The sequence below is a fragment of the Ruegeria sp. BHSA118 genome, assembly GCF_059613405.1.
In genome coordinates this window covers 1-54,173 of sequence record NZ_JBXWSM010000025.1, presented here as the reverse complement: position 1 = coordinate 54,173, position 54,173 = coordinate 1, and the positions used below count along the sequence as shown (strand labels likewise).

The following is a 54,173-nucleotide window of genomic DNA, read 5'->3' as shown; positions in this document are numbered from 1 at the left end:
GGTGGCGAGTTGCTGAGCGTCTTCGTACCCACGACACCCAACCCGACATCTGGGTTTCTGCTGTTCTTCCCCGCAGAAGACGTGATCCTGCTGGACATGAGTATCGAAGACGCCGCCAAACTGGTGATTTCGGCTGGGCTTGTCTATCCGAATGGAAAAGACCCGACACAGCCGCCCGAGTGATCAGCTGAACATCGCAGGCAGATCAATTGTGCTGGTCTGACCCAAATCGTTCTTGTGGTTGGCAAGAAAACCGTCTGCGGCGTTCCGTCCAGCCTGTTTCAGCTTGTGCAGAATGACCGGATTGGGCACGGTTTTGGTGGCAACAGACAGGCTGTTCATCAAGTCGTTATCTGCAATCATGTGAACCAGCACGCGGCTCATCTCTCCGGCCGTCAGCTTGCCTTCTTTCAACAACCGCTGGACAAAGCTGATCGCCCGCAACTCTCGAAAAAGGGATGAGTTGAAGCTGATCTCGTTGATCCGGTTCTGGATTTGCTGCGGCGTGATCGGAACTTCGTCGCGCTCCAGAGGATTGATGTTCACGATCACCACGTCATCCGGCAAATCATCGTTGAACAGCGGATAGAGTGCCGGATTGCCGGTATACCCTCCGTCCCAATAGGCTTCGGTCCGGTTTGTCTTCGGGTCAAAAATCTCAACCGCCTTGAACAGGGTCGGCAAACAGGCCGAGGCCAGGATGACGTCCGTGCTGATCTCGTCGCCGGTAAAGACGCGGATCTTGCCGCTGCGTACGCAGGTGGCACACACAAACAGGCGCGGGCCTTCATCTGCGCACACCTCGTCAAAATCGAACCTGTCCACCACCGGCTTCAAGGGGTTGCTGTAGAACGGCCCATACGCATAGGGCGACACCATCCGCGACCAGGCATCCCCGATCGAAAACGGCACAGAATATTCCATCGCCTGCGCAATGGCCGCCGGTTCCAGGCCGCGAAACCAGTTGGCGAAACGCATGTCGCCAATAGCGCCCATGCGTTTCCACAACCCGTCCAGACGCGCCCGCGCACCTTCGCGCCCGGAATGAACCATACCAGATTTGTAGGCCGCCCCGTTCAGCGCCCCTGCGGAAGTACCGGTAATGGCAGCGACCTCGATGTCGTCCTCGTCCAAAAGACGATCAAGCACACCCCAGGTGAACGCCCCATGCGCCCCACCCCCCTGCAAAGCCAGATTGATCCGCTTCATGCCGCAACCCCTTCATCTTCTCCAAAATACTCCGGGGGTGTGGGGGCAGCGCCCCCACGAAACCTCAAAGCGCAGTCCAGCCACCATCGACAGAAATTGTGGTGCCGGTGATCTGAGCCGCCGCGTCCGAACACAGAAAGACAGTCGTTCCACCCAGTTGCTCGACCGTGGCAAACTCCTTGGACGGTTGCCGTTCCAAAAGAATGTTCTTCACAACGTCCTCACGGCTCATGTTGTATTCTTTCATCGTGTCGGGGATCTGCGCCTCGACCAGCGGCGTCAGCACATATCCCGGACAGATGGCATTGCAGGTGATCGGCTCCTGCGCGGTTTCCAGCGCTACTGTCTTGGTCATTCCCACCACGCCGTGCTTGGCCGCAACATATGCCGCCTTGAAAGGGGATGCCGTCAGACCGTGGGCCGAGGCGATGTTCACCACACGTCCCCAACCTGCCTTGCGCATCATTGGCAAAGCGGCCGCCGTGGTGTGAAAGGCCGAGTTCATGTTGATTGCGATAATCGCGTCCCATTTATCAACCGGGAATTTGTCGATCGGTGAGACATGCTGAATCCCGGCATTGTTCACCAGAATGTCACAAGACCCCGCCTGTTCGATCAAGGATCGGCATTCCTCGCCCTTGGACATGTCGGCCTTGATATAGCGCGCATTGGTCCCGGTCTCTTTCGCAATCTGCGCGGCAAGCGCGTGATCTTCATCGCGATCGGTAAAGGAATTCAGAACCACATCGGCACCGGCCTTGGCCAGTTCGCGTGCGACGCCCAGGCCGATGCCCGAATTTGATCCCGTGATGATTGCCGTTTTGCCGGACAGGCTCATGTCCATTCTCCCTTAAGCGTTGATCAGGCGCACCATGCCATGCTGCACCTGCAAAGAAAACGGGGAAACATGCAGGATTGAATTACCGGTCTGAGACTTCCACAGGCAAAAAAAACGCCCGCACGAAGCGGGCGTTAAGTTATTGAGGCAGGTTTCATACAGGCAAGAAACCTATCGAGCAGTGCAACCTTTATAAGCAATTCTGCGCCTTGGTCCAAGCTAAAAGTTTGATAATAAGAAAAATCATCACTACGGTGAACACCAACAAAATAAGGCCAGAGCAGGATTGTTTCCAAAATGAGCCCGGATTTTCTCCGTCCGTTTCGATCACTTGTGGCGGGAATCGCCAGCATTTTCGTGATCTCTGTCGCCCATGCAGAATCGTCTCATGGCATAGCTATGTATGGGGACCCGGCCCTACCACCGGATTTTGTGTCACTCCCATACGCCAACCCGGATGCGCCCAAAGGCGGCAAAGCCGTGTTCGGAAACACGGGCGGCTTTAACAGCCTGAACCCGTTTTTGCAAAAAGGCACCTCGCCATGGCAATTGCCGTTCTGGACGCACGAAAGCCTGATGGGCCGGTCCTGGGACGAACCTTTCACACTTTACGGGCTGTTAGCCGAATCAGTTGAGACCGATCCAGACCGGTCCTGGGTCGAATTCACCCTGCGGGAGGAGGTGCGGTTTTCCGACGGCAGTCCGGTCACGGTCGATGATGTGATCTGGTCCTACGAAACGTTGGGCACGCAGGGGCATCTGCGCTATCGCGGGCTTTGGGGCAAGATCGACAGTATCGAACAAACCGGCCCGCGTTCGGTGCGGATCACGTTCAATGAACCCGACCGAGAGCTTGCGCTGCTGGCCGGGATGCGCCCGATCCTGAAAAAGGCGCAATGGGAGGGCAAGGATTTCGCGGATGCGCAACTGCATGATGTGCCGATTGGAACCGGCCCCTATGTGATCGAAAGCTACGAAGCAGGACGCTTTGTGAATCTGCGACGCAATCCGGACTATTGGGGGAACGACATCCCGTTTCGCCGCGGCACCATGAACCTTGATGAGCTGAGGATCGAATTCTACGGCGACGGCAGCGTCTTGTTCGAAGCGTTCAAGGCCGGAGAGCTTTCAGCCGTGCGTGAGTTCAATGCCGACAAATGGGACACGCAATACAACTTCCCCGCCGTGCAACGGGGCGATGTCATCAAGACCGAAATTCCGCATGGAAAACCTGCGGGAATGACCGGGTTCGTAATGAACACACGAAAGGCTCCGTTCGACGACTGGCGCGTGCGCGAAGCGCTGACGCTTGCGTTCAACTTCGAATTCATCAACGACACGGTAACCGGTGGTGCTCAACCAAGGATCACGTCTTATTTCTCGGGGTCCGACCTTGCCATGCAGCCCGGCCCGGCCCAGGGGCAGGTAAAAGACCTGTTGCTTCCTTATGCTGACATCCTGTTGCCCGGCACGCTGGAAGGGTATGAACTGCCGAAGGGTGACGGGTCGGCCCGAAACCGGGCAAACCTCCGCAAGGCCGCCGGACTTTTGACCGAGGCAGGCTGGACCGTTCAGGATGGCGTGCTGCGCAATGCAAATGGTGATCCCTTTCAGATGACTTTCCTACTGCAACAGGGTGACAGCGAGATGGCAACCGTGGTCGAGATTTATTCCCGCGCGCTGGAACGTCTTGGCATCCGGGTCACGACGGAACAGGTCGACAATGCTCAATATGTCGGGCGCACGTCTGAACTGGACTTTGACGTCACGACGTTCCGCCGGGCGCTTTCCCTGTCTCCTGGCAATGAACAGCGTCTTTATTGGGGCAGCGAAACTGCTGATGCCCCCGGCACTCGCAACCTGATGGGCGTATCTTCGCCCGCAGTTGATGCCATGATCGATGCCATGCTGGCCTCAAAAACCCGCCAGGACTTTACCGCGGCCACCCGCGCGCTGGACCGGGTACTGACGGCAGGTCGCTATGTCATCCCGATCTGGAGCTTCGACATCGGGCGCATCGCGCATGTCAAAGAGCTGAAGTACCCGGAAACCCTGCCCATCTATGGCGACGGCCCGCAATACATGCCCGAAGTCTGGTGGTACGACGCCCGGTAAAAGGCGTGAACCCAAGACCAACCGATGCACAATTGAAACCGGCTGGTCTTTTCGATGGGGGTTTCCAGGCGACCGAAGCTCGAAGTTTCACCTGTTCAATGCAGTCTGCGTTCGGGAAATTTCCGCCAATCGGCAAAATTCAGCACATTGCCATCCCGCACAAGATATCGTGTGACAGCATTCGAAGCGCCGCAATCAGCAAACAGCATCGTCACACGCAGGCGATACGGCATGATACGCTTTGAAACAATTTTACTCCTCGAGAAAACCTGTATATAGAAGGCGCATTTAGGCTTAATAACGGGCTGGCGATGACCCCGGCTCTCTGCCTGCCGGGACACCCCGGCGCGCCGGATCACAGAACAACCGGGCCCGCCACCACTCACACCAAATGTAGGCCCGTCGGCCCGTTGCGGAAACTTCGCAGCGGGCGCAAATCTCCCTTAAAAAAGCGCGGTTCAGCGCTGCGACATTTTGTCATGTCTTACGTGGCGGCACCCTATCCGTACTCTGGTGTGGGGGAGAGCAGTCCTAATCGTTGCTAAGGGAAGCTCATTGATGATGAACTGGACCGATCTTACAAACGACTGGAATGCGGCATGCGAACGCGCAAAGCGGCGATTTCCGAACCTGCGTGACAAGGACATGATGCGCGTGTTGAAGGATCGAAAAGGGTTTGAAGCCTATTTGGCCGAGCGTCACCAACTCACGATGAACGAGGCCCATGAAGAGGTCGAAGATTTCCTGTTCACCGAAGGGCTGAACCGGGAATTCAGCAGAACCGCTTTAGGCAAGTGATGTAACCCAAAGGATCGTCGCGTCTTCGTCACTGACGGAAATCACGTTGTGGCCCATGCTGCCGTCGTAATACGCGCTGTCCCCTCTGCGCATCTCAACCGGCTCGTAAAACTCGGTGTAAAGCTTGACGACACCGGTCAGCACATACATGAATTCTTCGCCGTCATGGCGCACCCAGCCGTCAAATTCATCCATTGACCTTGCGCGGACCCGCGCACGATAGGGCAGCATTTGCTTCTTGGTCAGGGTTTCGGCCAGCAACTCATGTTCATAGGTTGTGGTGGCATGAGCCGTACCGTCGCCCACACGGGTGATCGCCATGCGTCCGATCACCTGATCGCGCTGGGGCGGCGTAAACAGTTGCGGAACAGAAATCTCCAGCCCGGTCGCAAGCTTCTTGAGCGCGTCGTAAGTCGGCGACATCTGCCCGTTTTCAATCTTGCTGAGGGTCGAGCGTGCCAATCCGGCCTGACTGGCGGCCTGTTCCAATGTCCATTTCCGCGCTTTGCGCAGCTCTCGCACACGTGCGCCAAGGTCCAGCGGTTCGACATCGGTATGGCCGCCAGAGTCGCGGGCAATTCGGATCAGAGATTTGGGATCTTGAGTGCTCATGACCCTTCTATAGGCCCGGCCAGCCACGCTTGCAACGCGACAGGCGGCGCGATAGCCAGAGGCCATGTTGTCAATCTTCGATCAGGGGTCACCCGCACCCTGCCCCACGCCATTCAATCTGGCGGCTCACGTTCTGGGCCGCGCCGATCACGCGCCGGACAAGGTGGCCTTATCGATATTGCGCCCGAACGGCGCGCAGGACTGGACCTATCGCGATTTGAAAACTGCCGTGCTGGGCACAGGCGCGGGGCTGCTGCGGGCCGGGTTGAAACCCGGTGATATTGCCCTGATGCGGTTGGGAAACACGGTGGATTTCCCGATTGCCTATCTGGGGGCAATTGCTGTCGGCATCGTACCGGTGCCGACATCGTCACAACTGACGGAACCCGAAACCGCAAAGATGATCGACGAGCTTTCTCCGGCGGTGATTCTGCGTGATCCGGGCGTTGCCTGCGCCTCGCATTCCAAGCAGATCGGGCTGGACGCGCTGAAAGCGATGCGAAACCTGCCCCCGGCAGGATTTGAAGTGGGCGATCCGGAACGTATGGGCTATGTCGTCTATACTTCTGGAACCTCGGGCAAGCCTCGTGCCGTGGCCCATGCCCACCGGGCAATCTGGGCGCGGCAGATGATGGTAGATGGCTGGTACGGCCTTCGCGAGACCGACCGGCTGTGTCACGCCGGAGCTTTCAACTGGACCTATACGCTGGGCACCGGCCTGATGGATCCATGGACCATGGGCGCAACTGCCCTGATCCCAGCGCCCGGCACCGAAATCACGGCCCTGCCTGCCCTGCTGCGACAGCATGGCGCAACGATCTTTGCAGCGGCCCCCGGGTTTTATCGCAAGATGGTGCAAGGGCGCGATCGGATGGATCTGCCAGACCTGCGCCACGGCTTGTGCGCGGGTGAGAAACTGTCGCGCGCGCTGCACGAACAATGGCGCAACGCCAGCGGCACCGAGTTGTTCGAGGCTTATGGCATGTCCGAATGCTCTACCTTCATTTCCTCCAGCCCGGACCATCCTGCGCGCGGCGACGCATTGGGACAACCGCAACCGGGGCGTCGTGTGGCGATCCTTGGTCCTGACGGTCCGGTGCCGCAGGGACAAGAAGGCACTATCGCCATTCACCGCTCTGACCCCGGTTTGATGCTGACCTATCTCAACGCACCCGACGAGGTTGAAACGCGGATGCAGGGAGAGTGGTTTCTGACCGGCGATCAGGGGGCCATGACCGTGGATGGTCAAATCAGCTATCTGGGCCGCGACGACGATATGATGAACGCGGGTGGCTATCGCGTGTCCCCGGTCGAGGTCGAAGCCGCCCTGTCCCGATTTCCGGGCATCACTCAGGTCGGCGCCGCGGCGGTCGAGGTCAAACCGGACACGTTTGTGATAGCGGCCTTCTACACGGGCCCGGAAAAACTGGACGATGCGGCCTTGCGCACCTATGTCGAAGCCAACCTGGCGCGTTACAAACAACCACGCGCCTTCATCCATCTGCCAGCCCTGCCGACCGGCGGAAACGGCAAACTCCTGCGCCGGGCGCTGCCGGCCTATTTCGAGGCACCAACAAAATGACCCAGACCGTCAAGCTCGACATCCTGTCCGATCCGATCTGCCCGTGGTGCTATATCGGCAAGACTCATCTGGACAAGGCGCTGGCCAACGTACCCGACCACCCTTTTGTCATTGAATGGCATCCGTTCCAGTTGAACCCCGACATGCCGGCTGCCGGAATGGATCGGCGCGAGTATCTCGAGCGCAAGTTCGGCGGCAAGGACGGTGCCGTGCGAGCTTACGCGCCCGTGGTAGAACATGCCGAAAACGCGGGTCTGAAAATCGACTTCGAAAGCATGAAGCGCACACCCAATACTCAGGATGCGCATCGTCTGATCCACTGGGCTGGCATCGAAGGCAAACAGAATGCGGTCGTCGACGCGCTGTTTGACGCCTATTTCGTGCAGGGCCGCGACATCGGCGACCATGAGGTGCTGGCCGATATCGCAGACAGCGCCGGAATGGACGCTGCTGTGGTTATGAAGCTGCTGAAATCAGACGCTGACCGCGACGAAATCCGCAATCGCGATGCTCATTCCCGCAAAATGGGCGTGAGCTCGGTCCCAACCTTCATTGTCGCAAACCAACACGCAGTTCCCGGTGCCCAACCTCCTGAAATGTGGGAGAAAGTGATCGCTGAAATCATGTCTCAACTTGAGGGCTCCCCTGCAGAATAGCACAGAGGTCTGTGCAAAATTCCAGTCTGGCCTATGCCGACCCGCCGTGATAGCGCGAACGGGTTAGGAGTTCTTCATGGCCAATCGCATGTCGAAGGCAGAATTCATTGCACTGATTGCAATGATGTTCGCCACCATCGCCTTTTCGATCGATTCAATGCTGCCTGCGCTACCCGAGATCGGCGCGCAACTCAGCCCCGATGACGTCAACCGTGCCCAACTGATCCTGACGTCATTTGTGTTGGGCATGGGGATCGGCACGTTTTTCACCGGCCCTCTCTCGGATACGCTGGGACGCAAGCCGGTTATTTACGGCGGCGCGGCTTTGTACATTGCAGCCTCAGCGGTTGCATGGGCCAGTTCTTCACTGGAACTGGTCTTGATTGCACGTGTGGTTCAGGGCCTGGGCGCCGCAGGTCCGCGCGTGGTGGCCATGGCGATTATTCGCGACTTGTATTCAGGCCGCGAAATGGCGCGTATCATCTCAATAGCGATGATGATTTTCACGTTGATACCTGCGGCGGCACCGATGCTGGGCGCCGGTGTGATCGCTTTGTTCGGATGGCGCGGAATCTTTGTATCCTTCATTCTGTTTGCGTTGATCATCATTTCCTGGATGGGCCTTCGGCTGCCGGAATCTCTGGCCCGTGAAAACCGTCGTCCATTCCGCATTCCGTTGATGTTTTCCGCCACGAAAGAGATGTTTGCTCATCCGACCGTGCGCCTTTCGATCATGGTTCAGACCCTGTGCATGGGGGTGCTGTTCACTATGCTGACAATGGTTCAGCCCGTTTATGACGTAATCCACGACCGCGCCGAAAGCTTTCCATTCTGGTTCGGGTTCGTGGCACTGATGTCCGGGTCGGCCAGTTTGTTGAACGCGGCACTTGTGGTGCGTGTGGGCATGCGCCGGATGGTGACATGGGCGCTGGGGGGGCAAATCCTGATTACCACCTTTGTCATGACCCTGAACGCAGCGCATCTTTCGCCAGACGCCTCATTCGCACTGTTCGTGTTCTGGCAAACCATGGTGTTTTTCATGGCCGGCGTGACGCTGGGCAACCTGAACGCCATCGCAATGGAGCCGATGGGGCATATTGCCGGAATGGCAGCCTCGGTCATCGGATCGATTTCGACTGTACTGGCCGCCGCCATCGCCGCACCGATCGGGCTGTTGTTCGACGGTTCGATCACGCCTTTGACCTTCGGCATCCTGAGCATGTGCATTCTGGCCTTCGGGCTTATGCTGCATATGGGCCGCGTCGAAGAGCGTCTGCCAGCCTGATCTGTGCGACTCGTCAGAAACACGCTACCCTCGGCGTGAACCAAGCGGAGGGCTTCTGATGCGTGAATACTATGATCTGGGCAGCTATTCCTGTCCGGTAACGACCTCCGTTCCCGAGGCTCAGCTGTGGTTCGATCGCGGCCTGAACTGGACCTATGGGTACAATCACGAAGAAGCCGTTGTTTGTTTCCAGCGCGCCGCCGAACATGACCCCCAATGCGCCATGGCATATTGGGGCGTCGCCTACGCGGCGGGACCGAATTACAACCTGCCATGGGATTTGCAGGACGAGCGGGGACGCAGCAAGGCGCTGGCGCTGGCTTATGATGCCATGCAAAACGCCCTTCGACTGGCTGACGGCTGTACCCCTGTCGAGCAAGCTCTGATCCGAGCCCTCCCTGCGCGATATCCGCAACGAGATCCGGCAGAGGACATGCACCGGTGGGATCACGATTTTGCCGATGCGATGCGCGCAGCATTCGCTGCGCACCCCGAGCACGCGGATCTGCGCACGATCTACGTCGAGGCGCTTTTGAACCTGACGCCCTGGAAAATGTGGGACCTGCAAACAGGCCAACCGGCAGAAGGCGCTGCAACGCTTGAAGCGCAAGAGGCGTTGGAATGGGCCATGGCCAACGATCCGGCCGTCATGTCGCATCCCGGCCTGCTGCACCTTTATGTTCACCTGATGGAGATGTCGCCCACGCCGGAAAAAGCCCTGAAGGCCGGTGACGTCCTGCGCACATTGGTACCTGACGCGGGGCACCTGGTGCATATGCCGACACATATTGATGTGCTGTGCGGCCACTACCACAACGTGGTGCAGTGGAACGAAAAAGCCTCGGATGCCGATCTGAAGTATTACGAACGCGAAGGCGCGTTCAATATCTACACCGGCTACCGCCAACACAACTATCACTTCGCCATCTATGGCGCGCTGTTTCTGGGGCAGATCGAACCTGCCCTGCGCGCCAATCAGGGTTTGTGGGATACAACGCCTGAGGAGATGCTGCGCATCGAAAGCCCCCCAATGGCGGATTACTTTGAAAGCTACATGTCCATGGGGCCGCACATCCTGATCCGCTTTGGCCGCTGGGACGAGGCCAAGGCACTGGAACTGCCCTCAGACCCAGACCTGTTCCGCACCCTGACGGCCACAACACACTACGCGCGCGCCATCGCTCATGCAGCAACCGGTGATATCGCCAATGCCGAGGCCGAAGAAAATCTGTTTCTTGCCGCCAAAGAATGCGTTCCGGAAACACGCAGGCTGCACAACAACCGTGTGATTGACCTGCTGGAAATTGCGCGGGAAATGCTGCGCGGTGAGATCGAGTACCGCAAGGGCAAGTTTGAAATCGCGTTTGCCCATCTGCGCCGCTCGGTCGAGCTGGACGATACCTTGCCCTATGACGAACCCTGGGGATGGATGCAGCCCACCCGCCACGCGCTTGGCGCATTGCTGTTCGAACAAGGTCATGCGGCAGAAGCAGAGGCCGTCTATCGCGAAGATCTTGGCCTTGGCGGCTCGCTCAGCCGCGCTTCGATCCATCCCGACAACGTGTGGAGCCTGAAGGGGCTATACGATTGCCTCAAAGCCCGCGGGGAAAATGTTGAAATCTTACAGATAAAGCAACGCCTCGACTTGGCTTTGGCCCGCGCTGACCGCGCAGTTGCAGCGTCCTGTTTCTGTGCGCAGGCTGCAATGCGTGTTTAGGGAGGGATCGCGCTGCCGCGCGATGCCTCCGGCGGGGATATTTTTAGCCAGATGAAGCTGGGATCCGTTACTTCATCTGGCCGCAAATATCCCGGGGGAGATGCGCGGAACGCGCAGCGGGGGCAGAGCCCCATCTTGCCTGTCAACCAGCCTTGGTCTTCTTCTTTTCCGCGACCACTTTTTCAGCAAGGTCGCGGGCAATCGCAAAGGCCCCTTTGATCTTGTCGCTGTCTTTCTTCCAATCCCGGCGCACCACGATCTTGTTATCCTTGACCTTGGCCATGCCGCGCTGGTTCTGAATGAATTCAACCAATCCCTGAGGCGATGCGAACTTGTCATTATGGAACTGGATCGTCGCGCCTTTCGGGCCTCCGTCCAGCTTGGCGATGCCCGCCCGTTTGCACATGGCCTTGATGCGTACGACCAGCATCAGGGTATTCACCTCTTTCGGCAATTTGCCGAAACGGTCGATCAATTCCGCGGCAAAACCTTCCAGTTCCACCTTGGTCGACAGCGACGACAGGCGGCGGTAGAGGCCGAGACGAACATCCAGATCGGGCACGTAATCATCGGGAATCAGAACCGGCACGCCCAGATTGATCTGTGGGGCCCATTGGTCGTCAGCATCTGAAAGGCCCTCCATCTCGCCGGCCTTGATCTTGGCAATCGCTTCTTCCAGCATGGATTGGTAGAGCTCGTACCCCACATCGCGCATCTGGCCAGACTGCTCTTCGCCCAGCAGATTGCCTGCGCCGCGAATGTCGAGGTCCTGGCTGGCCAGAGTGAACCCGGCACCCAGCGTATCCAGCGAGCCCAGAACCCGCAGGCGTTTCTCGGCAGTGGCGGTCAGTTTCTGTCGTGGCTTGGTGGTCAGATAGGCATAGGCGCGGGTTTTGGACCGCCCCACCCGGCCCCGGATCTGGTAAAGCTGCGCAAGACCGAACATATCGGCGCGGTGCACGACCATCGTGTTCGCCGTCGGAATGTCCAAACCGCTTTCCACAATTGTCGTCGCCAGCAGCACATCATACTTACCGTCGTAAAACGCGTTCATTCGGTCATCGAGTTCACCCGCCGCCATCTGCCCGTGGGCCACGACATAGGTCAGTTCAGGCAGCTGGCTTTTCAGGAACTCCTCGATCTCGGGCAGGTCCGAGATGCGCGGGACCACGTAGAAACTCTGCCCGCCGCGATAGTGTTCGCGCAGCAGCGCCTCTCGGATCGTGACCGCGTCGAATTCGCTGACATAGGTTCTGATCGCCAGACGGTCGATGGGCGGTGTGCCGATGATTGACAGATCGCGCACCCCGGTCAGCGACAATTGCAAGGTTCGCGGAATCGGGGTTGCGGTCAGGGTGAGAACATGGATGTCACTGCGCAGTTGCTTCAAACGTTCTTTGTGACCCACGCCGAAATGCTGTTCTTCGTCGATGATCAGCAGGCCGAGATTCTGGAACCGTATGTTCTTGGCTAGCAGCGCATGGGTCCCGATCACGATATCGACCGTGCCGCGCGCCAGTCCCTCTCGGGTCTGCTGCGCGTCTTTGGCCGACACGAAACGCGACAATTGCCGCACTTCCAGAGGGAAGCCGCGGAACCGTTCCCTGAAGCTTGCAGCATGCTGTCGGGCCAGCAATGTTGTCGGTGCCACGACCGCAACCTGAACGCCGGACATGGCGGCAACAAAGGCGGCGCGCATGGCGACCTCGGTCTTGCCAAAGCCGACGTCACCACAGATCAGCCTGTCCATCGGCGCGCCCGAGTGCATATCCTCCATCACCTCGGCGATAGCGCGCAACTGATCATCGGTTTCCTGATAGGGGAAACGCGCGCTGAATTCCTCCCACGCGTGCGGCGGTGGGTCCATCACGGGGGCTTTACGCAGCGCACGTTCCGCCGCGATGCGGATCAGCTTGTCCGCCATCTCTCGGATGCGCTCTTTCAGCTTGGCCTTCTTGGCCTGCCAGGCGCCACCGCCGAGGCGATCCAAAAGCCCTTCGTCATGGCCGTATTTCGACAGCAGTTCGATGTTTTCGACCGGTAGGTACAGCTTTGCTTGCTCGGCATATTCCAGCAACAGGCATTCATGGGCGGCTCCGGCGGCCGTGACGACCTCCATCCCCATGTATCGACCGATGCCGTGATCCACATGCACCACCAGATCACCGGGGCTCAGGGATTGGGTCTCGGTCAGGAAATTCTCGGCCTTGCGGCGCTTTTTGGGTTGGCGGATCAGCCTGTCGCCCAGAACGTCCTGTTCCGCAATCACCGTCAGGTCAGGCGTCTCGAAACCGTGTTCCAGCGCCCAGACGGCAAGGTGCAGGCCGCGCTTTCCGATGCGCGTTCCATTGGCAATGGGAATCGCCTCGGCCAGACCTTCATCCTCGATCAGGCCGGTCAGACGTTCGCGCGCACCTTCTGAATAGGACGCGATCAGCACCGGACCTTTGTCAAGCTTGGCGGTGATGTGGCTGGCCAATGCACCGAACAGGCTGATGCTTTCCTGCTGACGTTCCGGGGCAAAGTTGCGCCCGATCCGCCCGCCCGCATCGATGACACCCGGGCCAGAGGCCTGCGGCAAGGGGCTGAACTGCATGACACGCCGATCCGCGACGGCCGCCTCCCACGCGGCATCATCCAGATACAGCAGCCCCGGAGGTGTGGGCTTATAGACCGTATCCATGCGGGATCGGTTTTCCAGCGCCAGACGCCGGGTTTCGTATTGATCGGCAATCGTATCCCAGCGCGCAAGCCGCGCGGGCGTGACCTGATCGTCCACCGTGATCGTCGCATCCGGCAGGTAGTCGAATAGAGTTTCCAGTTTCTCATGAAAGAACGGCAACCAGTGCTCGATGCCCTGATGTTTGCGGCCTGCTGTGACGGCCTCGTACAGCGGGTCGTCAGTGCCTGCCGCGCCGAACTCAATCCGATAGTTCTGGCGGAACCGCGTGATGGCAGCATCATCCAGAATGACCTCGGACACGGGCGCAAGTTCAACCACGTCCAGCTTTTCGGTCGTGCGCTGAGACACGGGATCAAAACGGCGCGCGCCGTCCAGTACGTCTCCGAACAGGTCCAGACGGACGGGGCCCGATTCACCCGGCGGGAAGATGTCGATGATACCGCCGCGAATGGCGTAATCGCCCGGCTCCATCACGGTGGGGCTTTGCGTGAAGCCCATGCGCACCAGGAAGTTGCGCAACGCGGCCTCATCAATGCGCTGATCGACGCGGGCGGTAAACGCCGCCTCGCGCAGCACGTCTCGCGCCGGGACGCGTTGCGTCGCCGCATTCAATGTCGTCAACAACACGAATTTCTGCGGCATCTGGTGAACCAGCGCCGCCAGCGTGGCAACACGGGCCGCTGAAATGTCGGCATTGGGGGACACCCGGTCATAGGGCAGACAATCCCAGCCCGGAAACACGAAGACCGGCATGTCGGGGGCAAAGAAGGCCAGCGCGGCGCGCATCGCCTCCATCCGCTTGTCGTCACGTGCGACATGGGCCACCGGCCCGTTGCTGCGGGCAATTTCGTTCAGCACAAGCTGCGCGTCAAACCCTTCAGGGGCGCCGCCAACTGTCACGTGGTTCGGAGCCTTCATCGCCTCGCCTTTCAGATTTTGCTATCCCAGAACGCCAATCGAGATGTTCTGATACATGCCCCAGAACGAAGTGACCAGTATCGAGATCATGCCAATGATCTGGGTATAGAGCCGGCAGCGCGCAATGGTTTTCGAAACGGAATCGAGCGTCAGTTCCTGCCGCCGCAATCGTCGCGCGTGCACGATGTTCACCACCAGAACAAGCGTCAATGGAAACAGAAGAAGGAACACGGCCTGCGCGAATTCAACACCGTAATAGAACCCAAGCGTGGCCAGACCAGTGAACAGAAAACACCCGAATGCCAACAGGATGGTGCCTGACATGTCGACGATCAACAGGATCCGGTTGGTGTGTATGCGCACGATGTCCAGAAGGTCGATCTCGACCTGCCCGCCAATGCGTCGGGCACGCACCACCAGATCGTAGGGAATGCCCATTACCCAGTGACTCGCCGATGACCAGACAACCGCCAGCACGATCCAGAACCAAAGATTCGAAAAGCTGCGCATGTCGATGACTTCAAAGATCGAAGAGTACCAGTCCAAACCCAACCCTTTATTCAAACCACTCAGGGAGGTTCTGCCACGCTGCCGCGTCCATTGATACCCTTGAGACCTTTGTGAATTCATGCCACCCAATGCACGAATGTTCAAGGAGAACGCGCCATGAAACCGACCATTGCCCCCTATCCCATGACCCGCTTTCGGCGTGCCCGTCAATCCCAGGCAATCCGCGGACTTGTGCGCGAGAATGTCTTGACCACGGACGACCTGATCTGGCCCGTTTTCGTCCGCGACGGTGAAGGGGTTGAAGAACCCGTTCCCTCGATGCCGGGCGTGGTTCGCCGGTCGGTGGATCTGATTGCAAAAGCGGCCGTCGAAGCGCAAGCGCTTGGAATCCCGGCGATATGCATCTTTCCCTACACGGATTCCGCGCTCAAGACCGAGGATTGCGCCGAGGCCTGGAACCCCGACAATCTGTCGAACCGGGCCATCCGGGCGATCAAGGCGGCAGCCCCTGACATTGCAGTGATGACGGACGTGGCGCTGGACCCGTACAATATCAATGGTCATGACGGCTATGTCGTCGACGGCGAGATCGTGAATGATCAGACCGTCGAAGCGTTGGTCAAGATGACCCTTGCCCAGGCCGATGCCGGTGCCGACATCATCGGACCGTCGGATATGATGGACGGCCGGATCGGGGAAATGCGCCGCGCATTGGAAGGCGCCGGGCATCACAACGTGATGATCCTCAGCTATGCCGCGAAATACGCCAGCGCTTTTTACGGCCCCTTCCGCGACGCCGTCGGCGCCTCGGGCGCGCTGACCGGTGACAAGAAAACCTATCAGATGGACCCGGCCAACTCGAACGAAGCCCTGCGCCTGATCGAACGCGATCTGACCGAGGGCGCGGACATGGTGATGATCAAACCCGGAATGCCCTATCTGGATATCTGCCGTCGTGTGAAAGACAGCTTTGGTGCGCCCACTTATGCCTATCAGGTATCGGGGGAATACGCGATGATCCAGGCGGCCGCGCAGAATGGCTGGATCGACGGAGAGAAGGCGATGCTGGAAAGCCTGCTGGCCTTCAAACGCGCCGGGTGCGACGGTATTCTGACCTATTTCTCGCCTCAGGTTGCCCGCATCCTACAGGGCTAAAACCCCGAAGAGTCGCAACTTTTCGCCGACATCCCCCCTTGAGCGGGCAGCTTTCCCGTGACACAACGCCCTAATCGGCGTATCCTTGCCGGCAAGATCGGGATCACCCGACACATCAGGCACAGTTACAGAGAAAAAAACCATGAGCAGTTCCAACTCCCCCCGACTGAACCGTCGCGGCTTTGCCTTGGGCATGGCAGGCCTGACCCTGACCGCTGCCTGTGGCAACGGCGTCGGCAATTCAAACTCGGCCAACATCGATGCCCGCGTCGATGCCACGCTGACCGAAATGTACAGCCGGTACCCCAACACCGTGGAAATCGCGAACAAAGCCAACGGCATGTTGGTTATGCCCCTGATTACCGACGCCGGATTGATCTTCTTTGGCGGAGCCTACGGCCAAGGCGCGCTGCGCATCAACGGCGCCACGGTCGATTACTATTCTGCAATTTCCGGAACCGCAGGTCTGCAAATCGGTGCGCAGCAATATGCGCATATCCTGTTCTTCATGACGGAAGATGCCCTGAACGATTTTCGCCGTTCCAGCGGATGGACAGCCGGTGCCGATATTGGATATGTGGTTGACGCAACCGGGAATTCCTTGTCCACGGACACGACAACACTGCGTTCGCCGGTGCTGGCGGTGGTCTTTGGCCAGGCCGGTCTTAAATTCGGCGCGACCGTCGAAGGTACGAAATACACCCGCATCATTCCGTAACCCGGATTACCACTTCCCCCTCAAACGGCCCCGTCGCAGCGTAACACTGCGGCGGGGCACTCGTTTTAACCCTTTCCACGCAGGTTCTTGCCGCGTTCCTCTTTCGGTCAGACCCACCATCCTCTAGTCTTTGTCCAACCTTCATCTGAATAAGAATCTGGGGCAGTAATGGGTCTTGTTTTCCGCTGGCTGGTGCGCATCGCGTCGGGTTTGATCATTCTGATCCTCGCCGCCGTGGGCCTTGTCTATTTTCTGGCCAGCCAATCCCTGCCGGACTATGACCAAACGCTTGCGGTCGACGGTCTGACCGCCCCGGTCGAGATCGTGCGCGACACCGCCAACGTGCCGCATATTCTGGGCCAGACCGATCCCGATGTGTTCTTTGGTTTGGGATATGCCCATGCACAGGACCGACTGTGGCAGATGACCGTCATGCGCCGTACCGCGCAAGGCCGACTGTCCGAGGTGTTTGGCCCGCGCACGCTTCACATCGACAAGCTGCTGCGCAGGTTGGACCTTTACGGGCTGGCCCACCGCTCGGTCGAGGTGCAGGACGATTATACCAAGGCCGCCTTGCGTGCCTATTCCGCCGGGGTCAATGCCCGCCTGACCGAGATCAACGAAGAGGCGCTGGGTCGCGGCGCACCCGAGATGTTCCTGTTCAACGTGCCGGTCTCGCCCTGGCAACCGGGTGACAGTATCGCGATGATCAAGCTGATGGCGCTGCAACTGTCAGGCCACCTGACCGATGAAGTTCTGCGTGCGCGTACATCCCTGATGCTGAACAACCCCGAACGTCTGGCCGATATCCTGCCCGACGTTCCCGGACCAGGGATCGCGGCGTTGCCGGAATATGCCGCCCTGTTCCCAAATCTTCCGCGGTATGCGGCGGGAACGGACGTTCCCGACACACCTCTTTCGCCCCTTCCCAAACGTGGTCTGGCCGGAGCTTCAAACGCCTGGACCGCCGCCCCGTCGCGTTCTGCAAGTGGCGGAACCCTGTTGGCCAATGACCCTCATTTGGGTTTCACTGCGCCCGGAATTTGGTACCTGGCACATCTGGGCCTGGAAAAAGGCGGTGTCATCGGGGCCTCGATCCCCGGTGTGCCCGCCATCATGACCGGACGCAGCGACCGGCTGGGATGGGGGCTTACATCCTCGTATCTTGACGATCAGGACGTTCATATCGAGCAGCTGAATCCTGACAACCCCGAGGAATACCTGACCCCGACCGGCTTCAAGGAATTCCAGACCCGCCCTTCGATCATCGAGATCAAGGGGGAAGCTCCGGTTACGCTGACCCTGCGCTGGACGGAGAACGGGCCGGTGCTGCCGGGCACGGATTACAAGCTGGAAACCATCACGCCGCCGGGCCATGTGGCATCGCTGTCCTGGACGGCGCTCAGCCCGCGGGACACGTCGATGACGGCGTCCATGGCGCTGATGAACGCCGACAACGTGGACCAGGCCATCGCGGTCGGTGAGCAGTTCACCGCGCCTTCTCAGAACCTGTCGCTGGTCGACAAGACGACCATCGGGATGAAGCTGATCGGCGCCATGCCTCGGCGTGATCCGCAAAACCAAAGCCGGGGACGTATCCCCTCGCCCGGCTGGATCGAGGCCAATCGCTGGCAAGGCCGCCTGCACTATGCCGACAACCCGGAATTCGTGGCCCCCGTCGGCGGTGTTCTGGGCAACACGAACAACAAGATCATAGACCGCCCGTTCCCGGATCACGTTTCGTATGAATGGGGCGATACGCAGCGCGTGCATCGCTGGGAGCGCCTGATGCAATCGCGCGAGGTGCACACCCGCGACAGCTTTATAGAGGCACAGCTGGACACGGTCAGCTTTACCGCGCGGTCCCTGCTGCCGCTGATCGGTGCCGATCTGTGGTTCACCGGGGCGTCGGCCCCCGAAGGTACGCCGGAACGCCAGCGTCAGATCGCGCTGTCGCTGCTGGCGGACTGGAACGGTGAGATGAACGAACACCTGCCCGAGCCGTTGATCTATGCGGCCTGGCTGCGCGCGCTGCAAATCCGGCTGATTTCGGACGAGCTTGGACCTCTGGCCAGCGAATACAAACATGTCGAACCGCTGTTCATCGAACGGGTCTATCGCGACATTGACGGCGCTGGTGTCTGGTGCGACGTGATTCAAAGCGCACCGGTCGAGACATGCACCGAGATGGCGCGGCTTGCGCTGGACGACGCGTTGATCTGGATCACAGAACGATATGGCAGCGCGCTTGAATCCCTGCGTTGGGGCGACGCGCATCAGGCAACTCATGACCATCCCGTGCTGGGCTCTGTCCCGATATTGCGGTTTTTTGTGAACATTCGCCAATCGACCAGCGGCGGCGACAACACATTGCTGCGCGGCCGAACATCGGGCGAAGGGCCTGATCCGTTCCAGAATGTGCACGGCGCCGGGTATCGCGGGGTTTATGACTTTGCCGACCCCAACAGCTCGGTCTTCATTACGGCGACCGGGCAATCGGGGCATTTCCTGTCGCGCTACTATGACGATCAGGCGCAGCTGTGGCGGCGTGGCGAATACATCCCCATGTCACTGGATCTTGATCTGGCCCGCGCCGCGGCTGTCGGGGTAACCAATCTGATCCCGCGATAATCCGCCTATTCGGCAAGTCCCCGCCCTGTTTGCCGGGGCATCGTGGCACCCACAGCTTTATTCGCCTAACATAACGGCACCGATCATGTGGGACCAAAAGGGGGCGAGTATGGCCAGCATTCGGGATACTCTGAATAACCTCGCGCGAGACTACGCAATAGCCTGGAGTTCGGGTGACCCCGATGCGGTTGCCGGCTTCTTCGCGTCAAATGGGCAGGTCACCATCAACCGGGGCGATCCGATCGAGGGGCGCGCGGCGATCGCCGACATGGCCCGAAGTTTTTACGCGGATTTTCCGGATCTCGAGCTGCGTTGCGACATGATGCGATGGGCCGGATCTCATGCCATATTTGTCTGGACCCGCGAAGGGCACCATTCCGTAACCGGCAATCACGTCACAGCGCGCGGCTGGGAAGAGTGGGAACTGACGTCAGATTACCTTGTACAATCATCATCGGGCTGGTTTGACGCTGATGACCATCAACGGCAGATTGACGGGGCTTGACTCAACGTCCGCTGGATGCGCGTTCTATCCTGTAGTCCCGCGGTATCCCCTGAGTGACCCGCGACCAGTCAGACGCTCGTGTCCGGGCCTGATGTGCATCGAAAGCCTGCTGATCTGCAAACACTTCTGACACGTTGAACCGACCCGGACAGGTCTGATCCTCGATCACGTCAAAGGATATGCAGCCCTGTTCCGCCCGGGTCAGTTTCACATGGTCCGGCAACGCCGCGCGCACCTCGTCCAGCCGGTCCGCAGGCACATCGATATGGCCGGTCAGGAACACTCTTTGGTCCGGCTTGTCAGACACGGACAGCCCTGTCGCGCAGTCTACAACGAGTCAAACTGAGCCGCCTGTTTATCGGTCCACAATACGGTGATGCGGAAACCGTCATCGGTTTGTTCTTCTGTACGCACCACATCCTGGCGGAACAACCAGGCCCGCTTGTCCCCGTCAGAGAAAGATAGATCCAATACCGCCTCACGCCGTGCACCTTGCAGATGCATCGCGATCTCGGACAGCAATGGAGCGATGCCTTCCCCGGTTACAGCCGAAATGGCCAATATCTCAGGATCTCGGTCCGCCCGCGCCAATGTCGCCTCGCGCTCATCGGCGCTCAGCAGATCTATCTTGTTCCAGACCTCAAGCCGGGGCCGCTCTTCATCAACGCCCAGTGAGGTCAGGATCGCCTCGACATCCTGCGCCTGCGCTTCTGTTTCCTCGTGGCTGATATCACGCACATGGACGATCAGATCGGCACCCAGGACCTCTTCCAGCGTGGCGCGGAATGCTGCGACCAGCTCGGTCGGAAGGTTCGAGATAAAGCCCACCGTATCCGACAGGATCACTTCGGGACCGTCGGGCAGTTGCACGCGGCGCATGGTCGGATCCAGCGTGGCGAACAGCATGTCCTTGGCCATCACCTCGGCCCCGGTCAGGTGATTGAACAGCGTGGATTTGCCCGCGTTCGTATACCCGACGAGTGCGACGATTGGATAAGGCACCTTGGCCCGGGCGGCGCGGTGCAATGTCCGGGTCTTGACCACCTTCTGCAACTGCCGCCGCAAGCGCACCAGTTGTTCGTCAATGGCGCGGCGGTCGGCTTCGATCTGGGTTTCGCCGGGTCCGCCGACAAATCCCAAACCACCGCGCTGACGTTCAAGGTGGGTCCACGCCCGTACCAGCCGCGTCCGCTGATAGCTGAGCGCCGCCATCTCGACCTGCAACACCCCTTCCCGCGTGCGGGCGCGATCGCTGAAAATCTCAAGGATCAACCCGGTCCGGTCGAGGATCTTGACCTTCCATGCCTTTTCCAGATTGCGCTGCTGTACCGGGGTCACGGGCCCGTCGATCAGAACCAGCTCAACCTCGTTGTCGCGGAAACGTTCACCAAGTTCTTCAATCTTGCCGCTGCCGAACAAATAGCCGGCTTGCGCGCGTTGAAGTCGCACGACTTCTGACCCGATCACGTCCAGATCGGGCAATGCGGCGGCCAGTGCCACCGCCTCTTCCAGCGCCGGTTCGGTGACACGGCGCTGTTCGTCTGATTTGATTTCGGGATGCAGCACCCAGGCCCGGGTGCGCGCCCGCTCATGCTCCATCAAGAGGCGTCTTCGCCCTCATACAGGTTGATCGGTTGTGATGGCATGATGGTCGAAATCGCGTGTTTGTAGACCAGCTGCGACTGTCCGTCGCGGCGCAACAATACGCAGAAATTGTCGAACCAGGTGATGACACCCTGCAATTTCACACCGTTGATCAGGAAAATCGTGACCGGAACCTTAGCTTTCCGTACATTGTTCAGGAAGGCATCCTGAAGATTCTGTCTGTCCGAAGCCATATTTTTATAATCTCGCCATTGTTCTTGCTACGCGCTGCGGACCAACGCGCTCCCTCTGGCAGAGTATGGAGTGCTACGCACAGATATTCCAGATGAAAAATCAGGCGTTAGCCGCCGCGCGATGTGCCCGGCTCAATCCCGCCAAAGCGACGGGGTGATCAGGGCGATGATCGCCAGCGTTTCCAGACGCCCGATGACCATGGCCGCGCACAGCGTCAGCTTGGCGCTGGCAGAAAGATCGATCAGGCGAATTGGAACGTCCGTGGCCAACTCGATCAGCGGACCCGTCGTGCTGAGCGTGGCCACGCTGAGCACCATGGCCTGTTCAAACCCTGTCCCCATCGCGGCAAGCAATAGGTTGAAGACAGCAAGGGTCAGCGCAAAGAGCATCAGGAAGATCCAGGCGATGAACGCCCCACCGCTTTGAATGCGGCGATTACCTCCCCCCGCACCGCTGACGGACGAGGGATAGATCAGGCGGTCAATCTCTCGTGCGCCGTTCAGATACAGCGCGAAGACCCGCAACAGCTTGACCCCTCCGGCCGTCGTCGCGACGCCTCCGCCGATCAATGCCAGCCCCATCAGCAGCAAACCGGGCGTTCCCAAACCCGACAGTTGCTGTGCGTCGTTCCAGTTCGCGCTTTCGAATCCAGCCGTCGTCAGGAAAGCCAGAACGGTGAACAGCATCCCCCAGATGACCTGCAAGGCCTGCAATGGTTCCAGTTGACCACCGATTTCCGTCACGCCCGCGACAACCCGGAAGAACAACAGGATTGCGACGGCCAGGACAATCATCAGACCGATGCGAAACTCCGGATCGGTATCCAGACGGGAATAGCCCGTTGTTGCGGTATCCTTCGAAAAAGTCAGGCGCGAGAGAGCAAAGAACAGGAACAGAAACAGGATGGCTTCCCCCGTAAACCCGGCCTGCGCCCCTTCCATGCCCCCGACCGGAGAGATGCCGGACGTGGCCATCACTGCCATCGCATGGCACACCGCCGTCAGACCGACTTCACCGGCAATCAACAGAAGAACCCAGATCACGGACGTCAGCCCGACATAGACTGGCGTCAGGGTTCTGGCGACGCGGATCAGACGGCCACGCGGGTCCGCGCGTTCGCTCTGCGCCACCCCTGACACCGGGCGCCCCGGCTGCCCTTTGGCAGTGACTTCGAACCCGCCAAGCGACAGCGGCGCAAGGATCGCCGCGGCGGCGATCCACATCAGCAGCCCCCCCATCCAACCGACCATGGCGCGCCACAAATGCAACGGGGCCGTCAGACGGGCCGGATCCGGAAACAGATCCGCCCCCGTGGTCGTCAGAGAACTGACCATATCGAAATAGGCGTTCAGAAAGGTGGTCGTTCCAAGCGCGTCGTGAAAAGGGATCGCAAGAAATATGGGCAGCAGCGTGAAACAGGCCAGCATCACCGCCAACTGCCCCAATGTGCCGCGCCGGGGTATGCGGTTGGAGGACGCCATCGCGATGGTCGCAACCAGAAACAAGCCCAGGATCCCGGAATACAGAAAGGAACGTGACGTGTCGTGATCGTCCAGAGCCAACGCATAGATCGCCGGAATCCACATGGTCAGGGATGCAATACCCCAGATCAGCAGGAACAACGGCAACCGCCGCAACAATCCAACCCGTTGTGTCCCTGCATGCGCCATCAGAAGAAATCGATTGAAACCTGCATCAGGCGTTCAACCTCTGGCACGTCTTTGGCCATGGCAAAGATTGCGACCACATCTTTTTCATCGATCCGCAGACTGCCGGTGGGTCGCAGAACCTCGTCTCCCTTGCGGACCGCGCCCACAAGCACACCTTCCGGAAAGTCGATATCGCGCAGACGTTGCCCGGCCATAGGCGAGGTCGACAGAACCTCGGCCTCGATCACCTCGGCCTCGGCATCCCCTATTGAATAAACCTGACGCACCCGCCCATGCCGGATGTGCCGCAGGATCGAGCTGACGGTTGTCGCCCGCGGGTTGATATAGGCATCGATCCCCAAAGGCCCCATCAGGGCCACCATGCTGGGGTCGTTGATCAATGCAATCGCCAGAGCGCACCCTTCGGCCTTGGCACGCACCGCAGCCAGCATGTTCGTACGGTCGTCATCCGTAACTGCCAGCATCGCATCGGCCCGTTCGATCCCCGCCTCGCTCAGCAACCCGGCATCCAGCCCGTCGCCATGCAGCACGATCGTCCGTTCCAGAGCTTCGGCGGCGAGTTCAGCGCAACGGCGGTCGCGTTCGATGATCTTGGCCCGCACACGGCTTTCGCGTTCTTCCAGCGTTCTGGCCACTTCCAGCCCGACATTTCCACCGCCCACGATCACCACGCGATCCTGCCGCTTCTGCGCCTTGCCGAACACCTCCATGGTGCGATCCACGTCCTTGACGTTGGTAAAGACATAGCATTCATCGCCCACGAACAGCTGATCCTCGGACTCGGGCGCAAACAGCGTGCCTTCGCGCCGCACCCCAACCACGATGGAACTGAGGGTCGAGAACAGATCCGTCAGCTGCCGCAACGGCGTATTGACGATCGGGCAATCCTCTTCCACCCGCACCCCAAGCAGCTGCGCCTTGCCGTCCATGAAAATCTCGGTGTCAAAGGCGGACGGGGCCGACAGGCGGCGCATGGCGGCAGCGGCAACTTCGCGTTCGGGGCTGATCACCACATCAATCGGCAGATGATCGCGACGGTACAGATCCGAGTGGATCGCCTCGAGATAGGATTTCGACCGCAGGCGCGCGATCTTGCGCTGGATCGAAAAGACCGAATGCGCCATCTGGCAGGTGACCATGTTCACCTCATCCGAATGGGTGGCGGCAATGATCATGTCAGCGTCACGGGCCCCTGCCCGTTCCAGCACGTCCGGGTAACTTGCAAACCCGGCGATCCCCTGCACATCAAGCGTTTCCGTCGCCCGCCTTACCAGGTCGGGATTGTTGTCCACGACGGTAACATCGTTCAGCTCGCCCGAAAGATGCCGCGCGATCTGCCAGCCGACCTGACCCGCACCGCAAATAATGACCTTCATGCTTCTGGCCCTTCTGCCTGAAAGGATTGAATGACAGATGCCCCCAGAGCGGTCAATTGAATTGTCATCGCAGCCCGGCTGCGGCATGATAAGCATATGAAAACGCTGTTTCCTATGCTGTTACCTTTGATGGTGCTGTCTTCTTGCGGACCACTTTCGCTTTACTATCGCGAAGGTGAAACCGTATCGCGCCTGCAAAAAGAGACCACTCAGTGCCAGCTGAAGGCGGTCAAAGAGGTGCCGGTAGCCAATCAAATCCGCCAAAGCCCGCCAACCTACTGGCCGGGGCGGACCTATTGCGACGGCAGGGGGCGTTGCTATCAATCGCCCGGTTGGTGGCAGCCCGGCCGTGTTTATACCGTGGATGTGAATCAGGGCCTGCGCAATACGGTCGAAGCGCAATGTATGGCCCAAAAAGGGTTTCGACCCGTCAGCCTGCCGCCGTGCAAGCAGAACGTGAAATCACGCGTGCCAGCGACGCGAACAACGACTTTGCCACCGCTCAACAGCGCGTCGTGCTTTGTGAAATTCGATGACGGCTCGTTTCAGATCATAACGCCCGGTCAGGCCGGCTGAGGGCGTGCGACCGGCAGATTATTCTACCGGTTCAGTTTCATCGATTTGTGCCACACGCGCGCCGGATTTGTTCGAAGTCACCACGCCCAGCGATTTCAACTTCCGATGCAGGGCACTGCGTTCCATGCCTACAAAGCTGGCCGTGCGGCTGATATTTCCGCCAAACCGGTTGATCTGTGTCAGCAGATATTCTCGCTCGAACGCCTCGCGGGCTTCGCGCAGCGGCAAGGTGGCCAGCGCGCCAGACAACACGACGCGGCCTGAATCTTCTGCCTTGTCTTCTTCGTTGGGCAGCTCGCGCGCCTCGATCGGGCCGGAGCCATCGCCAAGGATCAGAACCCGCTCGATCAGATTCTTGAGCTGACGCACGTTGCCGGGCCATGTCATCGTCTGCAACAGAGCAACGGCCTCTTCCGACAGTTCCCTGATCGGCAAACCCTGAGTTTCGTTGCACATCTCGATGAAATGCTGCGCCAGAACCGGGATATCTTCGCGCCGGTCTTCCAATGACGGCACGGCAATCGGGACGACGTTCAGACGGTGGTACAGCTCTTCCCGGAACCGTTCCGCCACGATTTCTTCGTCAAGATCCTTGCTTGTCGACGAGATCACGCGAAGATCCACGCGCACCTTGTCACTGCCACCTACACGCTGGAATTGCTGATCCACCAGCACCCGCAGGATTTTTGACTGTGTCCCAAGGGGCATGTCGGCGACTTCGTCAAAATAGATCACGCCTCCATGTGCCTCTTCCAGCAAACCCGATTCCACGCCGCGTTCCGCCGATTCCCGACCAAACAGCACCTCTTCCACACGTTCGGGTTCGATCCCAGCGCAGTTTACCGTGACAAATGGCGCGTTGGCACGATTGGAGTGGGCATGGATGTACCTTGCTGCAATCTCTTTGCCGGACCCCGCAGGGCCGCTGAGCATCACGCGGCCATTCGACTTGGTCACCTTGTCCAACTGCCCCTGCATGGCGCGGAACGCGGCGGATTTTCCGATCATGTCGGAATTGTTGACTTCTTTCCGCTTCAAAGACGCATTCTCGCGACGCAGGCGAGAGGTCTCCATCGCGCGGCGGATCACTACCATCAACTGGTCTATGTTGAACGGCTTTTCGATAAAATCATACGCGCCCTGCTTGATTGCGGCGACGGCAATTTCAATGTTGCCGTGGCCCGAAATAATCACCACCGGCACATCCGGGTTGTCGCGTTTCACCGCTTTCAGGATGTCGATGCCATCCATACGGCTGTCTTTCAGCCAGATATCCAGGATCAACAACCCCGGCGGTTCAGAGTTGATTGACGCCATGCACTCGTCCGAGTTGGCCGCCAGCCGGGTTGAATAGCCTTCGTCCTCCAGAATGTCGGACACCAGCTCGCGAATATCGCGCTCATCATCTACGATCAGAATGTCACTCATCTTTGGCCTGCTTTCAGTTTGTTGGTTCTAATTGCCTGCTTCTGTGGCGCTGCCGTTTGGGACACAGTAACCCCCGGCAATCGGATCACGGCCATCGCGCCAAAATGGTCCTGTCCGTCAAATACCGGCGCATCCTCGAGGGTCAGCGCGCCGCCATGCTCTTCAATGATCTTCTTGACGATGGGCAGGCCCAGCCCCGTCCCTTCGTCACGTGTCGTTACATAGGGCTCAAACAGCCGTGCCCGATCCTCGGGCAGACCGATCCCGTTATCTGCAATGGTTATGACCGTACCCGCATCATCACTGGTAACCGCCACTTTGATCTGTGGCTGAAGGTTGTCGGGCGCCCCTTTTTCCTTAAGGGTTACAATAGCTTCCCCGGCATTCTTGATGAGGTTGGTAAGCGCCTGATTCAGCATGGTTGCATCCACATCGGCCATGATGGGCTGTTGCGGCAGATCGGCATCGATCTGCACCTCCGGCTGCCCGGCCTGTTGCAGCAGAACCGCCTCATGCACCAGATCAACAAGGTTTTCTTCCCTGCGTTCAGGTTCAGGCATCCGTGCAAATTTCGAGAATTCATCCACGATGCGACGCAGATCGTTGGTCTGCCGCACAATCACGTTCGTCATCGAATCCAGGCTGCTGCTGTCTTCCTCGTCCAGCTTTCGCGAGAACTTGCGCTTGATCCGTTCCGCGCTCAGCTGGATCGGGGTCAGAGGGTTCTTGATCTCATGCGCGATGCGGCGGGCCACATCACCCCAGGCCGCCATCCGTTGGGCGCTGACCAGATCGGTGACGTCGTCGAAGGCAACCACGTAACCTTCCAGGCCGCCATCTTCTCCGCGACGGATGGCCATGCGGACCAACAGGTTCTCAAGCCGCCCCTTGCGGGTCACTTTGATTTCGCCCTGAACGGCCTCTTGCCCGCTGTCCTTCAGACTTTCGAACAGGGGCAGAAATTCCGGCACCGCAATGCCGATGGCCAGATGCTGCTCGCCCCCGGTCCAATCCAGCAACCGCTCGGCCGAACGGTTCACGAATGTAATGCATCCTTCCGGGTCCACCCCAACGACACCCGAAGTGACCGAGCTGAGCACCGAATCGAACAGACGGCGCCGGCTTTCAATTTGCCGCGTGTTCTCCAACAGCGTATCGCGCTGCCCTTTCAACTGCCGGGTCATCTGGTTGAAATACCGGCCCAGCATCGCGATTTCGTCGTCGCTGGCCTCTTCAATCACCTGGACGCTCAGATCACCGGCCCCAACCCGCTGCGCCGCGGTGGTCAACCGCCCCACGGGACGCGACAGCCGTTCGGCAAACCACATGCCCAGGGACATTGCCGCAAGGATCAGGATCAACGCAAAGCCCAGATACAACAGACCGAACTCGAACAGCACCCTGCCCCGTTCGCTTTCCAGTTGCTGGTAGAACTGCGCCGTTTCCTTGGTATCGTCCAGCAGCGTCAACAACTGCCCATCCACCTCGCGGCTGACATAGAGATAGCGATCCAGATAAGCCTTCAGAGGGACCAGCGCGCGGAACTCATTGTTGGGCCAGTCGGCGATGATCAGCAGGCCCTTGTCTGTGGCTTCTGCAATTTGCTCGGGGGTTGGGGCTTCGTAGTTGAACAGATAGGACCGGTCCCCGCGCGATTTGATTTCGCCACCACCGTCGATGACATAGGCTTCGCGCAGCCCCCGTTGAATCTGAGCCTGCCCCTGCGCCAGAACTTCGCGCAGTTCAGCGTCCGAGATATAGAAATCCAGCGATCGCGCATTGTCCAGATACCGTGCAAGAACAGACGCGTCTTGCGTTAAACCTCGGCGGTGTTCCTGTTCATACGCTTCTGCCGCCGTCAGCGAAGATCCCACAACCTGACGCACGCGGTCGGAAAACCAGCCCTCAAGCCCGATATTGACGGTCAACCCGGCAAAAATTGCCACGGTCACGGTTGGAACCAGCGCCAGCAGCGTAAACGCCCCGATCAGGCGCAAATGCAGGCGCGAACCCGCCGACTTGGCCCGACGTGCGGCAATCAAGCTGCCAACCTGCCCAAGCACAAGTGCTGCAACAACCAGAACGTATACCAGATCGGCCAACAGAATCAGCCGCAAGGTCGGTGCTGTCGCGCCAAGATCGAAAGGACCGATGACTAGGTAAGTGGCCAGCGCCAGAACGGGTCCCATGAGAACCAGGCCAAACGTGCCAAAATTGCGCAGTTTCCGTGATTTACGCCATCGACTGATCGATGGGATCATCCCGCTCTGTGCTCGGGTTGCCACTGTCTGCCCTCATCCTGATGTGCCGCTTGCGCGGCTTACCGCCATATATCGTGATCTTTTCCCAACAGATGCCGGGATGCCACGGTTTGTGTGGCGATATTACATCAGTTTGCGTCGACGTGTCACCTGAATATCGAGATCCGTAATCTTTTTCCGCAACGTATTTCTGTTGATTCCCAGCAAATCGGCACATTTCGCCTGATTTCCGCCAGTTGCGTCCAGAGCGATTTCGATCAGTGGGGCCTCAACTTCCCGTAAAATGCGCTGATACAGGCCCGGGGGCGGCAGAATGTTGCCGTGAAGGTCAAAATACCTCCGCAAATGTCGCTCGACCGAGGTCGAAAGCTTTTCGCGCTCACCGCCGCTCAGAACCGGTTCCGCCTCTGGCTGGCTGCCCAGCACCATTTCCACTTCGGCTTTGGTGATTTCATCAGCGCGGCTGGTCAGACCCAACCGGCGCACGGCATTCTCCAATTGCCGCACGTTCCCGGGCCAGGAATAGCGCCGTACCAGTTCCACCGCCTCGGGGCTGAGCCAGCGTTTGGTGCCGTTTTCCCGCTCTTCCCGCGCCAGAAAATGCTCGGCCAGCAGCGGTATGTCGTCCACCCTTTCGCGCAGTGATGGAACGTGGATCGTCGCCCCGCACAAACGATAGTAAAGGTCCTGACGGATGCGCCCGTTCTCCATCCCTTCGGTCAGGTCCGACTGGCTGGTGGCCATGAAGCGGGGAACGTGATCGCCCGGTGTATCCATCATACGGACGATGCGCGCCTGAACCTCATCTTCGATATCCGCGATTTCGTCTATCAACAACGTGCCGCCACGAACCCGTGCCATCACACGGGCCGGGCCTTCCAGATCGCGCAGTTCGGCAGCGGTGACAGTGACAAAGGGCAAGGTTCGACGGTCGGAAAAATCGTGAATGGCCCGCGCAATCAGTGACTTGCCCGTGCCGCTTTCACCGGAGATCATGACCGAGAGATCCGTGTTCATCACCCGGGCGACCAACCGGTACAGGGCCTGCATCACCGGCGTTCGCCCGACCAGTGGCAGCTCTTCGGGGCGCTCGTTTGCGCCCACGGCCGGCTCTGGCTGGGCGCGTTGTTTCTGATCCAGCGCCCGCGCCGTCCGTTTCATCAGATCCGGCAGGTCGAACGGCTTTGGCAGATAGTCATAGGCATCCGCCTCTGTCGCCTGGATCGCCGTCATGATGGTGTTTTGTGCGGAAATCACGATCACCGGCAAACCGGGGCGGTCTTCGGCAATCTTCGGCAGCATCTCAAGACCGTTTCCGTCGGGCATGACCACGTCGGAAATCACCACGTCCCCTTTCCCCTCGCCGACCCAGCGCATCAACGTGGTCAGTGATGAGGTCGCATGCACCTTGCACCCGGCACGCGTCAGGGCCTGTGTCAGAACAGTGCGGATCGTGCGATCGTCGTCCGCGACCAGTACGGTGCCATCCATCAGGTGCTCTCCTTCTTGTCCTCGATTGCGTCTCGCGGCGCGCGGCGCAGCGACAGTTTGAATACCGTTCGCCCGGGCACGGATTCGGCCGAAATCCAGCCGTCATGGTCCGAGATGATCTTGCTGACCAGCGCCAACCCCAGGCCGGTGCCGTTTTCCTTGCCCGATACGAAGGGATCAAAAATGTCGCCGCGGATGTCTTCTGGCAGACCCGGACCATCATCGATGATCTCGATCTGCAAGGGCAGCGAATGCCCTGACCCGTCACTGCGACGCAACCGGAAGGAATGTTCGAAATAGGTCCGCAGGCGGATCGTTCCGCCCTGCGGTCCTGCGGCTTCGGACGCGTTCCTGAGCAGATTCAGGATCACCTGAAGAAACTGATCCGGGTCTCCGTAAGCCAGCGGCAGCGACGGGTCGTAATCTTCGACGATCGTCATGTCAGCGCCAAATCCCAACAAAGCCGACCGTCTTGCGCGATCCAGCACATCGTGGATGTTGACCGGCTTGAAGTCGGGTTTCTGAAGATTCCCAAATTGCTCGACCTGTTCCAGCAACTTCACGATCCGGCGACTTTCGGCGACAATAAGGTCAGTCAGCTCAAGATCTTGCGGCGGTATATTCATGCTGAGCAACTGCGCGGCACCGGTGATCCCAGCCAGCGGGTTCTTGATTTCATGCGCCAGCATTTCCGCCATGCCAATGGCGGATTGTGCCGCGGATTTGACCGTATTCCCCCGCGTCATCCGACCTGCCAGTTCACGAGGCGAAATAATCATGATCATGGAGCCCGGATGCCCGACCAAAGGCGCAATCTGCAACGCGCATTGCAGCGGCGCCCGGCTACCCGACCCCACATCCACATCATTCACAAACAAAGGCGTGCCCTGCCAGCGGGCGCGCTCGAACGCCTCTTCCAACGGCGCGTCCACGGCGATCTGATCCCACACCGGATGGCCGATCACCGATTTGCGTGACGCGTTCAGAAACCCCTCACCCGCAGCATTCACATCGGATATCCGGTCCTGTTCATCAATAATGAACGCCGGAACCGGCAGCGAGTTCCAGATGCTGGCATCGGAATTCATGCCGCCACCTCGTCCGTATCGCTGAGCGCATCCGCCAACAGGCGCAGAACTTCCGCCGGATCGCGCGACGTTAGCACCGCCCGGCGCAAGGGCGCAGGCGTTGCGGCTTCGTCCATGTACCATCCCAGATGCTTGCGGGCGACACGCAGACCCAGATCGGCGCCGTAGAAATCCAGCATCGACTGATAATGCGCGCAAACCATATCAACCAGATCATGACCGGTCGGAATCTCGGGTGCCCCGGCCCCGTACAGGTCGTGACAGATTTGCGCCAACACCCAAGGCTTGCCCTGGGCGCCGCGACCAACCATCACCCCATCCGCGCCGGACTGTCGCAACGCGGTACGCGCGGCGTCAGTGTCCACAATATCTCCGTTCGCGATGACCGGGATCGATACGGCCTCTTTCACCGCCCGGATTGCTTGCCAATCGGCGTGCCCCTTGTAGAACTGACAGCGCGTGCGGCCATGGATCGTGACCATCTGAATGCCCGCGTCCTGAGCGCGGCGTGCCACGTCGGGCGCGTTCAACAGATTGTCGTCCCATCCCAGCCGGGTTTTCAGCGTCACCGGCAGATCGACCGCGCCCACCACGGCCTCGATCAGTGCCAGCGCGTGATCCGGCGTTTTCAGAAGGGCCGAGCCGGAATAACCGTTTGTTACCTTCTTGGCGGGGCACCCCATGTTGATATCGATCACTCGCGCGCCACGGTCGGCCACCTGACGGGCCGCCTCGGCCATCCAATGGGCCTCTCGCCCGGCCAGTTGCACGGCAGTGTTTTCCACATCCGCAGACAGTTCCGCCCGTTCCCGCACGCCGGGTTTGGCCTGCACCATCTCTTGACTGGCGACCATTTCACTGACGACCATACCCGCACCGAAACGCATCACCAGATCGCGAAACGGGCGGTCGGTGATTCCGGCCATGGGGGCCAGCAAAACAGGCGGTGCTATTTCCTTGTCGGCAAGGTGCAATGTCAACGTGCTTAATCCTTGGGCAGTTGTGGTTTTGATATCGTTTTCTGCGCATATGAACAAGAAAACGGCACGCGACAAGCCCGCAAAATCATCACATGCCTAATTTTTCATCACTTTACCATGGGTGATTGCCTCTGCATTCACCGCCGCCTAAACAAAGCCCATCACGAGGAGAGCGCGCACATATGACAACCGCCGCCATCATAGTTGCCGCCGGTCGCGGGTCGCGCGCCGGGGGTGGCGTGCCAAAGCAATGGCGCAGCCTTGCGAGCCGGCGGGTGGCCGATTGGACGATCGAGCGCTTTCGGGGACAGGTGGATCACATTGTTTTGGTGTTGTCCGACGAAGATAGCGCCGCATGGGAAGAATTCCGTGGAACGAACCTGATCCTAGCTTCGGGCGGAACGGATCGCGCGGGATCGGTGCGCAACGGATTGGCTGCACTGGCCGACCGGAATGTGCAGCGCGTTTTGATCCACGACGTTGCAAGGCCTTGCGTCACGCCCCGCATTATCAACGACGTTCTTAACGCCCTGGAAACATGTCCGGCGGCGGCACCCGGGCTGGCGGTGACAGATGCGCTTTGGGTTGGGCATGAACAGGCTGTGACCGGCACGCAGGATCGCAGCAACCTGTTCGCCGCGCAAACTCCGCAGGGGTTTCACTATGACGCTATCACCGCCGCCCACGCCACCCACCCGGGCGGCGCTGCGGATGATGTCGAGGTGGCCCGCGCCGCCGGGCTTGATGTCTGCATCGTGCCGGGCGATGCAGACAATCTGAAAATCACCCGACCCGAGGATTTTGCCCGGGCGGAACGCATAATGGGAACGGAAATGGATGTAAGGCTGGGCAACGGGTACGATGTGCACCGTTTTGGCGATGGCGATCATGTGATCCTTTGCGGTGTGAAAGTGCCGCATGACCGCGGACTGCAAGGCCATTCGGACGCCGATGTCGGAATGCACGCGGTCACTGATGCGATCTATGGCGCACTGGCGCAGGGCGATATCGGGCAGCATTTCCCGCCTTCGGATCCGCAATGGAAAGGCGCCGCCAGCGAGATTTTCCTGCGCCACGCGGTCGAGTTGGCAAAGCAGATGGGATACCGTATCTCGAACGTCGATTGCACGCTGGTCTGCGAATATCCGAAAATTGGCCCGCACGCAGTGGCAATGCGGGAAAAGATGTCTGAAATCATGGGCCTGCGTGCAGATCAGGTTTCGGTCAAGGCGACAACGTCCGAGCGGCTGGGCTTCACCGGCCGCAGTGAGGGCATCGCCTCGCTCGCCACGGCCTGTCTGGTGAAAGCATGAACACGGCACAGATGATCGGGACTGTCGGCGGCGTTGGTTATTTGCGCCCTGCCCCGGGCACCTGGGGATCGCTGGTGGCCCTGCCGATGGCCTGGGTATTGCACATGCTGGGTGGTTTCCCGTTGCTGGCCCTCGCAACGGTTGCGGTTTTTGTCGGCGGCCTCTGGGCCACACGCGTGATGACCGAAGATCAGGATGACCACGACCCGTCCGAAATCGTCATTGATGAGGTTGCAGGCCAGTTCATCGCGCTTTGGGCAATTTCCTATCCGTCCTGGGCGCATGGAATCGACATAACTGCGCTCTGGCCCGGTTGGGTAGCTGGGTTCATCCTGTTCCGTCTGTTCGACATCACCAAACCCGGCCCTGTCGGCTGGGCTGATCGCCGTGGCGATCCGATGGGCGTGATGCTGGACGACGTGATTGCAGGTATTTTTGCAGCCATCGGTGTGGTGGTTCTGGCAGGAATCGCACACGGAGTTCTGGGGCTATGAACGTGTCAGACCTGCTGGACCGCGCCAAGGCGCAAGGCGTGATGATCGCCACCGCCGAAAGCTGCACCGGCGGCATGGTCGCTGCGGCCCTGACCGACATTCCCGGCAGTTCTGCCGTTGTGGATCGGGGTTTCGTCACCTACACCAACGAGGCCAAACAGGACATGCTGGGCGTTCAGGCCGAAACGCTGAACGCGCACGGTGCGGTTTCCGAACAGGTCGCCCGCGAAATGGCAGAAGGCGCGCTGCGCAATTCACTGGCGCAACTTGCCGTCTCGGTCACGGGAATTGCAGGGCCGGGCGGGTCCGAATTCAAACCCGAAGGACGCGTGTGTTTCGGCTTGGCCATCAAGGGACGGTCGACGCATGTTGAAACCGTCGAATTCGGCGCCCCCGGTCGCGATGCCGTGCGGCGTGCGGCGCGTGACCACGCCTTGACTCTGCTGAACACGGCCCTTTCCGCAGGCGCCTAAACTTTCAGCACATGTCCGAAAAAAACGCTGCTTTTGAAGTCAGTTGAAAAAAGGCCGCCAAAACAGGCGCTTTTTTTCGCTTTGCCTCTTTTTTCTCCAACCGACGGTGGCTTGAAACGGCCCACACCGCTCACGCAGCGCCTATCCGTGCCGAGTTTCCACGGATAGGCGCACTCATTCGGAAGGGAGAATGGCCCATGAACGGAGCCGATACAGCCTGGATCATCGTAGCAACCGCGTTGGTCCTTTTCATGACACTGCCGGGCCTCGCCCTGTTCTATGGCGGGCTCGTTCGTGCCCGAAATGTCCTCAGCGTTTTCATGCATTGCTTTGCCATTGCCTGTTTGATGAGCGTCCTGTGGCTGGTCGCAGGGTATTCCATCGCGTTCGGACCCGGTGAAAGCGGGCTTTGGGGTGGTTTGGGCAAGGCCTTCCTCAACGGCGTCGACGTGGACAGCCTTGCAGGAACCCTGCCCGAGATCCTGTTCTTTGCCTTCCAGATGACCTTCGCCATCATCACCCCGGCATTGATCGTTGGCGCGTATGTCGAACGTGTGGGCTTTGGCTTTGTCCTGACCTTCTCGGCGCTGTGGATGCTGCTGTGCTATGCGCCCGTGGTGCATTGGATCTGGGGCGGCGGGATGCTGGCTGATGGCGGCATTCTGGGCGAGATTGGTGTGCGCGACTTTGCGGGCGGCATCGTGGTGCATGAAACCGCTGGTCTGGCAGCGCTGATCATCGCTGTCATCCTCGGGCCGCGCCGCAACCGCACCACTCCGCCGCACAACCCCGGTTATGTCATGGTCGGTGCCGCAATGCTGTGGGTCGGCTGGTTCGGATTCAACGGTGGTTCGCAATTGGCCGCCGATGGCGGTGCGGCGATGGCCCTGACCGTCACGCACCTTTCCGCAGCCACCGCTTCGCTGAGCTGGGCCCTGTGGGAGCGCATCCGTTTTGGCAAGGCCTCGATGGTCGGTCTGGTCACCGGCACAATCGCGGGTCTGGCCTCGATCACGCCGGCTTCGGGTTTCGTCGGTCCGGTTCAGGCCCTGATCATTGGCGCGGTGGCTGGTGTTCTGTGTCAGGAAGCCGTCAGCATCGTGCGCAACAAGTTGAATATCGACGACACACTGGATGTGTTCGCCGTGCATGGCGTCGGCGGTATCTTCGGCACGATCATGATCGCCCTGCTTGGCCTCGGCACCTGGACCGCGCAGTTGGGCGGGCTGATTGTCGTGGGTGCCTTTACGGCAGTTGTCACGTTTGTGCTGGTCAAACTGGTTGCACAGATCACGCCACTTCGCGTAGACGCCGAGACCGAGACAAATGGACTCGACCTGTCGGTACATGGCGAGCGGGCCTATGACATGAGCAGTTAAGCCCACCTTGGCTGCCCATCGCCCGTAAGGGCAAAAGCGGACCTCTTGGGGGTCCGCTTTTCTTTTGCCCAATCCCTCTCGACTCCGGCCCAAGGGTCGGGCTATCAGCCCGCAACGTGTTTTCAGCCCCGAGGTTTGCGCCATGATCCCCAGTTCCTTTCCCGACAGCACCGAAATCGCCCGCCTGACCGCCCGGATGCTGCTGGAAATCAAGGCCGTGCATTTCAACTCGCGGGAACCGTTCACGCTGGCCAGCGGGCTGCCCAGCCCAACCTATATCGACTGCCGCAAACTGATCTCGTATCCGCGCATCCGCTCGACCCTGATGGATTTCCTGACCGTCACGGTGATGCGGGATGCTGGCTTTGAGGCATTCGACAACATCGCAGGCGGTGAAACGGCGGGTATCCCCTTTGCCGCCATGGTCGCCGAACGCATGGCTCTGCCCATGACTTATGTTCGCAAGAAACCCAAAGGCTATGGCCGCAACGCCCGCATCGAGGGGGCGATGAGCGAAGGTGAGCGTGTATTGCTGGTCGAGGATCTGACCACCGATGGCGGCTCGAAACTGTCCTTTGTCGATGCGATCCGTGAAACCGGTGCCACCTGCGGGCACACCGCCGTCATTTTCTACTACGGCATCTTCCCCGAGACCGAGAAAACGCTGGGTGATCATGGCGTCAAGCTGCACTCGCTCTGCACATGGTGGGATGTTCTGGCCGAGGCCAAGGCGCAAAAGGCCTTTGACGACGAGACCCTTAGCGAAGTCGAGGCCTTTCTGAACGACCCGCGCGGCTGGCAAGAGGCCAATAAACCAGCGTAAACCTCTTGTGGAAGGATTGGGGATAAACCCGGAAGAATCGGGTAGATCGCCACGATATATGGTGACTTTCCCCACAATTCCTACATAATAAGCCACGCATACGCAGGTATCCAAGCGGTCTGGAAAGTTATCCCTAGGCTTTACCCCAAGTTAGCCACAGGTATTTCCAGATAGCTTGCGGTGGTGTTTCGCGTGTAGAACCTCGGAACGGGCAGCGGGGACAAAATGAACGAGATCAGCAGTATCGAGCAGGCAGCGGCACAGATTCAGAACGCCGAAACCATGCCGCATTCGATCGAGGCCGAGCAGCAATTGCTGGGCGCGATTCTGACCAATAATGACCTGTATGACCGGGTCGCCTCGATCATTGGGGCTGAACATTTCTATGATCCGGTCCATGCCCGGATCTACGAAGTGGCCTCGGCCCGTATTGCAAAGAATGCGCTTGCCTCGCCCGTGACGTTGAAATCCTTCATGGCCGAGGATGAGGGCCTGAAGGAACTGGGCGGTCCCGCCTATCTGGTCAAACTGGCCGGCGCTTCGATCAGCGCATTCGCAGTGCACGACTATGCCCAGATGATCTATGACCTTGCCATCCGGCGCGAGCTGATCCGGCTGGGCCGCGACATCTCGGACAAGGCGGCGCGGGTCGATGTCTCGAGCGAGCCGAAAGAACAGATCGTCGAGGCCGAGCAGCAGCTGTATCAACTGTCCGAACAGGGCCAGACCGAACAAGGCTTTCAATCCTTCCTCAAGGCGGTCACAGAAGCCGTCAACGTCACCAACGAAGCCTACCAGCGTGGCGGCGGCATGGCCGGGATTTCCACCGGTCTGGCCGATCTGGACAAGCAATTGGGTGGATTGCACCCGTCCGACCTGATCATTCTGGCCGGGCGTCCATCCATGGGTAAGACCTCGCTGGCGACCAACATCGCCTTCAACGTGGCCAAGGCCTACAAGCGCGGCACAAAGCCCGACGGAAACGAAGGCGCGATCGATGGCGGCGTTGTTGGCTTCTTCTCACTCGAGATGAGTGCGGAACAGCTTGCAGGCCGGGTTCTGGCCGAAGCCTCCGAGATTTCCAGCCACAAAATCCGTCAGGGCGACATGACTGAGGCCGAATTCCGGCGCTTTGTCGATGCGGCCAAAGAGCTGGAAGCTTGTCCACTGTTTATTGACGACACCCCTGCCTTGCCGATCTCGCAACTTGCTGCGCGGGCACGTCGGTTAAAACGGACGCATGGGCTGGACTTGCTTGTCATCGACTATCTACAGCTCTGCCGCGGTATGGCCGACAACCGCGTCAACGAGATTGCCGAGATTTCGATGGGCATGAAAGCCATCGCCAAGGAACTGAACATCCCGGTCATTGCGCTTTCACAGCTGTCGCGTCAGGTCGAAAACCGCGACGACAAGCGCCCGCAACTATCCGACCTGCGCGAATCCGGCTCGATCGAGCAGGACGCCGACGTGGTGATGTTCGTGTTCCGCGAGGAATACTACAAGGAACGCGAAAAGCCCGGCGATCACGAACTGGAAAAGATGGAAGAGTGGAAGCAGGCGATGGAACGTCTGCACGGCAAGGCCGAAGTCATCGTCGGCAAGCAACGTCACGGCCCCATCGGCACGGTCGAGTTGTCGTTCGAAGCTCAATTCACCCGCTTTGGCAATCTGGTCAAGCCCTGGCAACAGGGTGGTGAAATCGAGGGTTATTGATAGCGGACAGAACACCTGCCCCAGATATGAAACGCCAAGCCCTTTGGTGTTTTCCCTGCCCGGTGTTAACGTAACGGTGTCATTCAACCACAACGCTCCATTTCCGCCCGGAGACCCACAGTTTTGCCCGCGATCATATCGGAAATAAGATATCGCAACGGCCCGAACTTTGCCCCGGACGGAGATTTCATTGAAATCCGGGTTCCGACCGGAACCGATGTCACCGGCTTGCAGGTCGATGTTTACAACCCCAATGGCTCGGTGCGCAGCTCGACGGATGTCGATAACGGAACTATGACCACCGTGGGCGGGTTCGACTATTACGTGATTTCGGCGCGCATCAACCGATTTGGGGCGGTCTCTCTTTCGGATAATGGTTCGGTTCTCAGCTTTGTATCCTTCGACTCGCAGGTAACTGCGACACAGGGGCCAGCCAGTGGCCAGACCTCGACCCAGATCGGCAGCAACGGCACGGATGATACCGCGTCTTTGTCATCGAAGGACGGGGTGAACTTTGTTGAGGATCCCAATCCCAGCCCCGGCGCCCCCTGTTTTGTTTCGGACACCCTGATCCTGACGGACAGTGGCGAAATCAGAGTTCAGGATATCTGCCCCGGTGACAGGGTGATGACGACCGGAGGCGGATCGGCAGCCGTTCGGCTTGTGCTATCCCGGTCCCTGCGCCAAGCCGATCTGTTGAAATCACCCGAACTGCGCCCAGTCCGCATCACGGCCGGTGCCCTGGGGCACGGCCTGCCCCGCCGGGACCTGACGGTTTCGCGACAGCACCGAATGCTGGTCCGATCGGACATCGCGCAGCGCATGTTCGACACAAGGGACGTTTTGGTCTCGGCCATCCGGCTGACAGACCTGCCGGGCGTTTACGTGGATTACGATGCGACGCAGGTGGTTTACCATCACGTTGTCTGTGACCGTCACGTGGTTCTTTTTGCCGAAGGCGCGCCAAGTGAAAGCCTGTTTACCGGCCCCGAAGCCCTCAAATCCCTTCCGCCCGAAGCGTTGCACGAGCTTTTGCAGATTTTTCCGGATCTCGACTGCAATAAGGATATGAACCCTGCCGTCTATATCCCCAGCGGCAGGCGACAGAAAAAGCTGGTGGCCCGACATGTCCGGAACAGCAAGGCGATCGTAGATCAGGCCCTGTTCTAAGCTGTAGAACCAAGGCCATCGACCAAAGCGAAAACACCGATCCCTCCTACCACAGCAACGGATTGTTCAGCGCGGAAACGCATCGCGACGGGCCATTCAGCGGTTTCAGGTCAAAACCGTCCAGCGCCTGTCCCAACCAGCCGTGCGGATGGCTGAGTTTCAGCGGTGGCTGGGCAGTATCCTCGGTGATCTGCACAAAACCCGTTTTGCAATAATAGGCCGGGTCGCCATAGGTCAGTGCCACATCCACACCTGCGGCCCGCAAGCGATCCAGACCATAGGAAATCAGCGTCTGTCCAACACCTGTTTTTTGCCTGCCCGTTTGTACAGCCATCGGTGACAGGATGAACACATTGCGCGTATCCTGCAAAAACGTCATCCGGGAAAAAATGGCACAGCCAAGCAGCTCGTGATCCTGTTGGGCCGTGCACACCAGGATATCTTCAGGCGGCGTGCTGTTGACCAATTCGCCTACGAATGCGCCTATTGCCGCCCCCTCCTCTGGCCCTTCCGATGCGGAAAATACGTCTGCAAAAAAACGGATGATCTCTGACGGGTCCCGGGTCAAACCGGTAGAAAAATCCATGGCTTCCTCATGAGTTGACGCTGCGCCCGGTCTTTACCGGAACCGAACGATCCGGCTCCCAGGATCGCTTTAACGTTGATGTGAAGACAATCCCCAAAACCTGCAACCATGGCGGAATGCTGCCATTTCTTCCGGTTTTTTGGTGTTTTCCGTAACAACAGGCCAAACACCAACATAAACCGACAGGTAAATGCGCCATTCCCTCTTGACCTTGGACGGCGCAATGTCATGAACAGTGCCATGAGTACTGCACGTTTGACGATCAATCTTCAGGCGCTCGCCAGCAATTGGCGGGCGCTCGACGCGAAAACCGGGGTCGAAACCGGCGCCGTGGTCAAGGCCGATGCCTATGGGCTGGGTGCCGGGCCCGTCAGCGATACGCTGGCCGAGGAAGGCGTTCGCAAGTTTTTTGTGGCGGCCGCAGAAGAAGGCGCCGCTGTCCGCAAGGCGGTCGGCCCCGGCCCGATGATCTTTGTCTTTTCCGGCCATATGGAGGGCGACACAGACCTTCTGCGCGCCAACGACCTGACGCCGCTGATCAACTCGGGCGAGCAGTATCAGCGCCATATGGAGGCCCTGCCCGACCATCCCTTTGGCATTCAGCTGGACAGTGGAATGAACCGGCTGGGGCTGGAACCCGCCGACTGGGCCGAACTGCGCCCAAAGGCCGAGGCCCTGAAACCAGCCGTTGTCATGTCTCATCTGGCCTGCTCGGACGAGCCGGACCATCCGATGAACCGGCAGCAGCTGAAAACCTTCCGCGAGATGACAGACGGTATCGCCGCGCCGCGTTCTTTGGCTGCGACCGGCGGTTTGCTTTTGGGGCCCGAGTTCCATTTCGATTTCTGCCGCCCGGGCATCGGCCTGTATGGCGGCCTGCCCTTTGCGGATGCAAAACCCGTTGTCACCGTCGATCTGCCGGTCATTCAGGTGCGCAGATTGGCCGTGGGCGAAACCGTTGGTTACGGCAACAGTTGGGTGGCGCGCCGGCCGTCCCGTATCGCCACCGTCGCGGCCGGGTATGCGGACGGCCTGCATCGCGCCATCGGGGGCGGCATCGACACCTTCGCCGGCAATCAGCCCTGCCCGGTTGTCGGCCGAATCTCAATGGACCTGATCACGGTGGACGTCACAGATCTGCCGAAAGACCCGGAGCGCCTGCGCATTCTCAACGGTCATCAAACCGTTGACGATCTGGCCGAAGCTGCCGGTACAATTGGCTATGAGATCCTCACATCAATGGGCAATCGCTATTCGCGGGGCTATGTGGAATGAACCCGATCACCGCGCTCGGAGGTCTGGGCCGCACGGTTCTGAGCCTGCTTGCGGCTTTTGGCCGGGTGGCACTGTTCGCGCTTGATGCGATTTCGCATATCCTGCGTCCCCCCTTTTATCCGCGCGAATTTGGCATGGCCCTGCTGAACATCGGCTGGCTGTCCCTGCCCGTCGTCGGCCTGACGGCGATCTTCACCGGCGGTGCGCTGGCGTTGCAGATCTACGCTGGCGGCGCGCGTTTCAACGCCGAAGCCGTGGTGCCCCAGATCGTCGCCATCGGCATGGTGCGAGAGCTTGGCCCGGTTCTGGTCGGCCTGATGATTGCGGCCCGCGTGACATCCTCGATCGCGGCCGAGATCGCCACGATGAAAGTGACCGAACAGATCGACGCGCTGGTCACGCTGTCGACCCACCCGATGAAATACCTGACCGTCCCGCGCGTTCTGGCCGCCCTGGTCACAGTGCCGGCTTTGGTGGCAGTGGGTGACATCATCGGAATTGCCGGCGGCTACACCGTGGCCACACAAAACCTGGGCTTCAACCCGGCCGCCTATCTGAAAAACACGGTCGATTTCCTTGAAACCCGCGACATCGTCTCGTCGCTGGTCAAAGGTGCAGCTTTTGGCCTGATCGCGGCCATCATGGGCTGTTACTACGGCATGAATTCTGGCCGTGGCGCGCAGGGCGTGGGACGGGCCACCAAAGGGTCGGTCGAGGCCGCGGCGGTGTTGATCCTGGCTGCAAACTTCGTTCTCACAGGGGTATTCTTCTCGCTATGATCCGGATGGAGAACGTACATAAGGCCTTTGGCGACAACCACGTGCTGCAAGGCATGAACCTTGAGATCCCCAAAGGCACCTCGATGGTCATCATCGGCGGTTCGGGCACCGGAAAATCGGTCGCCTTGAAATGCATTCTGGGCCTGATCAAACCCGACAGCGGCATGATCTACGTGGACGGCAAAGACGCCAGCAAGGGCGACCGAGATGCCTTTCTGGCCCGGTTCGGGATGTTGTTTCAGGGCGCGGCCCTGTTTGATTCACTGACCGTCTGGCAGAACGTCGCCTTCCGCCTGCTGCGTGGTTCTCTGAAACGTCCGACCGAGGAAGCCCGCGAAATCGCCATCGAAAAACTGCGCCGCGTGGGCCTGAAATCCGACGTCGCCGACCGCTTTCCGGCGGAACTGTCAGGCGGCATGCAAAAACGTGTGGGTCTTGCACGCGCCATCGCCGCCGAGCCCGAGATCATCTTTTTCGACGAACCCACCACCGGTCTTGACCCGATCATGTCCGGCGTCATCAACGATCTGATCCGCGAAATCGTGACCGAGATGGGCGCCACCGCGATGACCATCACCCACGACATGAGTTCCGTCCGCGCGATTGCCGACAACGTGGCGATGCTGCACGGAGGCGTGATCCAGTGGACCGGCCCGGTCAGCCACATGGATGCCTCGGGTGATCCCTATGTTGAGCAGTTCATCAGCGGCAGCGCAGAAGGGCCGATTGAGGCGGTGCGGTGATCGAACCCATTGAAGAAATCGTAGATTTTTTCGACTACGCTGACGCGTATTTTTCAGCGTGTAAGACACTATTTCCTAAGGAGCATTGGACAAAAAGTGTAAAGGAATACTCTGATCACAAAGACCGTGTATTTCGTGTTGGACCAGTTTATCAGAATCTGGGCTTGGCAACCGAACTAACATTCAAGACTTCTCTGCTAGTTTCAGGTTTCTCAAAGGAAAACGTGATAAAGCTCGGGCACAATCTAGAAAAACTGCTAAGCGAGCTACGAAACACTCGAGACCTCAACAAGGTAGATGACAAAGCTTTTGAAGCCGCAACCTTAGTCGGACCTCCACCTGGCATGTTGCGACGGATTGAAATGACGGGGCAGTCACCACAAGCCTGGTATCTATTTTCAACTCATATCCGTTCTTTGAATAGCAACTACAATTTATTCGAAATGCATGACGGCGGGACAAGCAAGGAAAAGTTCCGCTCGCGTTACCCCGCAAAAGACAGAGCTTACCGAGAAGTGTGTGTTGAGGCCATCATGGCTGGGCTGGATACTTTGATGGAAGAAATTCAAACTGAATTAAACCAAAGGCTTTCAAAAAGAGAAGACTAATATGCTTCTTAGTGTGAACACGAAAACGGCTGTGGAATAGTGAGTAAAAGTACTGCTGTTCGAAAAAGGCAAGACTGCTAGAATGACCCTCCGCCTCGCCACCCTCTCCCTACTGATCTTATACCCCATCGCGTGGTTCGCCCCGCTGATGCGCGCGGGGTTTCTGCCGATCTTCGGCCTCAGCGAAATCAGTGTCATCACCGGGCTGCAATCCTTGTGGAAATCTGACGTCTTCCTCGCGCTGATCGTCACCATATTCGCCCTTTTCGCCCCGTACATCAAAACCATCGGCACCGCGCTGATCCAATGGAACCTGCTGGATGCCCGCGTCCAACCTGCGCTCAACATCCTCGGCAAACTGGCCATGGCCGACATTTTCCTGATCGCGCTTTACATCACATTGGCCAAGGGCATCTCTTACGCCACCGTTGAGACCGCATGGGGTCTCTACCTGTTTACAGCCTGCATTCTGGCCTCCATCGTGCTTGGCCATATTACAGAGATGACATCCACTTCACGAAAAGCTCAGACCTAATTGATTGAAAACACAAATCTAAGTATCCTCTTAATATTTCGAGCAGCAGTGTTTTGTAGTTTTCGGGTCCGCAGCGGATCGTACGCAATCGTTTGATCACCTTCCGCTTTGGCCCGATGTGTTCCGGTTTGAAGAAGGAGTACGACGATCATGGCCGCCCTCCACAGTATTACATTGCAATTTCAGAATGCCTTTTTAAGACTGACTTTTTTCCTGATCTGCTTGGCGGCCTTGTTGGCCATTTCTGCTACGTTGTTGTCCGCTTTTGGCGTATTGCCCTGGCTTTCGATGCAGGCCGGATTCGGCGAGGCACCGGCGAAGGATGCCGGCATGGTCATCCAGATTGGCCTGACAGCGCTGATTCTCATGCTGGCGTTTTACCTGCCGGCCAATGCCCGAATGATGGCGCTGGAAAACAACCACCGCAAATTTGCGCTCAATATGCATGACATCGCGGACGCGTATCAAATGGCCCATGCCGCCGATCGCGGCGGGCTGTTCATGATGTCGTCCGAGTTTGACGCCGTCAAGGAACGCATGGGGTTTCTGCGCCAGCACCCCGACCTGCAAGCGCTCGAGCCCGAGATCCTGGAACTGGCCGCACAGATGAGCCAGATCAGTCAGGAACTGGCCCGGACCTATGGCGATGCACAAGTCGAACGCGCGCGGATGTTCCTGCAACAGCGACAGGAAGAGATCGAACTGTTTCAGCAGCGTCTGGAAGAGGCGCAGGTCATCCAGAACGAGTTGCGCCAGTGGACGCGGGATGTGGAAATGGAAGAGACGATCGCCAGGTCGCAACTTACGCGCCTGCGGGATGAACTGTTCGAGCTTCTGCCCGAATTGTCGACCCAACTGCACACACCGCGCAACAATGGCTCCTCAAAGGCATCCAGCGTGGTTGCAATGACGCCCCTTCGACCGGCGGAATAGGCGCGCCAGCGCCTGCTGCGGACGATGGCCCATCGGGGCCTGAGGCCGCAGCGCGCCATCGGCGGTGAGGAAAGCCCGCAAGGGCTTGAAGAACTGCCCAAGCTCGGGCACCAAGTGCGTCATGGCAAAGACGACATCCTTCTCCTGCTCGGCTTGCGGTGCGACGCATACACGATGGTCCGGACGCTGCGACGGTTGCGGCGAATGGAACACCATTGTTCAGGACGCGCCCATATCGACTGGCCCGGCCAGAAAATCCCTCGGCGGCAAACGCGGCCAGTCCATCGCACTCACGGATTTGTCCACCGAGGAAACACCGCCGCCCCGCACACTCTGCGGGGTCGAGGAGCTGGACCGTGTTCTGGGCGGCGGGCTGGTCCCGGCCTCGGCCCTTTTGGTGGGCGGAGACCCCGGCATCGGGAAATCCACCCTGCTGCTGCAAGCCGCAGCGCGTTTCGCGCGTGCAGGCGTGAAAACCATCTATGTCTCGGGCGAAGAAGCCAGCGCACAGGTTCGCATGCGCGCCCGCCGACTTGGGCTTGAGGATGCGCCAGTTCAACTCGCCGCCGAAACCAACCTGCGCGACATCCTCACAACGCTGGAAGCCGAAAAACCGGGCCTGGCCATCATCGATTCGATTCAGACGATGTGGGCGGACAATGTCGACAGCGCACCCGGTTCAGTGTCACAAGTCCGGGCTGCGGCCCATGAATTGACCACGTTTGCGAAACGGCACGGTGTTTCGATCATCATGGTTGGCCACGTCACCAAGGAAGGCCAGATCGCAGGCCCTCGTGTGGTCGAGCACATGGTTGACACCGTCCTTTATTTCGAGGGCGAACGCGGCCACCAGTTCCGCATCCTGCGCGCGGTCAAGAACCGTTTTGGCCCCGCCGACGAAATCGGCGTGTTCGAGATGACAGGCAAGGGTCTGGCGCAAGTGACCAACCCCTCGGCCCTGTTCCTGTCCGAACGTGGCAGGCCAAGCCCCGGCTCTGCTGTTTTTGCGGGCATTGAAGGCACCCGTCCCGTGCTGGTCGAATTGCAGGCTCTGGTGGCGCCCTCGCCCCACTCACAGCCCCGCCGCACCGTTGTTGGTTGGGACAGCGGGCGCTTGGCAATGATCCTTGCGGTGCTCGAGGCCCGCTGCGGCATTCCTTTTGCCGGGCTCGACGTCTATCTCAACGTCGCCGGAGGCCTGAAAGTCAGCGAACCTGCCGCCGATCTGGCTGTGGCCGCCGCCCTTCTCAGTGCCCGTGAAGACACAGCATTGCCCGCCGACACGGTCGTTTTCGGAGAAATCTCGCTGTCCGGGGCACTTAGACCGGCCCCACAGACCGAAAACAGGTTGAAAGAAGCGCAAAAACTTGGTTTCACGGCGGCAATTGCTCCGGCTGGTGGCAAAACCGGCACTGTGGCAGGTCTGACACTCACCCGACCCTCTGATTTGGTGGGGTTTGTTGGCGAAACCTTCGGAGCAGGTTAAAGTCGCGCCCCGAGGGGCAGAAAAAGAACAGGCGAGGGCCATGGAAGGTTTTACAATAATTGACGGGGTCGTCGCCCTGATCATCGTGCTGTCGGGCTTGCTGGCCTACTCACGTGGCTTCATGCGCGAAGTTCTGGCCATTGCGGGCTGGGTCGCGGCGGCCGTTCTGGCATTCATCTTTGCCCCACAGGCTGTACCGCTGGTCAAAGAAATCCCGGTAGTCGGAGATTTCCTGCGCGACAGTTGTGAACTGTCGGTGATCACCGGCTTTGCAGCCGTCTTTGCCGTGGCTTTGATTGTGGTCAGCATCTTCACACCGCTGTTTTCATCGCTGGTCCAGCGTTCGGCTTTGGGCGGTCTGGATCAGGCGCTGGGGCTGTTCTTCGGCATCGCGCGCGGCATTCTGCTGGTTGCAATCGCCTTCTTTGTCTATGACACGGTCATGACCGGCCAGTCCTATACAATCGTGGACGAAAGCCGTTCGGCCAAGGTGTTCGAGCAGTTCAGCAGCCAGATTGAAGAGCAAAACCCCGAAGCCGCTCTGGGTTGGGTGACTGCACAATATGAAGAACTGGTCGCCAGCTGCACGGCAGGAAACGAACGACCCGAAACCACGGCACCAGCTGACGGGTAATCTTGGGGTGCATTGCGTGATGAAAGCCCGGCACAGTCCGGGCTTTTTCATTTCAAATGTACCCTTCCCCGCCGCAGATCGTGCAGCGGATCGTTTTCAGCCCGAAACACCCGTCGCACCGGCTGGAGATTGGTTTGCCAAGAATATCCCGGCTTTTGACAACTTCGCCCGCCCCGTTGCAGATCTGACAGGGCGCCCGGCCCATTCCCCGGCACCTGTGGCACCGTTGTTTGATCCGCTCCTGCTTCTTCTGTTGAGGTTTATGCTGCCACATTCCGGCCCTTTGCGTGCTTCACCCATCCTGACTTGCACATATTAATTGGCATGACAGCACATATGATTGCACATGTCATCTAGTTCTTGATCTGGCCCCGATCCCTGAAATCCCGACCTGCGGCAATAGGTAAGTGTGATCCTTTGATGACAGCCACGCCATTAGGCATTATGTGGAGGCCAACCCGCCACGGAATCGGAGCCACCGATCTTGTTCTTTCTGCACGAATGCGCGCTGGTCGTTGTGATGGTCGCCCTATTGGCGTCGTTGTCGCCTGCCACCAAACCGACCGCACGCGCCTTGCAGAGGATCCGATGCCGAACGGCGGTCAATCCTCAGGTCAAATCGTCATAGAAGTTGGAGCCCCGTAAATGTGTGGGATTTTGGGAATCGCAAGCCGGACACATGATGTGTTTGCCGAAATCTATGACGGGCTGCTGATGTTGCAGCACCGGGGTCAGGATGCCTCAGGGATCGTGACCTATAACGGCGAGTTCTTCCGCGAAAAGAAGGCCAACGGTCTGGTCAAGGACGTGTTCAACGCCCAGGATGCAGAAACCCTGTTGGGTCGCGTGGGTATGGGGCATGTGCGCTATCCGACGGCGGGATCCCTCAGCGCGGCCGAGGCGCAGCCTTTTTTCGTGAACGCCCCTTACGGCATCTATCTGGTTCACAACGGCAACATCACCAACACCGCTGAACAGCGCGAAAAGGTCACCGGCAAATACAGCCGCCACCTTCGTACCACGTCAGACTCTGAAATCCTTCTGAACGTGCTGGCCGACAAAGTAGCGGATGCGATCAAGGTGAATGGCAACCGCGAACCCATCCGCAATCTGTTTGCCGGTGTGAAGATGACGATGGAACGCGTTCAGGGCGCCTATTCCGTGATCTGTCTGGTCGCGGGTGTCGGTATGCTGGCCTTCCGCGATCCGTTTGGCATTCGCCCACTTTCGGTCGCCAAACGCGAAGCAGACGGAGACGGTGATGATTATGCCTTTGCCTCGGAAGACGTGGCCTTTGGCATCAACGGTTTTGAAAAGCTGCGTGATCTTCGCCCGGGTGAGGCGATCCTGATCGATCTGGACGGCAACATGCACAAGTTTCAGGCGGTCGAGGGCAAGCTGACGCCCTGTATATTCGAGTATGTCTACCTGGCCCGTCCGGATTCTTTGCTGGACGGTGTTTCGGTTTACAAGACTCAGATGCGCATGGGCCAGACGTTGGCGAAACAGATTCAGGACTCGGGCCTGGAAATCGATCGGATCATCCCGGTGCCCGACAGCGCCCGCCCCGTGGCTCTGGAAGCCGCGAAGATCACCGGCATCCCCTATCGCGAAGGGCTGGTGAAAAACCGGTATGTCGGGCGCACGTTCATCATGCCGGGTCAGGCGGAACGGCAGAAATCCGTCCGCCGCAAGCTGAATGCCGTGCCGCTGGAATTCGACGGACACAGTGTTCTGCTGATCGACGATTCGATCGTACGGGGCAACACCATCAAAAAGATCGTTCAGATGTGCCGCGATGCCGGGGCCAAGAAGGTCTATGTCGCCAGCGCCTCGCCTCCGGTGAAATACCCCAATGTCTACGGTATAGACATGCCCACCAAGGCCGAGCTGATCGCAAATGGCAAGGAAATCGAAGAAATCCGCGAAGAACTGGGTGCGGACGCCCTATTCTATCAGCACCTGGAAGACCTGATCTGGGCCGCCAAAGAAGGCAATCCCGAGATCGAAGCCTTCGACTGTTCCTGTTTTGACGGCAAATATGTCACGGGCAGCGTCAGCGAAGGCTATCTGGACAATCTGGAAAACAGCAGTCGTGTCAGCCAGAAACGCGCCGACATGCAGATTCCGGGTGGGTCTTGGAATGCGGCGAAACTGGCCTCGGGCTGAGCGGACGAAACAGAACTGACACTGTCGGTTTTCCATTCTGAATGGCGAATCAAAACGGCGGATCATCCCGGCCAGCCGATAGCTGTCGGCCGGTCTGATTGCTGTCACGTGACGTGGATGAGTGGAAATTTGCCACAACCAATCGGCGAATTCCACGCAATCACAAGGGCTTTTTTCAAGGGCACCAAATCGTGATGACACCTGTCCGCGCAGCGCTTTTGTTCGCTTGAGCGTTTTGCTATCCGGCGGCGACCACTCACTCAAAAAGGGGTCCGGGCCACGCCCCGGACCGCGGATCATGTCAAACGCCAATGTCCAAAGCGCGGCCACACAACGGGGCGCGCTGAAGAAGAATTCCGTCTCGGTTCTGGGCGTATTCGGGCCGAAAGCGGATATGCGCGCCCTGATGCGCCTGTCATCAGGCCGCGTGGAAGAAGTAAAACCCGGAAGCCGCGTTGCCTCGGGCACAGTGATCGCGATTGACGAGCATGGCATCATGCTGCGACAAAGCGGCCAGACCAGGCGTATCGCAATCCCCGGCGGCTGATCACATCTTGACGCCCCGCGCGCGGGGGTTCAAACCGCAGGCATGACCGATACGACCAAAATCGCCCTGATAACCGGGGCCTCTCGCGGGCTGGGCGCTGCCCTGGCCGAAGCGCTGGCGCCCGAATACCACATTGTCGCCGTCGCCCGGACCACTGGCGGGCTGGAAGAACTGGACGATCGCATCAAGGCCAAGGGTGGCTCTGCCACTCTGGCACCGATGGACATCACCGATCCGAACGCGATGGCAACCCTGTGCCGCGGGATCCATGACCGTTGGGGCAAGGTGGATTTGTGGCTGCATACGGCCATTCACACCTCGGCGCTGACGCCGGTACATTTCGTCGACCCCAAGGAATGGACCAAGGCAGTCAACACGAATGCAAATGCAACCTCGGTTCTGATCCCATATGTCGCGCCCCTGCTGGGTGAAAACGGCCACGCGGCATTTTTCGATGACCCGAAAGCCGGTCAGAAGTTCTATGGCATCTACGGTGCCACCAAGGCCGCGCAAATGGCCCTGGCCCGCAGTTGGGCGGCCGAGACCGAACGCACCGGTCCGCGCGTCACGATCGTGGAACCAGCACCGATGCCCACCGCCGTGCGTGCCCGGTTCCACCCAGGCGAAGATCGCGATGCGCTGACGAGCACCGCAAATGAAGCTGCGCGGATTCTGGCGCTGCTTTAGGAAATGGCCCTGACGGGCCATGCCTCCGGCGGGGATATTTTTAGCCAGATGAAGCTGGGATCAGGTGATATGAACACCGTTGCGCCCGGCCAGATCGACGAAGAACTGCCACGCGACACGGCCCGAACGCGATCCGCGCGTGGCCTGCCATTCAATTGCTTCGGCGCGCAGGATTTCGGCATCAACCGAAACGCCATAGGCCGCGCAATAGCGGTCGATCATGGCCATATATTCGTCCTGATCGCAGGGATGGAATCCCAGCCACAATCCGAAGCGGTCGGACAGGGATACCTTTTCCTCGACCGCCTCTGACGGGTTAATAGCGCTGGAACGTTCGTTTTCAATCATATCCCGCGGCATCAGGTGGCGGCGGTTCGAGGTCGCGTAGAACACCACGTTTTCCGGGCGACCTTCGATACCGCCATCCAGAACGGCCTTGAGCGATTTGTAATGCTGGTCATCGTGACTGAACGAGAGGTCGTCGCAAAACAGGATGAACCGATAGGGCGCCGCGCGCAGGTGGTTCAGCAACCGCGCGACCGAGCCCATATCTTCACGCTGAAGCTCCACAAGCTTCAGGTCAGGATGATCTGCGCTCAGCGTGCCGTGGACGGCCTTTACGAGGCTGGATTTGCCCATCCCGCGCGCGCCCCACAAAAGTGCATTGTTTGCCTTGTAGCCGGTCGCGAAGCGGCGGGTGTTGTCAAGTAACGTATCGCGCGACCGATTGATGCCGACCAGCAGATCCAGATCGACGCGATTGACCTGTTCAACCGGTTCCAGGCGTTCCGGTTCCACATGCCAGACAAAGGCCGGAGCCGCATTGAAATCCGGTGTGGCCAAAGGCGCTGGCGCCATGCGCTCCAACGCGGCAGCAATACGGTTCAGGGCTTGGTCGTCCATCGGCTCCTCCGGTCAGATACGGATCGGTTCAAAGCATGTTCTGATTGGCGCAACAAGGCCCGCGAACGAAAAAGGCGCGCCTGAAAGGGGCGCGCCTTGGTTGCTGTTTCAGCAGGTTACTTGTCGTCGTCGAATTCCTGCATCAGATCTTCGTTCGCTTCGGCTTCTTCATCGTCGTAGTAGCCGTCGGCACGCAACTGCTCCTCTCTCTTCCTTTCAACCCGGGCCACCAGGAAGATCGAAATCTCGTAGAGGCCATAGACCACGACAAACAGGATAATCTGCGTGATCACGTCAGGAGGCGTCACGATTGCCGCCAACACCAGAATGCCGACCACCGCATATTTGCGCACGGCCCCCAGACCCTCGGCGCTGACCAGCCCTGCCTTGCCCATGAGGGTCAGAAGAACCGGTAATTGAAAGCACAGCCCGAAGGCCACGATGAACTTGATCGTCAGGTTCAGGTATTCCTGTGCCGAGCCCTGAAACACCACGCTCAGCGGTGCCGCCGTCGCGCCATCAGCCACGGCTTCGCCTTCAGCGCCGAATTGCTGGAACCCAAGGAAGAAGTCATAGGCCAGAGGCGTGACGACGTAGAAAGCAAAGCTGGCGCCCAGAAGGAACATGAAGGGCGAGGCCAGCATGAAGGGCAGAAACGCATTCTTCTCCGACTTGTAGAGGCCCGGAGCCACAAAGCGCCACATCTGCATCCCGATATAGGGAAACGCCAGAATGAAGCCCCCCAAAAGCGAGACCTTGATCGCGACAAAGAACCCTTCCTGCGGCGAGATGAAGATCAGGCCGCAATCCTGTCCGCGCTCGGTCAGGACCTCACACAAAGGGTTGGTTAGAAAATTGAAGATCGGCGTGGCCACCGTAAAGCAGATGATCATCCCGACCAGAAAAGCCACGACGCAGTGTATCAACCGCGTGCGCAGCTCGGCCAAGTGCTCGATCAATGGGGCCGAGGTATCTTCGATCTCGTCGGTCTTGGTCATGTTTCGCCTTCAGTCTTCAGCGCCGCTTCGGCTTCTTCGGCCTTGGCCAGGGCCTCGGCAGCTTCCTTGGCCTTGCGCTCGGCGGCAGCGCGGGCCGTTGAGGCCTGAATTTTCTTGGCCTGTTCGGCTCGCTCGGCTGCCAGTTTACCGGTTTCGCTGTCAGGATCGAACTTGGTGGGATCCATGCTTTTTGCCATATCCTGCGCGGCTTGTTTCACGCCGTCCATGGCCGAGCCAACCGGATTCGCAGCGGCGTTGAGACCTTTCTTGATCTCGTTCACACCGGCCTGATCGGCGGCCTCGTTCATGGCGCTGCTGAATTCGCGTGCCATGCCACGGGCCTTGCCGACAAATCGTCCGACATTGCGGAACAAAACCGGCAGGTCCTTCGGCCCTACAACGATCAGGGCGACAATGCCGATGACCAGAAGTTCGGTCCAGCCCAGATCAAACATCTGCGCTTACGCCTTGTCTTTCTCGGTTTCAGGCGTGACGTCCTTGGCCAGTTCCGACGCGTCCTGTTCCAGTTCTTCCGAACCGTCCTTCACGCCCTTCTTGAACGCGGTGATGCCTTTGCCGACTTCGCCCATCAGCGAGCTGATCTTGCCACGGCCAAACAGAACCAGAACCACAACGGCGATCAGCAGAAGACCGGGAAGGCCAATATTATTCAGCATCTCTTTTCTCCTTTGTCGTCGGCGCCCTTGTGCGCCGGGAATATGAACTGGGTCCGTGTTTACGCCCCCGGGCCCTGTCCCAAAAGGGATCCGGCACAGATTAAGGGCGAAAATTGACCTCATCTGCAAAAAACTATGGGCTCGCATTTTTCAACTGACAGGTTTATGTCAGTTGGAAGTGGCTAGAACGATGGTATCGAAACCTGGTCAACGGAGAACCAAATGACCCATGTTGCTGAAATCGTCACCTTCACTCTTGCCAATGGCACCACCCCTGAAGAGTTCGTGAAACTCAGCCAAGCTTCTGAGGCCTTTGTGCGAAGCGCGCCGGGATTTGCCCATCGGCAGCTTAGCCAAGGCGAAGATGGTCGCTGGACTGATTATGTTGTCTGGACCGATTTGAAGGCGGCACAGGACGCAGCCGCACAGTTTCCGCAACAGGAATGTGCAGCAGGCATGATGGCGGTCATCAATCCAGATAGCATCCAGATGCGTCACGAGAAAATCCTATGGAACATGACTGCCTAAACGCGTTCAGAACGGCGTGTCATGCGCCGAACTGACCGCCTGTTCGATATCATCCAGATCCTGCGCGATGGCAAAC

The 54,173-nt window shown here is 59.1% G+C and carries 52 protein-coding genes; 31 read left to right on the top strand and 21 right to left on the bottom strand.

All coding sequences use genetic code 11. The features are described 5' to 3' along the window. Positions 1-183, top strand: a 183-nt coding sequence (locus AC2FNN_RS09955; RefSeq protein WP_496758276.1) for a DUF502 domain-containing protein, incomplete at its 5' end; no start/stop codon positions are given. Here the strand turns inward: AC2FNN_RS09955 and AC2FNN_RS09950 are convergent. Further along, entirely contained in the window at positions 184-1,209 is a 1,026-nt protein-coding gene (locus AC2FNN_RS09950) for a patatin-like phospholipase family protein (RefSeq protein WP_496758275.1), read from the bottom strand. It lies immediately after the preceding gene. Between the two features lie 64 nt (positions 1,210-1,273). Then, entirely contained in the window at positions 1,274-2,047 is a 774-nt protein-coding gene (locus AC2FNN_RS09945) for a 3-hydroxybutyrate dehydrogenase (RefSeq protein WP_496758272.1), read from the bottom strand. A gap of 297 nt (positions 2,048-2,344) precedes the next feature. Here AC2FNN_RS09945 and AC2FNN_RS09940 point away from each other — a divergent pair, with 297 nt between their 5' ends. Together AC2FNN_RS09940 and AC2FNN_RS09935 are read left to right on the top strand one after the other, a co-directional pair. Next, the gene (locus AC2FNN_RS09940; RefSeq protein ID WP_496758270.1) at positions 2,345-4,162 is read left to right on the top strand and encodes an extracellular solute-binding protein; all 1,818 of its coding nucleotides are present in this window, start codon (positions 2,345-2,347) and stop codon (positions 4,160-4,162) included. Positions 4,163-4,720: 558 nt separating this feature from the next. Then, complete coding sequence (locus AC2FNN_RS09935) at positions 4,721-4,960, top strand: hypothetical protein (protein WP_170344111.1); 240 nt, start codon at positions 4,721-4,723, stop codon at positions 4,958-4,960. On the opposite strand, the gene AC2FNN_RS09930 is transcribed toward AC2FNN_RS09935, so the two are convergent. Further along, entirely contained in the window at positions 4,949-5,572 is a 624-nt protein-coding gene (locus AC2FNN_RS09930; RefSeq protein WP_496758268.1) for a helix-turn-helix domain-containing protein, read from the bottom strand. The two genes, AC2FNN_RS09935 and AC2FNN_RS09930, sit on opposite strands and share 12 nt — an antisense overlap. Positions 5,573-5,636: 64 nt before the next feature. Between AC2FNN_RS09930 and AC2FNN_RS09925 the strand changes: the two genes are divergently transcribed. The 4 genes from AC2FNN_RS09925 to AC2FNN_RS09910 all read left to right on the top strand — a co-directional run bounded on the left by AC2FNN_RS09925 (position 5,637) and on the right by AC2FNN_RS09910 (position 10,812). Next, a complete protein-coding gene (locus AC2FNN_RS09925; protein ID WP_496758266.1) occupies positions 5,637-7,154 on the top strand; it encodes a class I adenylate-forming enzyme family protein in 1,518 nt (505 codons plus the stop codon). After that, positions 7,151-7,810 (top strand): DsbA family oxidoreductase, encoded by a 660-nt coding sequence (locus AC2FNN_RS09920; RefSeq protein ID WP_496758264.1) that lies wholly within the window; start codon positions 7,151-7,153, stop codon positions 7,808-7,810. The genes AC2FNN_RS09925 and AC2FNN_RS09920 overlap by 4 nt, the downstream gene beginning before the upstream one ends. A 76-nt stretch (positions 7,811-7,886) precedes the next feature. After that, positions 7,887-9,095, top strand: coding sequence for a multidrug effflux MFS transporter (locus tag AC2FNN_RS09915; protein ID WP_496758263.1), 1,209 nt, complete (start codon positions 7,887-7,889; stop codon positions 9,093-9,095). A 58-nt stretch (positions 9,096-9,153) separates the two neighbouring features. Further along, positions 9,154-10,812: a tetratricopeptide repeat protein gene (locus tag AC2FNN_RS09910; protein WP_496758261.1), complete on the top strand. Its 1,659-nt coding sequence runs from the start codon at positions 9,154-9,156 to the stop codon at positions 10,810-10,812. Positions 10,813-10,954: 142 nt separating this feature from the next. Here AC2FNN_RS09910 and mfd read toward each other — a convergent pair whose 3' ends face one another. Both mfd and AC2FNN_RS09900 read right to left on the bottom strand, forming a co-directional pair. Then, the gene (mfd, locus tag AC2FNN_RS09905) at positions 10,955-14,413 is read right to left on the bottom strand and encodes a transcription-repair coupling factor (protein WP_496758260.1); all 3,459 of its coding nucleotides are present in this window, start codon (positions 14,411-14,413) and stop codon (positions 10,955-10,957) included. 21 nt (positions 14,414-14,434) lie between these two features. Beyond that, positions 14,435-14,959 carry a component of SufBCD complex gene (locus AC2FNN_RS09900; protein WP_496758259.1) on the bottom strand — a complete coding sequence of 175 codons (525 nt, stop codon included), beginning with the start codon at positions 14,957-14,959 and terminating at the stop codon, positions 14,435-14,437. Positions 14,960-15,079: 120 nt separating this feature from the next. Here AC2FNN_RS09900 and hemB point away from each other — a divergent pair, with 120 nt between their 5' ends. The 4 genes from hemB (at position 15,080) to AC2FNN_RS09880 (ending at position 19,932) form a co-directional block, all read left to right on the top strand. Next, on the top strand, positions 15,080-16,078 hold the full coding sequence (gene hemB / locus AC2FNN_RS09895) for a porphobilinogen synthase (protein ID WP_496758257.1): 999 nt from the start codon (positions 15,080-15,082) through the stop codon (positions 16,076-16,078). Between the two features lie 142 nt (positions 16,079-16,220). Next, positions 16,221-16,796 carry a lipid-binding SYLF domain-containing protein gene (locus AC2FNN_RS09890; RefSeq protein ID WP_209832950.1) on the top strand — a complete coding sequence of 192 codons (576 nt, stop codon included), beginning with the start codon at positions 16,221-16,223 and terminating at the stop codon, positions 16,794-16,796. A 168-nt stretch (positions 16,797-16,964) separates the two neighbouring features. Further along, positions 16,965-19,427, top strand: coding sequence for a penicillin acylase family protein (locus tag AC2FNN_RS09885; RefSeq protein WP_496758256.1), 2,463 nt, complete (start codon positions 16,965-16,967; stop codon positions 19,425-19,427). A 109-nt stretch (positions 19,428-19,536) separates the two neighbouring features. After that, positions 19,537-19,932 (top strand): SgcJ/EcaC family oxidoreductase, encoded by a 396-nt coding sequence (locus AC2FNN_RS09880; protein WP_496758255.1) that lies wholly within the window; start codon positions 19,537-19,539, stop codon positions 19,930-19,932. A 1-nt stretch (position 19,933) separates the two neighbouring features. On the opposite strand, the gene AC2FNN_RS09875 is transcribed toward AC2FNN_RS09880, so the two are convergent. The 5 genes from AC2FNN_RS09875 to trkA form a co-directional block, all read right to left on the bottom strand. Beyond that, a complete protein-coding gene (locus AC2FNN_RS09875; RefSeq protein ID WP_496758253.1) occupies positions 19,934-20,239 on the bottom strand; it encodes a putative quinol monooxygenase in 306 nt (101 codons plus the stop codon). A gap of 20 nt (positions 20,240-20,259) precedes the next feature. Further along, the gene (hflX, locus tag AC2FNN_RS09870) at positions 20,260-21,531 is read right to left on the bottom strand and encodes a GTPase HflX (protein WP_496758252.1); all 1,272 of its coding nucleotides are present in this window, start codon (positions 21,529-21,531) and stop codon (positions 20,260-20,262) included. Then, positions 21,531-21,770, bottom strand: coding sequence for an RNA chaperone Hfq (gene hfq / locus AC2FNN_RS09865; protein WP_005982826.1), 240 nt, complete (start codon positions 21,768-21,770; stop codon positions 21,531-21,533). Before hfq ends, hflX begins: the two co-directional genes overlap by 1 nt. Positions 21,771-21,902: 132 nt before the next feature. After that, complete coding sequence (locus tag AC2FNN_RS09860) at positions 21,903-23,441, bottom strand: TrkH family potassium uptake protein (protein ID WP_496758250.1); 1,539 nt, start codon at positions 23,439-23,441, stop codon at positions 21,903-21,905. Further along, the gene (gene trkA / locus AC2FNN_RS09855) at positions 23,441-24,817 is read right to left on the bottom strand and encodes a Trk system potassium transporter TrkA (RefSeq protein ID WP_496758248.1); all 1,377 of its coding nucleotides are present in this window, start codon (positions 24,815-24,817) and stop codon (positions 23,441-23,443) included. The genes AC2FNN_RS09860 and trkA overlap by 1 nt, the downstream gene beginning before the upstream one ends. A 96-nt stretch (positions 24,818-24,913) precedes the next feature. Here trkA and AC2FNN_RS09850 point away from each other — a divergent pair, with 96 nt between their 5' ends. After that, the gene (locus tag AC2FNN_RS09850; protein WP_171632096.1) at positions 24,914-25,393 is read left to right on the top strand and encodes a hypothetical protein; all 480 of its coding nucleotides are present in this window, start codon (positions 24,914-24,916) and stop codon (positions 25,391-25,393) included. Positions 25,394-25,411: 18 nt separating this feature from the next. Here AC2FNN_RS09850 and ntrX read toward each other — a convergent pair whose 3' ends face one another. From ntrX to dusB, 5 genes are all read right to left on the bottom strand, one after another. Further along, positions 25,412-26,821 carry a nitrogen assimilation response regulator NtrX gene (gene ntrX / locus AC2FNN_RS09845; protein WP_496758247.1) on the bottom strand — a complete coding sequence of 470 codons (1,410 nt, stop codon included), beginning with the start codon at positions 26,819-26,821 and terminating at the stop codon, positions 25,412-25,414. Beyond that, positions 26,818-29,082 carry a sensor histidine kinase NtrY-like gene (locus AC2FNN_RS09840; RefSeq protein ID WP_496758277.1) on the bottom strand — a complete coding sequence of 755 codons (2,265 nt, stop codon included), beginning with the start codon at positions 29,080-29,082 and terminating at the stop codon, positions 26,818-26,820. Before AC2FNN_RS09840 ends, ntrX begins: the two co-directional genes overlap by 4 nt. A 123-nt stretch (positions 29,083-29,205) precedes the next feature. Beyond that, positions 29,206-30,573: a response regulator gene (locus AC2FNN_RS09835; protein WP_496758246.1), complete on the bottom strand. Its 1,368-nt coding sequence runs from the start codon at positions 30,571-30,573 to the stop codon at positions 29,206-29,208. Further along, complete coding sequence (locus AC2FNN_RS09830; RefSeq protein WP_496758244.1) at positions 30,573-31,661, bottom strand: two-component system sensor histidine kinase NtrB; 1,089 nt, start codon at positions 31,659-31,661, stop codon at positions 30,573-30,575. The genes AC2FNN_RS09835 and AC2FNN_RS09830 overlap by 1 nt, the downstream gene beginning before the upstream one ends. Further along, positions 31,658-32,641: a tRNA dihydrouridine synthase DusB gene (gene dusB / locus AC2FNN_RS09825; protein ID WP_496758242.1), complete on the bottom strand. Its 984-nt coding sequence runs from the start codon at positions 32,639-32,641 to the stop codon at positions 31,658-31,660. The genes AC2FNN_RS09830 and dusB overlap by 4 nt, the downstream gene beginning before the upstream one ends. A 182-nt stretch (positions 32,642-32,823) precedes the next feature. Between dusB and AC2FNN_RS09820 the strand changes: the two genes are divergently transcribed. From AC2FNN_RS09820 to AC2FNN_RS09790, 7 genes are all read left to right on the top strand, one after another. Then, on the top strand, positions 32,824-33,954 hold the full coding sequence (locus tag AC2FNN_RS09820; RefSeq protein WP_496758240.1) for a bifunctional 2-C-methyl-D-erythritol 4-phosphate cytidylyltransferase/2-C-methyl-D-erythritol 2,4-cyclodiphosphate synthase: 1,131 nt from the start codon (positions 32,824-32,826) through the stop codon (positions 33,952-33,954). Further along, complete coding sequence (locus tag AC2FNN_RS09815) at positions 33,951-34,448, top strand: phosphatidylglycerophosphatase A family protein (protein WP_496758238.1); 498 nt, start codon at positions 33,951-33,953, stop codon at positions 34,446-34,448. Before AC2FNN_RS09820 ends, AC2FNN_RS09815 begins: the two co-directional genes overlap by 4 nt. Continuing rightward, a complete protein-coding gene (locus AC2FNN_RS09810) occupies positions 34,445-34,921 on the top strand; it encodes a CinA family protein (RefSeq protein ID WP_496758237.1) in 477 nt (158 codons plus the stop codon). The genes AC2FNN_RS09815 and AC2FNN_RS09810 overlap by 4 nt, the downstream gene beginning before the upstream one ends. Before the next feature lie 197 nt (positions 34,922-35,118). Then, positions 35,119-36,300, top strand: coding sequence for an ammonium transporter (locus AC2FNN_RS09805; RefSeq protein WP_496758236.1), 1,182 nt, complete (start codon positions 35,119-35,121; stop codon positions 36,298-36,300). A gap of 142 nt (positions 36,301-36,442) precedes the next feature. Next, positions 36,443-37,123 carry an orotate phosphoribosyltransferase gene (locus tag AC2FNN_RS09800; RefSeq protein ID WP_170344088.1) on the top strand — a complete coding sequence of 227 codons (681 nt, stop codon included), beginning with the start codon at positions 36,443-36,445 and terminating at the stop codon, positions 37,121-37,123. Between the two features lie 225 nt (positions 37,124-37,348). Next, complete coding sequence (locus AC2FNN_RS09795) at positions 37,349-38,839, top strand: replicative DNA helicase (RefSeq protein ID WP_496758234.1); 1,491 nt, start codon at positions 37,349-37,351, stop codon at positions 38,837-38,839. 123 nt (positions 38,840-38,962) lie between these two features. After that, positions 38,963-40,009 (top strand): Hint domain-containing protein, encoded by a 1,047-nt coding sequence (locus tag AC2FNN_RS09790; RefSeq protein WP_496758232.1) that lies wholly within the window; start codon positions 38,963-38,965, stop codon positions 40,007-40,009. A gap of 46 nt (positions 40,010-40,055) precedes the next feature. Here the strand turns inward: AC2FNN_RS09790 and AC2FNN_RS09785 are convergent, their stop codons facing one another. Continuing rightward, positions 40,056-40,595 (bottom strand): GNAT family N-acetyltransferase, encoded by a 540-nt coding sequence (locus tag AC2FNN_RS09785; protein WP_496758230.1) that lies wholly within the window; start codon positions 40,593-40,595, stop codon positions 40,056-40,058. A 240-nt stretch (positions 40,596-40,835) separates the two neighbouring features. On the opposite strand from AC2FNN_RS09785, the gene alr reads away from it, so the two are divergent. The 5 genes from alr to AC2FNN_RS09760 all read left to right on the top strand — a co-directional run bounded on the left by alr (position 40,836) and on the right by AC2FNN_RS09760 (position 44,535). Beyond that, positions 40,836-41,870 (top strand): alanine racemase, encoded by a 1,035-nt coding sequence (gene alr, locus AC2FNN_RS09780; RefSeq protein ID WP_496758228.1) that lies wholly within the window; start codon positions 40,836-40,838, stop codon positions 41,868-41,870. After that, positions 41,867-42,649 carry an MlaE family ABC transporter permease gene (locus AC2FNN_RS09775; RefSeq protein WP_496758226.1) on the top strand — a complete coding sequence of 261 codons (783 nt, stop codon included), beginning with the start codon at positions 41,867-41,869 and terminating at the stop codon, positions 42,647-42,649. The genes alr and AC2FNN_RS09775 overlap by 4 nt, the downstream gene beginning before the upstream one ends. After that, entirely contained in the window at positions 42,646-43,392 is a 747-nt protein-coding gene (locus AC2FNN_RS09770) for an ABC transporter ATP-binding protein (protein WP_496758224.1), read from the top strand. Before AC2FNN_RS09775 ends, AC2FNN_RS09770 begins: the two co-directional genes overlap by 4 nt. Continuing rightward, the gene (locus AC2FNN_RS09765; protein WP_496758222.1) at positions 43,389-44,000 is read left to right on the top strand and encodes a hypothetical protein; all 612 of its coding nucleotides are present in this window, start codon (positions 43,389-43,391) and stop codon (positions 43,998-44,000) included. The genes AC2FNN_RS09770 and AC2FNN_RS09765 overlap by 4 nt, the downstream gene beginning before the upstream one ends. An 82-nt stretch (positions 44,001-44,082) precedes the next feature. Further along, positions 44,083-44,535, top strand: coding sequence for a paraquat-inducible protein A (locus tag AC2FNN_RS09760; RefSeq protein ID WP_224852706.1), 453 nt, complete (start codon positions 44,083-44,085; stop codon positions 44,533-44,535). A gap of 182 nt (positions 44,536-44,717) precedes the next feature. Here AC2FNN_RS09760 and AC2FNN_RS09755 read toward each other — a convergent pair whose 3' ends face one another. After that, positions 44,718-44,873: a hypothetical protein gene (locus AC2FNN_RS09755; protein ID WP_496758220.1), complete on the bottom strand. Its 156-nt coding sequence runs from the start codon at positions 44,871-44,873 to the stop codon at positions 44,718-44,720. On the opposite strand from AC2FNN_RS09755, the gene AC2FNN_RS09750 reads away from it, so the two are divergent. From AC2FNN_RS09750 to AC2FNN_RS09725, 6 genes are all read left to right on the top strand, one after another. Then, a complete protein-coding gene (locus tag AC2FNN_RS09750; RefSeq protein ID WP_496758218.1) occupies positions 44,866-45,468 on the top strand; it encodes a DNA repair protein in 603 nt (200 codons plus the stop codon). The two genes, AC2FNN_RS09755 and AC2FNN_RS09750, sit on opposite strands and share 8 nt — an antisense overlap. A gap of 121 nt (positions 45,469-45,589) precedes the next feature. Next, positions 45,590-46,954, top strand: a complete 1,365-nt coding sequence (radA, locus tag AC2FNN_RS09745; RefSeq protein WP_152458168.1) for a DNA repair protein RadA — start codon at positions 45,590-45,592, stop codon at positions 46,952-46,954. A 40-nt stretch (positions 46,955-46,994) separates the two neighbouring features. Then, on the top strand, positions 46,995-47,588 hold the full coding sequence (locus AC2FNN_RS09740; RefSeq protein ID WP_496758217.1) for a CvpA family protein: 594 nt from the start codon (positions 46,995-46,997) through the stop codon (positions 47,586-47,588). A gap of 645 nt (positions 47,589-48,233) precedes the next feature. Further along, complete coding sequence (gene purF, locus AC2FNN_RS09735) at positions 48,234-49,757, top strand: amidophosphoribosyltransferase (protein WP_496758215.1); 1,524 nt, start codon at positions 48,234-48,236, stop codon at positions 49,755-49,757. A gap of 298 nt (positions 49,758-50,055) precedes the next feature. Then, complete coding sequence (locus AC2FNN_RS09730) at positions 50,056-50,304, top strand: hypothetical protein (RefSeq protein ID WP_496758214.1); 249 nt, start codon at positions 50,056-50,058, stop codon at positions 50,302-50,304. A 42-nt stretch (positions 50,305-50,346) separates the two neighbouring features. Continuing rightward, a complete protein-coding gene (locus AC2FNN_RS09725) occupies positions 50,347-50,991 on the top strand; it encodes an SDR family NAD(P)-dependent oxidoreductase (protein ID WP_496758212.1) in 645 nt (214 codons plus the stop codon). A gap of 60 nt (positions 50,992-51,051) precedes the next feature. Here the strand turns inward: AC2FNN_RS09725 and AC2FNN_RS09720 are convergent, their stop codons facing one another. The 4 genes from AC2FNN_RS09720 to AC2FNN_RS09705 all read right to left on the bottom strand — a co-directional run bounded on the left by AC2FNN_RS09720 (position 51,052) and on the right by AC2FNN_RS09705 (position 53,569). Then, complete coding sequence (locus tag AC2FNN_RS09720) at positions 51,052-51,894, bottom strand: ATP-binding protein (protein ID WP_496758211.1); 843 nt, start codon at positions 51,892-51,894, stop codon at positions 51,052-51,054. 116 nt (positions 51,895-52,010) lie between these two features. Further along, the gene (gene tatC / locus AC2FNN_RS09715; RefSeq protein ID WP_496758210.1) at positions 52,011-52,892 is read right to left on the bottom strand and encodes a twin-arginine translocase subunit TatC; all 882 of its coding nucleotides are present in this window, start codon (positions 52,890-52,892) and stop codon (positions 52,011-52,013) included. Continuing rightward, complete coding sequence (gene tatB, locus AC2FNN_RS09710; RefSeq protein ID WP_152458175.1) at positions 52,889-53,347, bottom strand: Sec-independent protein translocase protein TatB; 459 nt, start codon at positions 53,345-53,347, stop codon at positions 52,889-52,891. The genes tatC and tatB overlap by 4 nt, the downstream gene beginning before the upstream one ends. Positions 53,348-53,353: 6 nt before the next feature. Then, positions 53,354-53,569, bottom strand: coding sequence for a twin-arginine translocase TatA/TatE family subunit (locus tag AC2FNN_RS09705; RefSeq protein WP_152458176.1), 216 nt, complete (start codon positions 53,567-53,569; stop codon positions 53,354-53,356). A 222-nt stretch (positions 53,570-53,791) separates the two neighbouring features. On the opposite strand from AC2FNN_RS09705, the gene AC2FNN_RS09700 reads away from it, so the two are divergent. Next, positions 53,792-54,097, top strand: a complete 306-nt coding sequence (locus AC2FNN_RS09700) for a hypothetical protein (RefSeq protein WP_496758208.1) — start codon at positions 53,792-53,794, stop codon at positions 54,095-54,097. Positions 54,098-54,173: the final 76 nt, after the last annotated feature.

Coding starts and splice junctions, on each gene's coding strand:
- AC2FNN_RS09950 (WP_496758275.1), bottom strand. CDS start 1,209: ATGAAGCGGATCAATCTGGCTTTGCAGGGGGGTGGGGCGCATGGGGCG.
- AC2FNN_RS09945 (WP_496758272.1), bottom strand. CDS start 2,047: ATGAGCCTGTCCGGCAAAACGGCAATCATCACGGGATCAAATTCGGGC.
- AC2FNN_RS09940 (WP_496758270.1), top strand. CDS start 2,345: ATGAGCCCGGATTTTCTCCGTCCGTTTCGATCACTTGTGGCGGGAATC.
- AC2FNN_RS09935 (WP_170344111.1), top strand. CDS start 4,721: ATGATGAACTGGACCGATCTTACAAACGACTGGAATGCGGCATGCGAA.
- AC2FNN_RS09930 (WP_496758268.1), bottom strand. CDS start 5,572: ATGAGCACTCAAGATCCCAAATCTCTGATCCGAATTGCCCGCGACTCT.
- AC2FNN_RS09925 (WP_496758266.1), top strand. CDS start 5,637: ATGTTGTCAATCTTCGATCAGGGGTCACCCGCACCCTGCCCCACGCCA.
- AC2FNN_RS09920 (WP_496758264.1), top strand. CDS start 7,151: ATGACCCAGACCGTCAAGCTCGACATCCTGTCCGATCCGATCTGCCCG.
- AC2FNN_RS09915 (WP_496758263.1), top strand. CDS start 7,887: ATGGCCAATCGCATGTCGAAGGCAGAATTCATTGCACTGATTGCAATG.
- AC2FNN_RS09910 (WP_496758261.1), top strand. CDS start 9,154: ATGCGTGAATACTATGATCTGGGCAGCTATTCCTGTCCGGTAACGACC.
- mfd (WP_496758260.1), bottom strand. CDS start 14,413: ATGAAGGCTCCGAACCACGTGACAGTTGGCGGCGCCCCTGAAGGGTTT.
- hemB (WP_496758257.1), top strand. CDS start 15,080: ATGAAACCGACCATTGCCCCCTATCCCATGACCCGCTTTCGGCGTGCC.
- AC2FNN_RS09890 (WP_209832950.1), top strand. CDS start 16,221: ATGAGCAGTTCCAACTCCCCCCGACTGAACCGTCGCGGCTTTGCCTTG.
- AC2FNN_RS09885 (WP_496758256.1), top strand. CDS start 16,965: ATGGGTCTTGTTTTCCGCTGGCTGGTGCGCATCGCGTCGGGTTTGATC.
- AC2FNN_RS09880 (WP_496758255.1), top strand. CDS start 19,537: ATGGCCAGCATTCGGGATACTCTGAATAACCTCGCGCGAGACTACGCA.
- hflX (WP_496758252.1), bottom strand. CDS start 21,531: ATGGAGCATGAGCGGGCGCGCACCCGGGCCTGGGTGCTGCATCCCGAA.
- hfq (WP_005982826.1), bottom strand. CDS start 21,770: ATGGCTTCGGACAGACAGAATCTTCAGGATGCCTTCCTGAACAATGTA.
- AC2FNN_RS09860 (WP_496758250.1), bottom strand. CDS start 23,441: ATGGCGCATGCAGGGACACAACGGGTTGGATTGTTGCGGCGGTTGCCG.
- trkA (WP_496758248.1), bottom strand. CDS start 24,817: ATGAAGGTCATTATTTGCGGTGCGGGTCAGGTCGGCTGGCAGATCGCG.
- AC2FNN_RS09850 (WP_171632096.1), top strand. CDS start 24,914: ATGAAAACGCTGTTTCCTATGCTGTTACCTTTGATGGTGCTGTCTTCT.
- ntrX (WP_496758247.1), bottom strand. CDS start 26,821: ATGAGTGACATTCTGATCGTAGATGATGAGCGCGATATTCGCGAGCTG.
- AC2FNN_RS09840 (WP_496758277.1), bottom strand. CDS start 29,082: ATGATCCCATCGATCAGTCGATGGCGTAAATCACGGAAACTGCGCAAT.
- AC2FNN_RS09835 (WP_496758246.1), bottom strand. CDS start 30,573: ATGGATGGCACCGTACTGGTCGCGGACGACGATCGCACGATCCGCACT.
- AC2FNN_RS09830 (WP_496758244.1), bottom strand. CDS start 31,661: ATGAATTCCGATGCCAGCATCTGGAACTCGCTGCCGGTTCCGGCGTTC.
- AC2FNN_RS09820 (WP_496758240.1), top strand. CDS start 32,824: ATGACAACCGCCGCCATCATAGTTGCCGCCGGTCGCGGGTCGCGCGCC.
- AC2FNN_RS09815 (WP_496758238.1), top strand. CDS start 33,951: ATGAACACGGCACAGATGATCGGGACTGTCGGCGGCGTTGGTTATTTG.
- AC2FNN_RS09810 (WP_496758237.1), top strand. CDS start 34,445: ATGAACGTGTCAGACCTGCTGGACCGCGCCAAGGCGCAAGGCGTGATG.
- AC2FNN_RS09805 (WP_496758236.1), top strand. CDS start 35,119: ATGAACGGAGCCGATACAGCCTGGATCATCGTAGCAACCGCGTTGGTC.
- AC2FNN_RS09800 (WP_170344088.1), top strand. CDS start 36,443: ATGATCCCCAGTTCCTTTCCCGACAGCACCGAAATCGCCCGCCTGACC.
- AC2FNN_RS09795 (WP_496758234.1), top strand. CDS start 37,349: ATGAACGAGATCAGCAGTATCGAGCAGGCAGCGGCACAGATTCAGAAC.
- AC2FNN_RS09785 (WP_496758230.1), bottom strand. CDS start 40,595: ATGGATTTTTCTACCGGTTTGACCCGGGACCCGTCAGAGATCATCCGT.
- alr (WP_496758228.1), top strand. CDS start 40,836: ATGAGTACTGCACGTTTGACGATCAATCTTCAGGCGCTCGCCAGCAAT.
- AC2FNN_RS09775 (WP_496758226.1), top strand. CDS start 41,867: ATGAACCCGATCACCGCGCTCGGAGGTCTGGGCCGCACGGTTCTGAGC.
- AC2FNN_RS09770 (WP_496758224.1), top strand. CDS start 42,646: ATGATCCGGATGGAGAACGTACATAAGGCCTTTGGCGACAACCACGTG.
- AC2FNN_RS09760 (WP_224852706.1), top strand. CDS start 44,083: ATGACCCTCCGCCTCGCCACCCTCTCCCTACTGATCTTATACCCCATC.
- AC2FNN_RS09750 (WP_496758218.1), top strand. CDS start 44,866: ATGGTCATCCAGATTGGCCTGACAGCGCTGATTCTCATGCTGGCGTTT.
- AC2FNN_RS09755 (WP_496758220.1), bottom strand. CDS start 44,873: ATGACCATGCCGGCATCCTTCGCCGGTGCCTCGCCGAATCCGGCCTGC.
- radA (WP_152458168.1), top strand. CDS start 45,590: ATGGCAAAGACGACATCCTTCTCCTGCTCGGCTTGCGGTGCGACGCAT.
- AC2FNN_RS09740 (WP_496758217.1), top strand. CDS start 46,995: ATGGAAGGTTTTACAATAATTGACGGGGTCGTCGCCCTGATCATCGTG.
- purF (WP_496758215.1), top strand. CDS start 48,234: ATGTGTGGGATTTTGGGAATCGCAAGCCGGACACATGATGTGTTTGCC.
- AC2FNN_RS09730 (WP_496758214.1), top strand. CDS start 50,056: ATGTCAAACGCCAATGTCCAAAGCGCGGCCACACAACGGGGCGCGCTG.
- AC2FNN_RS09725 (WP_496758212.1), top strand. CDS start 50,347: ATGACCGATACGACCAAAATCGCCCTGATAACCGGGGCCTCTCGCGGG.
- AC2FNN_RS09720 (WP_496758211.1), bottom strand. CDS start 51,894: ATGGACGACCAAGCCCTGAACCGTATTGCTGCCGCGTTGGAGCGCATG.
- tatC (WP_496758210.1), bottom strand. CDS start 52,892: ATGACCAAGACCGACGAGATCGAAGATACCTCGGCCCCATTGATCGAG.
- tatB (WP_152458175.1), bottom strand. CDS start 53,347: ATGTTTGATCTGGGCTGGACCGAACTTCTGGTCATCGGCATTGTCGCC.
- AC2FNN_RS09705 (WP_152458176.1), bottom strand. CDS start 53,569: ATGCTGAATAATATTGGCCTTCCCGGTCTTCTGCTGATCGCCGTTGTG.
- AC2FNN_RS09700 (WP_496758208.1), top strand. CDS start 53,792: ATGACCCATGTTGCTGAAATCGTCACCTTCACTCTTGCCAATGGCACC.